General features: G+C 43.6%; 57 protein-coding genes (1 of these 57 running past the window's edge). 50 read left to right on the top strand and 7 right to left on the bottom strand.

Annotation, left to right across the window (positions count from 1 at the left end; translation table 11 throughout):
• Together AC6H04_RS10340 and AC6H04_RS10335 are read left to right on the top strand one after the other, a co-directional pair.
• Positions 1–1,630, top strand: partial view of a CDP-glycerol glycerophosphotransferase family protein gene (locus AC6H04_RS10340; RefSeq protein ID WP_497571591.1) — the 3' portion only. It extends 395 nt beyond the left edge of the window; 1,630 of the gene's 2,025 nt are visible here — the last part of the coding sequence; the start codon falls outside the window, past its left edge; it ends in the stop codon at positions 1,628–1,630.
• 26 nt (positions 1,631–1,656) lie between these two features.
• Positions 1,657–3,225 carry a peptide chain release factor 3 gene (locus AC6H04_RS10335; RefSeq protein ID WP_497571590.1) on the top strand — a complete coding sequence of 523 codons (1,569 nt, stop codon included), beginning with the start codon at positions 1,657–1,659 and terminating at the stop codon, positions 3,223–3,225.
• A gap of 69 nt (positions 3,226–3,294) precedes the next feature.
• On the opposite strand, the gene AC6H04_RS10330 is transcribed toward AC6H04_RS10335, so the two are convergent.
• The gene (locus AC6H04_RS10330; RefSeq protein ID WP_497571589.1) at positions 3,295–4,644 is read right to left on the bottom strand and encodes an FAD-dependent oxidoreductase; all 1,350 of its coding nucleotides are present in this window, start codon (positions 4,642–4,644) and stop codon (positions 3,295–3,297) included.
• A gap of 176 nt (positions 4,645–4,820) precedes the next feature.
• On the opposite strand from AC6H04_RS10330, the gene AC6H04_RS10325 reads away from it, so the two are divergent.
• Together AC6H04_RS10325 and AC6H04_RS10320 are read left to right on the top strand one after the other, a co-directional pair.
• A complete protein-coding gene (locus AC6H04_RS10325; RefSeq protein WP_497571588.1) occupies positions 4,821–6,242 on the top strand; it encodes a C69 family dipeptidase in 1,422 nt (473 codons plus the stop codon).
• Positions 6,243–6,599: 357 nt separating this feature from the next.
• Positions 6,600–9,245 (top strand): cation-translocating P-type ATPase, encoded by a 2,646-nt coding sequence (locus tag AC6H04_RS10320; RefSeq protein ID WP_497571587.1) that lies wholly within the window; start codon positions 6,600–6,602, stop codon positions 9,243–9,245.
• 58 nt (positions 9,246–9,303) lie between these two features.
• Here the strand turns inward: AC6H04_RS10320 and AC6H04_RS10315 are convergent, their stop codons facing one another.
• Both AC6H04_RS10315 and AC6H04_RS10310 read right to left on the bottom strand, forming a co-directional pair.
• Positions 9,304–10,401: a MucBP domain-containing protein gene (locus tag AC6H04_RS10315; RefSeq protein WP_497571586.1), complete on the bottom strand. Its 1,098-nt coding sequence runs from the start codon at positions 10,399–10,401 to the stop codon at positions 9,304–9,306.
• A gap of 142 nt (positions 10,402–10,543) precedes the next feature.
• Positions 10,544–12,796 carry an ATP-dependent Clp protease ATP-binding subunit gene (locus AC6H04_RS10310; protein ID WP_497571585.1) on the bottom strand — a complete coding sequence of 751 codons (2,253 nt, stop codon included), beginning with the start codon at positions 12,794–12,796 and terminating at the stop codon, positions 10,544–10,546.
• A 338-nt stretch (positions 12,797–13,134) separates the two neighbouring features.
• Here AC6H04_RS10310 and ykzS point away from each other — a divergent pair, with 338 nt between their 5' ends.
• The 20 genes from ykzS to trxA all read left to right on the top strand — a co-directional run bounded on the left by ykzS (position 13,135) and on the right by trxA (position 32,918).
• Positions 13,135–13,326, top strand: a complete 192-nt coding sequence (ykzS, locus tag AC6H04_RS10305; RefSeq protein WP_497571584.1) for a protein YkzS — start codon at positions 13,135–13,137, stop codon at positions 13,324–13,326.
• Between the two features lie 170 nt (positions 13,327–13,496).
• Positions 13,497–13,763 (top strand): phosphocarrier protein HPr, encoded by a 267-nt coding sequence (locus AC6H04_RS10300; protein WP_098825719.1) that lies wholly within the window; start codon positions 13,497–13,499, stop codon positions 13,761–13,763.
• A gap of 306 nt (positions 13,764–14,069) precedes the next feature.
• Positions 14,070–15,248, top strand: a complete 1,179-nt coding sequence (locus AC6H04_RS10295) for a glycosyltransferase family 4 protein (protein ID WP_497571583.1) — start codon at positions 14,070–14,072, stop codon at positions 15,246–15,248.
• Positions 15,249–15,270: 22 nt separating this feature from the next.
• Entirely contained in the window at positions 15,271–16,290 is a 1,020-nt protein-coding gene (locus tag AC6H04_RS10290) for a glycosyltransferase family 4 protein (RefSeq protein WP_497571582.1), read from the top strand.
• A gap of 5 nt (positions 16,291–16,295) precedes the next feature.
• Complete coding sequence (locus AC6H04_RS10285) at positions 16,296–17,315, top strand: lysylphosphatidylglycerol synthase transmembrane domain-containing protein (RefSeq protein ID WP_497571581.1); 1,020 nt, start codon at positions 16,296–16,298, stop codon at positions 17,313–17,315.
• Between the two features lie 178 nt (positions 17,316–17,493).
• Entirely contained in the window at positions 17,494–18,093 is a 600-nt protein-coding gene (gene ruvA, locus AC6H04_RS10280) for a Holliday junction branch migration protein RuvA (protein WP_497571580.1), read from the top strand.
• 29 nt (positions 18,094–18,122) lie between these two features.
• Positions 18,123–19,136, top strand: a complete 1,014-nt coding sequence (gene ruvB / locus AC6H04_RS10275; RefSeq protein WP_497571579.1) for a Holliday junction branch migration DNA helicase RuvB — start codon at positions 18,123–18,125, stop codon at positions 19,134–19,136.
• A 13-nt stretch (positions 19,137–19,149) separates the two neighbouring features.
• The gene (queA, locus tag AC6H04_RS10270; RefSeq protein WP_497571578.1) at positions 19,150–20,184 is read left to right on the top strand and encodes a tRNA preQ1(34) S-adenosylmethionine ribosyltransferase-isomerase QueA; all 1,035 of its coding nucleotides are present in this window, start codon (positions 19,150–19,152) and stop codon (positions 20,182–20,184) included.
• A gap of 72 nt (positions 20,185–20,256) precedes the next feature.
• Entirely contained in the window at positions 20,257–21,399 is a 1,143-nt protein-coding gene (gene tgt, locus AC6H04_RS10265; RefSeq protein ID WP_497571577.1) for a tRNA guanosine(34) transglycosylase Tgt, read from the top strand.
• 107 nt (positions 21,400–21,506) lie between these two features.
• Positions 21,507–21,896: a preprotein translocase subunit YajC gene (gene yajC / locus AC6H04_RS10260; protein WP_497571576.1), complete on the top strand. Its 390-nt coding sequence runs from the start codon at positions 21,507–21,509 to the stop codon at positions 21,894–21,896.
• A gap of 56 nt (positions 21,897–21,952) precedes the next feature.
• Entirely contained in the window at positions 21,953–23,086 is a 1,134-nt protein-coding gene (gene dinB / locus AC6H04_RS10255; protein WP_497571575.1) for a DNA polymerase IV, read from the top strand.
• A 132-nt stretch (positions 23,087–23,218) separates the two neighbouring features.
• Positions 23,219–24,178, top strand: a complete 960-nt coding sequence (locus tag AC6H04_RS10250) for a DHH family phosphoesterase (RefSeq protein WP_497571574.1) — start codon at positions 23,219–23,221, stop codon at positions 24,176–24,178.
• 1 nt (position 24,179) lies between these two features.
• Complete coding sequence (locus tag AC6H04_RS10245; RefSeq protein ID WP_497571573.1) at positions 24,180–25,541, top strand: DEAD/DEAH box helicase; 1,362 nt, start codon at positions 24,180–24,182, stop codon at positions 25,539–25,541.
• 301 nt (positions 25,542–25,842) lie between these two features.
• The gene (alaS, locus tag AC6H04_RS10240) at positions 25,843–28,488 is read left to right on the top strand and encodes an alanine--tRNA ligase (protein WP_497571572.1); all 2,646 of its coding nucleotides are present in this window, start codon (positions 25,843–25,845) and stop codon (positions 28,486–28,488) included.
• Between the two features lie 143 nt (positions 28,489–28,631).
• Positions 28,632–28,901 carry an IreB family regulatory phosphoprotein gene (locus AC6H04_RS10235; RefSeq protein ID WP_089088721.1) on the top strand — a complete coding sequence of 90 codons (270 nt, stop codon included), beginning with the start codon at positions 28,632–28,634 and terminating at the stop codon, positions 28,899–28,901.
• Complete coding sequence (ruvX, locus tag AC6H04_RS10230; protein WP_497571611.1) at positions 28,901–29,338, top strand: Holliday junction resolvase RuvX; 438 nt, start codon at positions 28,901–28,903, stop codon at positions 29,336–29,338. The genes AC6H04_RS10235 and ruvX overlap by 1 nt, the downstream gene beginning before the upstream one ends.
• Positions 29,339–29,349: 11 nt before the next feature.
• Complete coding sequence (locus AC6H04_RS10225) at positions 29,350–29,682, top strand: DUF1292 domain-containing protein (RefSeq protein WP_098825697.1); 333 nt, start codon at positions 29,350–29,352, stop codon at positions 29,680–29,682.
• A gap of 121 nt (positions 29,683–29,803) precedes the next feature.
• A complete protein-coding gene (gene zapA, locus AC6H04_RS10220; protein WP_497571571.1) occupies positions 29,804–30,097 on the top strand; it encodes a cell division protein ZapA in 294 nt (97 codons plus the stop codon).
• 71 nt (positions 30,098–30,168) lie between these two features.
• Complete coding sequence (locus AC6H04_RS10215) at positions 30,169–32,526, top strand: endonuclease MutS2 (protein WP_497571570.1); 2,358 nt, start codon at positions 30,169–30,171, stop codon at positions 32,524–32,526.
• A gap of 74 nt (positions 32,527–32,600) precedes the next feature.
• The gene (trxA, locus tag AC6H04_RS10210; protein WP_098825691.1) at positions 32,601–32,918 is read left to right on the top strand and encodes a thioredoxin; all 318 of its coding nucleotides are present in this window, start codon (positions 32,601–32,603) and stop codon (positions 32,916–32,918) included.
• A 270-nt stretch (positions 32,919–33,188) separates the two neighbouring features.
• Here trxA and AC6H04_RS10205 read toward each other — a convergent pair whose 3' ends face one another.
• A complete protein-coding gene (locus AC6H04_RS10205; protein WP_497571569.1) occupies positions 33,189–33,674 on the bottom strand; it encodes a DUF2507 domain-containing protein in 486 nt (161 codons plus the stop codon).
• A 161-nt stretch (positions 33,675–33,835) separates the two neighbouring features.
• On the opposite strand from AC6H04_RS10205, the gene racE reads away from it, so the two are divergent.
• The 4 genes from racE to cbpB are packed head-to-tail and all read left to right on the top strand — an operon-like array spanning position 33,836 to position 36,316.
• Positions 33,836–34,687, top strand: a complete 852-nt coding sequence (racE, locus tag AC6H04_RS10200) for a glutamate racemase (RefSeq protein ID WP_497571568.1) — start codon at positions 33,836–33,838, stop codon at positions 34,685–34,687.
• On the top strand, positions 34,677–35,279 hold the full coding sequence (locus AC6H04_RS10195) for an XTP/dITP diphosphatase (RefSeq protein WP_497571567.1): 603 nt from the start codon (positions 34,677–34,679) through the stop codon (positions 35,277–35,279). Before racE ends, AC6H04_RS10195 begins: the two co-directional genes overlap by 11 nt.
• Before the next feature lies 1 nt (position 35,280).
• Positions 35,281–35,799, top strand: a complete 519-nt coding sequence (locus AC6H04_RS10190; protein ID WP_497571566.1) for a metallophosphoesterase — start codon at positions 35,281–35,283, stop codon at positions 35,797–35,799.
• Positions 35,800–35,821: 22 nt separating this feature from the next.
• Positions 35,822–36,316 (top strand): cyclic-di-AMP-binding protein CbpB, encoded by a 495-nt coding sequence (gene cbpB, locus AC6H04_RS10185; protein WP_497571565.1) that lies wholly within the window; start codon positions 35,822–35,824, stop codon positions 36,314–36,316.
• A 284-nt stretch (positions 36,317–36,600) separates the two neighbouring features.
• Here the strand turns inward: cbpB and AC6H04_RS10180 are convergent, their stop codons facing one another.
• Positions 36,601–37,452, bottom strand: coding sequence for a mechanosensitive ion channel family protein (locus AC6H04_RS10180; protein ID WP_497571564.1), 852 nt, complete (start codon positions 37,450–37,452; stop codon positions 36,601–36,603).
• Between the two features lie 144 nt (positions 37,453–37,596).
• On the opposite strand from AC6H04_RS10180, the gene AC6H04_RS10175 reads away from it, so the two are divergent.
• Together AC6H04_RS10175 and AC6H04_RS10170 are read left to right on the top strand one after the other, a co-directional pair.
• Entirely contained in the window at positions 37,597–38,001 is a 405-nt protein-coding gene (locus AC6H04_RS10175; protein WP_497571563.1) for a DUF948 domain-containing protein, read from the top strand.
• 23 nt (positions 38,002–38,024) lie between these two features.
• Positions 38,025–38,498: a YtxH domain-containing protein gene (locus tag AC6H04_RS10170; protein WP_497571562.1), complete on the top strand. Its 474-nt coding sequence runs from the start codon at positions 38,025–38,027 to the stop codon at positions 38,496–38,498.
• An 88-nt stretch (positions 38,499–38,586) separates the two neighbouring features.
• Here AC6H04_RS10170 and AC6H04_RS10165 read toward each other — a convergent pair whose 3' ends face one another.
• On the bottom strand, positions 38,587–39,687 hold the full coding sequence (locus AC6H04_RS10165; protein ID WP_497571561.1) for a M24 family metallopeptidase: 1,101 nt from the start codon (positions 39,685–39,687) through the stop codon (positions 38,587–38,589).
• Positions 39,688–40,156: 469 nt separating this feature from the next.
• On the opposite strand from AC6H04_RS10165, the gene ccpA reads away from it, so the two are divergent.
• From ccpA to AC6H04_RS10075, 18 genes are all read left to right on the top strand, one after another.
• Positions 40,157–41,158, top strand: a complete 1,002-nt coding sequence (gene ccpA, locus AC6H04_RS10160) for a catabolite control protein A (protein ID WP_497571560.1) — start codon at positions 40,157–40,159, stop codon at positions 41,156–41,158.
• Between the two features lie 95 nt (positions 41,159–41,253).
• Positions 41,254–42,735: a CPBP family intramembrane glutamic endopeptidase gene (locus AC6H04_RS10155; RefSeq protein WP_497571559.1), complete on the top strand. Its 1,482-nt coding sequence runs from the start codon at positions 41,254–41,256 to the stop codon at positions 42,733–42,735.
• A 107-nt stretch (positions 42,736–42,842) separates the two neighbouring features.
• Positions 42,843–43,577: a YebC/PmpR family DNA-binding transcriptional regulator gene (locus AC6H04_RS10150; protein ID WP_497571558.1), complete on the top strand. Its 735-nt coding sequence runs from the start codon at positions 42,843–42,845 to the stop codon at positions 43,575–43,577.
• Positions 43,578–43,682: 105 nt separating this feature from the next.
• Positions 43,683–44,654 (top strand): competence type IV pilus ATPase ComGA, encoded by a 972-nt coding sequence (comGA, locus tag AC6H04_RS10145; RefSeq protein WP_497571557.1) that lies wholly within the window; start codon positions 43,683–43,685, stop codon positions 44,652–44,654.
• Positions 44,596–45,630 (top strand): type II secretion system F family protein, encoded by a 1,035-nt coding sequence (locus AC6H04_RS10140; RefSeq protein WP_497571556.1) that lies wholly within the window; start codon positions 44,596–44,598, stop codon positions 45,628–45,630. Before comGA ends, AC6H04_RS10140 begins: the two co-directional genes overlap by 59 nt.
• A complete protein-coding gene (gene comGC, locus AC6H04_RS10135; RefSeq protein ID WP_497571555.1) occupies positions 45,630–45,935 on the top strand; it encodes a competence type IV pilus major pilin ComGC in 306 nt (101 codons plus the stop codon). Before AC6H04_RS10140 ends, comGC begins: the two co-directional genes overlap by 1 nt.
• On the top strand, positions 45,907–46,353 hold the full coding sequence (locus tag AC6H04_RS10130) for a prepilin-type N-terminal cleavage/methylation domain-containing protein (protein WP_497571554.1): 447 nt from the start codon (positions 45,907–45,909) through the stop codon (positions 46,351–46,353). Before comGC ends, AC6H04_RS10130 begins: the two co-directional genes overlap by 29 nt.
• Positions 46,331–46,534, top strand: a complete 204-nt coding sequence (locus AC6H04_RS10125; protein ID WP_497571553.1) for a hypothetical protein — start codon at positions 46,331–46,333, stop codon at positions 46,532–46,534. Before AC6H04_RS10130 ends, AC6H04_RS10125 begins: the two co-directional genes overlap by 23 nt.
• Positions 46,531–46,953 (top strand): prepilin-type N-terminal cleavage/methylation domain-containing protein, encoded by a 423-nt coding sequence (locus AC6H04_RS10120; RefSeq protein WP_497571552.1) that lies wholly within the window; start codon positions 46,531–46,533, stop codon positions 46,951–46,953. Before AC6H04_RS10125 ends, AC6H04_RS10120 begins: the two co-directional genes overlap by 4 nt.
• Complete coding sequence (locus tag AC6H04_RS10115; RefSeq protein ID WP_497571551.1) at positions 46,946–47,101, top strand: hypothetical protein; 156 nt, start codon at positions 46,946–46,948, stop codon at positions 47,099–47,101. Before AC6H04_RS10120 ends, AC6H04_RS10115 begins: the two co-directional genes overlap by 8 nt.
• A 94-nt stretch (positions 47,102–47,195) precedes the next feature.
• Complete coding sequence (locus AC6H04_RS10110; protein ID WP_497571550.1) at positions 47,196–48,218, top strand: class I SAM-dependent methyltransferase; 1,023 nt, start codon at positions 47,196–47,198, stop codon at positions 48,216–48,218.
• Positions 48,219–48,235: 17 nt separating this feature from the next.
• Complete coding sequence (locus AC6H04_RS10105) at positions 48,236–49,426, top strand: acetate/propionate family kinase (RefSeq protein WP_497571549.1); 1,191 nt, start codon at positions 48,236–48,238, stop codon at positions 49,424–49,426.
• Positions 49,427–49,697: 271 nt separating this feature from the next.
• Positions 49,698–51,086, top strand: a complete 1,389-nt coding sequence (locus AC6H04_RS10100) for an amino acid permease (protein WP_497571548.1) — start codon at positions 49,698–49,700, stop codon at positions 51,084–51,086.
• Between the two features lie 162 nt (positions 51,087–51,248).
• A complete protein-coding gene (locus AC6H04_RS10095; RefSeq protein ID WP_497571547.1) occupies positions 51,249–51,860 on the top strand; it encodes a metallophosphoesterase family protein in 612 nt (203 codons plus the stop codon).
• Between the two features lie 14 nt (positions 51,861–51,874).
• Positions 51,875–53,275, top strand: a complete 1,401-nt coding sequence (locus AC6H04_RS10090; RefSeq protein ID WP_497571546.1) for a bifunctional metallophosphatase/5'-nucleotidase — start codon at positions 51,875–51,877, stop codon at positions 53,273–53,275.
• A complete protein-coding gene (locus AC6H04_RS10085; RefSeq protein ID WP_497571545.1) occupies positions 53,268–53,990 on the top strand; it encodes a YutD family protein in 723 nt (240 codons plus the stop codon). The genes AC6H04_RS10090 and AC6H04_RS10085 overlap by 8 nt, the downstream gene beginning before the upstream one ends.
• Positions 53,991–53,996: 6 nt before the next feature.
• Positions 53,997–54,782: a TIGR01457 family HAD-type hydrolase gene (locus AC6H04_RS10080; protein ID WP_497571544.1), complete on the top strand. Its 786-nt coding sequence runs from the start codon at positions 53,997–53,999 to the stop codon at positions 54,780–54,782.
• Positions 54,775–55,410 (top strand): TIGR01906 family membrane protein, encoded by a 636-nt coding sequence (locus AC6H04_RS10075; RefSeq protein ID WP_497571543.1) that lies wholly within the window; start codon positions 54,775–54,777, stop codon positions 55,408–55,410. Before AC6H04_RS10080 ends, AC6H04_RS10075 begins: the two co-directional genes overlap by 8 nt.
• Before the next feature lie 46 nt (positions 55,411–55,456).
• On the opposite strand, the gene AC6H04_RS10070 is transcribed toward AC6H04_RS10075, so the two are convergent.
• A complete protein-coding gene (locus AC6H04_RS10070) occupies positions 55,457–56,104 on the bottom strand; it encodes a VTT domain-containing protein (protein WP_497571542.1) in 648 nt (215 codons plus the stop codon).
• 287 nt (positions 56,105–56,391) lie between these two features.
• Between AC6H04_RS10070 and AC6H04_RS10065 the strand changes: the two genes are divergently transcribed.
• Positions 56,392–56,976 carry a peptidylprolyl isomerase gene (locus AC6H04_RS10065; RefSeq protein ID WP_497571541.1) on the top strand — a complete coding sequence of 195 codons (585 nt, stop codon included), beginning with the start codon at positions 56,392–56,394 and terminating at the stop codon, positions 56,974–56,976.
• Between the two features lie 76 nt (positions 56,977–57,052).
• On the top strand, positions 57,053–57,436 hold the full coding sequence (locus AC6H04_RS10060; protein ID WP_497571540.1) for a CvfD/Ygs/GSP13 family RNA-binding post-transcriptional regulator: 384 nt from the start codon (positions 57,053–57,055) through the stop codon (positions 57,434–57,436).
• Positions 57,437–57,671: the final 235 nt, after the last annotated feature.

Below are 57,671 nucleotides of genomic sequence, written 5' to 3'. Positions count from 1 at the left end.
GGATGAATTCACGATCAACTCTGTCAACCTCACAGAGGATGCTCTGAATATCACCGGCTATAATCGAATTAATGGGCAGCCAATCAAGGACCAAAAGATTATTTTAAAAACCCGGGAGTCGGGTGCCCGATTGGCTTACCCAACTGTGGCAGGTTCGTTAAAGACCCTGTTTACCGCTAGTGTGCCACTCACGGACTTACCATCTAACTCCATTGAAGATCTTTTCGTTCAATATACCGTTGGAACTCAACAAATTGAACAGCGGGTGATTCTGGCACGTTCACTTGAAGGACAGATGACCCAGTCTGTTTTACCAGGTGGCCGGATGGTTTTAATTGAGAAAAATATCAACAATGGAATTGTCATCAAAGAATTTCCAGCACCAACCTTTGGTGAAAAGGTGGCAGCACTCCCACAAAAATTACAGGGGGTGGCTAATCTTGGGCGAACGATTCAAGATAAGGTCAACCTGCAACGCATGCGTTGGCTATTCAAGTCTGGGCATCGACCTTATGAGCAACCGACCATTATCTTTGAAAGTTTTGGTGGTCGACAAGTCAGTGATAGTCCTTATGCGATTTACCGATTATTTACGGAACTTTATCCTGGCTTTACTTTCGTTTGGTCAATCGACCGTTCGTTGAAGAAGTTCTGTAAGCAAAACCAAATTCCGTACGTGATTCGACGTACTTCTAAATGGGTACGGACGCTGGAAAAGAGTTCCTATTGGATCAGTAACGCACGGTTCCCAGCTTGGGTCAAGAAGCCAGCATATGTGACTTATATCCAGACTTGGCATGGGACGCCGTTAAAGAAGTTGGGCTTGGACATCGAAAATGTCTCCATGCCTGGGACAACGACCAGCAAGTACCATGATAATTTCGTGAAGGAAGCTAATCGCTGGGATGCTTTGGTTTCTCCCAATGATTATTCAACCCAGATTTTCCGTTCAGCGTTCGGCTTCAATAATCAGATTTTAAAGGTTGGGTATCCACGAAATGACGAACTGATCAATACCGAACCAGATGAGATCACGACATTAAAACAACAAATGGGTATCCCCTTAGATAAAAAGGTGGTCTTGTATGCACCGACGTATCGGGATAATCAGTTCGCTGAGAAGGGGAAGTATACCTTTGAGCTGCCATTTAGTTTAGATGATTTCAAGAAGCAGTTCGGTGAAGATACCGTTTTGATTTTACGGATGCATTATCTGATTGCTAACGCCATGGATATTAGCGATTACACGGATTTCGTTTACGATTTCTCGAGCCATCCTAATATTTCTGACTTATACTTAGTGTCAGATATGCTGATCACTGACTACTCATCCGTTTTCTTTGATTATGCTTACTTGAAGCGGCCAATCCTCTTTTATCCGTACGATTACCACTTGTATAAAGATGAATTACGCGGTTTCTACCTGGATTACGAAAAAGACCTGCCAGGACAAATCGCGAATAATGAAAAAGAGTTGCTTTCTGGCATTGCTGATGGCCTCAAGCATCCCGATATGAGTGAAGATCCGAAGTTTATGAAATTCTATAACCGTTTCTGTTCCATTGATGACGGCCTAAGTTCACTGAAAGTGGTTAACTACGTGGTACATCAGATTGAAAAGAACGGTTAATGTCAATTCTGGAAAGGAATAGTGCTATGACATTATCACAAGAAGTGGCAAATAGGCTCACATTTGCCATTATCTCTCACCCTGATGCGGGTAAGACGACCATTACCGAACAACTTTTACTGTTCGGTGGTGTGGTGCGCCAAGCTGGGACGGTTAAGGCCAAAAAGAGTGGTAACTTTGCTAAATCAGACTGGATGGAAATCGAACAAAAACGTGGGATTTCCGTTACCAGTTCAGTGATGCAATTTGACTATCAAGGCAAACGAATCAACATTTTGGACACCCCTGGTCACGAAGATTTTTCTGAAGATACTTACCGGACCTTAATGGCGGTGGACTCTGCCGTGATGGTGATTGACTCGGCCAAAGGGATCGAACCACAAACTAAAAAGCTCTTTAAGATTTGTAAAATGCGTGGCATCCCCATTTTTACGTTCATGAACAAATTGGACCGTGATAGCCGCGACCCAATGGATCTGATTGCCGAACTTGAAGAAGTACTTGGTATTGAAGGTTATCCCATGAACTGGCCAATTGGTATGGGGAAGGAACTGAAGGGACTTTACGACCGTTACCATAACCGGGTCGCCTTATTCCGTCCTGAAAGTGACGGTACGACATATTTACCACTAGATGAAAATGGTGATATTGCCGATTCAGAACCATTAAAGAGTAACTCGTGGTATGAAGATGCCCGCGAAAACATGGAATTAATTGAGGATGCTGGTAATCAGTTTGATGAAGCTAAAATTGCCAGTGGTGATCAAACACCCGTCTTCTTTGGTTCAGCGCTTGCTAATTTCGGGGTAAAAACTTTCTTGGAAACCTACCTGAAGTTTGCGCCTCAACCAGCAGCTCACCGGACTGAAGAGGGCGATGATGTAGAACCAACGGACAAGGAATTCTCTGGCTTTGTCTTCAAAATTCAAGCTAACATGGACCCTAAGCACCGTGACCGAATCGCCTTTGTCCGAATCTGTTCTGGTTTGTTCCAACGTGGGATGGACGTGACGTTAGGACGTACCAGTAAGACCATGCGACTTTCAAACGTAACACAGTTCATGGCGGATACCCGTGAAAACGTGGAAACGGCGGTTGCTGGGGATATTATTGGTCTTTACGATACTGGGAATTATCAAATCGGTGATACCGTTTATACAGGTAAGAAGAAACTGCAGTTCGAGAAGTTACCGCAGTTTACACCCGAATTATTTGTGCGAGTAACGGCTAAAAACGTCATGAAGCAAAAGTCATTTCATAAGGGAATTCAGCAGTTAGTGCAAGAAGGCGCCATTCAGTTATACACTTCTTACACCACTGGCGACTATATTCTTGGTGCGGTTGGTCAACTTCAGTTTGAAGTCTTCCAGTTCCGGATGAAAAACGAATATAATTCCGATGTTGTGATGGAAGCGATGGGTCATAAAATCGCTCGTTGGATCGACCCAGATCAGTTAGATGAACGAATGTCTTCTAGTCGAAATCTGCTGGTGAAAGACTTAGCGGGAGATCCGCTGTTCTTGTTTGAAAACCAATTTGCAGAGCGCTGGTTTACCGATAAGTATCCAGACGTTAAGTTAACATCGAAACTGTAATCAGACATATAAAAATCCTGATGTTCAGCCATTTCGCTGAGTATCAGGATTTTTTGATTCACTCGATGTTTAAGCCTTTACCGTGGTTAATTTTGCTTGAGCAGCTTGACCAAGGATGTTCAAATAATTGAATGGTCGGTCAAAGTTGGGCTGGAAAAGCATATCAACCATTGCCAGATCATCGATGGTGTTATGATTTTGGATGCAAACGGAGAGTAAGTTTGCTGATTGCGAAATATCGTATTTACTCATAAGTGCGCCACCGAGAATTTCACGGGTATCCGGATTAAAGACTAGGGACATGGTAACGGGGAGCGTAGTTGGCATGAATTCTGGCCGGTAGTTATCGGTAATGATGACTTGTTCAGCACTTATTCCCTGTTCTTTGGCAGCCTCGTAGGTCAAACCAGTTGAGCAAAGTGAGATGCCGTAGAGCGCTAAACCAGATGATGATTGAGTGCCCATATACTTCACAGTTGGTTTGGCAATGTTCTTACCAACTAAGATGCCTTGTCGCACAGCGTTGGTTGCCAGTGGAATATAGGCGTTTTTACCCGTTGGATTGTAGTGGACCGCTGCGCTGTCGCCTGCAGCAAAAATATCCGGGTCACTGGTTTGCATGTAGTCGTTAGTAATGATGGCGCCATTCTTAGCCATCTCAACTTTGCCAGCTAATAAATCCGTGTTAGGTCTGAAACCAATGCACAATACTGCTAAATCAACCTCAATGGCTGCTTTATCGGTCGTGATTGTCACACCATCGTCAGTGGTATCGAAGCGTTCAACTTTTTGATTGAGTGCCAGTTGAACGTTGTGTGCACGGTATTCATCTTCGATTTTATCCGTAAATGCGTTGTCAAAATACTTTGGCATTACGCGGTCCTGAGCATCGATCAACGTCACATCATGACCTTTGAGTGAATATGCTTCGGCTAGTTCGGCACCAATGTAGCCAGCGCCAATAACGGCGATCCGTTTAGCATTTTCTGCTCTTTGGAAAAGTGTCTGAGCATGAGCCCAGTTTTTGCACAGCAGTACTTTATCACTATCAATACCAGAAATTGGTGGAATGATAGGCCAAGAACCTGATGTCATCACTAATTTATCATACGAGCTGGTGGTGACTTCGTGGGTTTCCAGATCCTCCACGGTGATGGTATGTGCTTGATTATCAATGGCCGTCACATTGTGTCTCATCAAAACTGTTGCCCCGAGTTTTGATAATTCATCTGGATTTGAATAGAAGAGTCCTTGTGGATCCTTCACTTGTCCGCCTAGGTAAAGCGCAATTCCGCAAGACAGAAACGAAATCACATCGTTTTTTTCGTAGACTGTTACCTCAGCATCAGGATTTTCTGCTAAAATCTGTTTTGTTGCAAAAGTACCTGCGTGGGTACAGCCAATCACTGCAATTTTCATGAAAATGTCCTCCTATGTGAAAAACAGTTAGTTAAGTTTGATTGTTCACAATTGTATTTTACACGATGGAAAATGATTGTCAATGGTTTCACAAGAAAAAAGAAATCGCTTACAATATTTTCGAATGTTAAAATTGCGATATACTAATAACAGACAAAATTTAAAGGGGAAATTCCATGACACATCTTTCAGCTTGTACTTCAGTTTTAGTCGGTAAAAACGCGTCAATTGACGGTTCCGTCATGATTGCGAGAAATGACGATACGTTTTTGCCATTAACACCGCAACGTTTTTACATGCATCAGCCTGCGGAAAATGAAGGCAAGATTTTACAATCTACCCAAAACGGGTTTGAAGCACCACTTCCAAAAAATGCGGTTCGCTATCAAGCAACACCAAACGTAGAGGTCGATAAAGTCGGTCTTTATGAAGAAAGCGGTATTAATGCCCATAACGTTGCCATGAGTGCTACGGAAAGTGTCTACGGTAATCCGAACGCGCTGGCTTTCGATCCCTTAGTTGTTGATGGCATGGCTGAAGATACCATGCAGACGATGGTTCTGCCAGTGATCACTAGCGCCCGCAACGGGGTTAGTGTACTGGGCGATTTAATTAAACAGTACGGTTCGCCAGAAGGTAATGGCGTTTTGTTTGCTGATAAAGATGAAGCTTGGTATATGGAAATCGTAACGGGCCATCACTGGGTTGCACAACGGGTTCCCGATGATGCGTTTGTGATTACTGCTAATCAAGTTGCCATTCAATCAGTTGATTTCGATGATCCCGATAATTTTATGTATTCCGATGGCATCCAAGACTTTGTGGCTGAACATCATTTAAATCCGGACCAATCCGGCTGGAATTTCCGCCATATTTTTGGAACTAGTACGGAAAAGGATCGTCACTACAATACGCCACGAGTTTGGTATGGTCAGCGTTATTTGATGCCAGACGTTGAACAGTCACCAACCTCGTCAGAACTGCCCTTTATTTGTCATGCCAATCGTAAAATTAGCGTGGCGGATATTAGCTTTATTCTGGGTTCTCATTACAACGAAACGGATTATGATCCGTTAGGTAATGGTCCTGAAAAGTTGAAGACTAAGTTTCGGCCAATTGCCATGAACCGAACGCAAAATTCCCACGTATTGCAGTTAAGAAATAACGTACCTGAAGCACAATCAGCAATCATGTGGCTTTGCTTGGGCGTGCCGGCCTTTAGTCCTTACGTGCCGTTCTTTGCCAACGCCAACGATACGGATCCATCTTACGTAAATACACCAGTTCATGCTGATCAAGAGAGTGCCTACTGGATGTACCGTAAATTGTCCGTGTTGGTAGAATCGCGGTACTCAGAGTTTGTCCAAGACGACCGTGACTATCTGACGGCTAGCCAAGAGTTGTTTACACAGCACGTTGGCAAAACTGATGAAGTTGCCAGCAAGCTGTCCGGTGAAGAATTAACCACGTACCTGACTCAGCAGAACTACCTGATCGTATCTGAGATGAAGGCCAGAACGACTAAGTTAATGAACGATTTGTTTGAACATGGCTTGGAACTGTCTAAGTTAACGTTTAACATGGATGTTAATTTGTAGATTTATACTTATCTCAGAGAGTGTGACACAACTCGGTAGATTCCAGAGTTTAACGCAAACGAAGCGTATTTCGGCGAACTATGCCGGAATGCGCTTCGTTTGCGTTAAATGGCCGGAATCTGAGTTGTGGAGCATATTTAGGCTAGATTAAAGTATTGAAAAAAGTAAATTTTAAGTTGTCTTTCAGTCAAGAAACCAACTGAAATTTTTACCAATATATACTTATGGCACAACCTCTTTTAAATTCACGAAGAATTCTAATACTAATCATAATTAATTCATGGTATCTCAACTGTGCATTCTGTACACTAAAAGTAGATATAGACTGGCTAGCGCCCACAGAAAGGACTGCTGACTATGACAATGACGAATGCTGAGAGGAACCGGCAACAACTGGAAACGGTTCTTAAAACTAATTTGACCAGTGGGCTGACTGAAGTCCAGGTGACACAGCGGCAAGATGATGGCCGCAACGTGTTACAGGAAGAAAAGCCGCCAACACTTTTTCAAAAAGTCTGGCGTCATTTGTCTGATGTGGCTTCACTGGTGCTATTATTTGCGGTAGCGTTATCGACGTATCTTGCGATTGCAGCAGACGGTGGCTGGACGAAAACCATTGTAATCGGGAGTATCCTGGTGATCAACGTGTTGATCGGTATGTATCAAGAACATAGTGCCGAAAAATCCTTAGCTGCTTTAAAAAAGATGAACGTCCATGAAGTAACGGTAATGCGTGATGGTCAACAACAAGTTATCGATGCGGCTGACCTAGTGGTTGGTGACGTCGCTTTACTGTCAGGAGGTAATCAGATTCCAGCGGATGGCCGCTTGGTTGAAGCGACCGATCTACGAATCGATGAAGCTGTCTTAACAGGTGAAAGCGAGCCGGTGAAGAAAACGGCTGAGCCAGTGGCAGAAGCAGCTGAAATCGGTGACCGCGTTAACGAAGCTTTTTCTGGAACGGGTGTGACGCAGGGAACCGGAGTGATGGTGGTTACCGCCATTGGAATGGACACGGCAATCGGGAGTATTGCAGGCATGCTGAACCGAACAAAGGCACGCACAACGCCATTGCAAAAACGGCTGAATCAGCTTTCTAGTCGACTGACGGCAGTGGCAGTCGTAGGTGGCATTATTATCACCATTTTAGGGCTCTTTTTCCAGGGAGATACACTAACGGATGCCTTAATGATCGGGGTCTCTTTGGCTGTGGCAGCGGTGCCTGAAACCTTGCCGATTATCGTGACTATCAGTTTATCTCACGGAGTTGGAGCGATGGCTAAGCAGCACGCCATCATGCGTCGGGTAGATGCAGTTGAAACGATTGGTGGCGTGAACGTGATTGCCTCCGATAAGACGGGGACGCTGACGCAAAATCAGATGACCGTTACACAGGCATGGTCGGTATTTGATTCAGAGCCCACAGCGGTGGGGAGTGGGCCGCTTCAGGAGCAAACCAAAACTCTGATGCAATTAATGGGGTTAGCAACCAATGCTACCCGCGAAAAGGTGAATGACGAATGGGTAGAAATTGGCGATTCCACTGAACTCGCCATCGTTCGTTGGTTGGCCTCTGAGGGGCTCACGCGAGCCAACTTTGAGCGTGATGCGCTCCGAGTGGCTGAAGACCCCTTTAATTCGACGAAGAAAACCATGGCTACACTTCATCAGTTGCCAGATGGTAGGGGATTACTCATCGTGAAGGGAGCAATCGACCGTTTGCCCCTTAAACAAACGGCTAGTGAGCAAGCCAAAATGAATCAGATACATGATCGCTTTGCTCACAATGCGTTGCGGGTACTGGCAGTGGGTTATAAATACTTCGACACGATGCCGGATACACCAATCGAAGACTTGCAGCAAGATTTAATTTTCGCTGGGCTGATTGGCATGATCGATCCGCCAAGGGAAACGGCTATTGCGGCAGTTGCACAGGCTGCTGAGGCGGGAATCCGGACGGTCATGATTACTGGTGATCACCTTGAAACTGCGAAGGCCATTGCCAAGCAAATTGGTATTTTACGTGCTGGTGACCAGGTGATAACGGGGGCGGCATTACGACAACTGACAGATCAGCAACTCACTGATCAGATTGATGCCATCAGTGTCTATGCGCGGGTCTCCCCTGAAGATAAGATTCGAATCGTTAAGGCGTGGCAGCAACAGGGTGCAACAGTAGCCATGACGGGTGATGGCGTCAATGATGCACCTGCATTGAAGGCTGCAGATGTGGGGGTTGCCATGGGCATTACCGGGACAGAAGTTTCCAAAAATGCCAGTGATATGATTCTGACGGATGATAACTTTGAAACGATCGTTGCCGCGGTTTCCACGGGTCGAGCCGTTTATCAAAATATCCTAAAAGCAGTGGAATTCTTGATTGGTGTTAACTTCGCTCAAATTTTCCTCATGATTTTTGCGGTTGGGATTGGCTGGGGTGCACCGTTGATTGCAGAACAGTTATTGCTGATCAACGTGTTGGCGGATGGCATTCCAGGATTCTACCTCAGCCGTGAACCAGCCGAAGCACGGAACATGAAACGGCCGCCAATCAGCCGAAAAACCAGTATTTTTGCGGATGGTTTAGGTCAACGAGTAGCGGTTCGGACGGCAACGTTTATTGTTTTGACTCTGGGTGTCTATAGCCTTGGTCGTTTCGGACTTGCTAATAATGACCCGGCAGTTGGGATGACCATGCTGTTCTTCACTCTAGCATTGGGATCCATGATTGATATTTATCCGATCAAGCAACGTTCATTCTTGTCATGGCAAGGGGTTCGCCGTAATCCAGCGTTGAACGTCGGCGTGTTGCTGGCAGCCAGCTTTGTTGTGAGTACAGCGGTCTTTCCGTGGTTACGAGACGCGTTCCAGTTAACCACATTGCCAGCAATCAACTGGTTAGTGATTCTCATCGCCATCTTTATCCCGAGCTGTGTGCTTGAGATCAATAAACGGCTGCAACTGTTAAAATTCAAATCACCGATGGTCTTAGATGAAGAGTAATTAAATACACCACGGTGTCAGTGAAGCGTTGGCTGGCATCGTGGTGTATTTTATATCATTATAATAATTTAACGTACTGAGCCCGAATGACCGTAGCATCGGCCATCTGGTACCATTTAAGCTGATAAGTATCAGTGTATTCACCAGTAATTTGAACTTTTGTACCATCCGCAATTAGCTTCACTGCCTGACCATTTGGCCGGTCGTAAGTGTGCAGCGAATGACCGGCAACAAAATCGATGACAGCAGCTTGTTTAATCGGTGTAAAGTTTATGGGGGTACGTTGGACAATTTGTTGATTTTCTGGCCGTTCAGTCTGGGTGACGTTTTTTCCATTGATCCATTGCGGACCACCCAAATTGAACCAGGTTTCACCGTTTTGAGTGTTGATCCGAATAAACGCGCGCCAAACTGAATTCTTCGGGAATTCGTAGCCATACATGTCGCCATCTGGCTGATTTAAGATTCGAGTATCAGCTAGTAATTTAACGAAAATACTGATTCGTTGAACAGCTGTCCAAGTGTTACGGCGTAGCATGACGATGATGGTCTGTGCTTGTTCAGTAAAATGTCCCGTGAGCGAGCGACTGGCCTTGATCAAGTGAAAGCCTTCAACGACTGCTGTACTAAAGGCGAAAGGTTGATTAACAGCACCAGTTTGGATAACCGGTGGCGCAATCATTTCTCGGGTATCGTAGTCAACGGAATACATGATCACCGGGTGACCCAGTTTTTTAGTGTACTGCAGTGTCATGATGCGATATGGGCTGTTAAATACAGTGGTAAAGCCGATGATATGAAATAGCAGATAATTTTCGATATGACGAGGGCTAAAGTGGATTTTTTCACCCAATTGGCCATTGAGCCACTGGGGTTTTGCTAGTGATTGATTTTGATCATCCAGATACAAAATTAGCATTACTGCGGATGCTGGTTGGAATTTAACCGTTTTTTCGGAAGTTACCTCTGCAGCGGAATCTAATTCAGAAGTGCTCGTCTCAGGGCTGGCTTGAATAGTTAGCTGATGAGCTGACTTAACACCAATACGTCTGTTTCTTAGGGCGGGTTTCTCTGGTGAAACTGTTTTTCTCCGGCGAGAGGGGGTTCGTGGTCGATTTTTAGTCATTAATTTTCGTAGTCGATCAAAAAAAGCCATGCAGATCCTCCTCTCAATGTAACGTTACCTCTAGTATACCCCAACTGTTAGGTTGCGGAAACGGTTTCGCGGAGATATTGGTTGTTGAGAATACAAAAAAGCTCGGCTACCAGATAAGTGATAGTCGAGCTCTCATTAGACATTACTTCTTAGTCTTGTTTTCACTAGTTGCAGGTGCAGCTGGTGATTCCTCAGCAAGCGTAATGTCACCATTTTCAATCTTCGCCACTAAATTCTTAACGTCACTGTGTTCCAAGTAGAAGTCGGCAATCCGGTCTTCTATTTGTTCTTGAATCACACGACGCAGTGGTCGAGCACCCATGGCTGGATCATAACCTAATTCCACAAGTTTTGATTCAACGGGTTCAGTCACGTGAACGTGCAGGCCTTGGTTAGCAAGCATACCGTTAACATCAGTAATCATGAGGTCAACGATCTTCATCAAGTTCTCCTTAGTGAGGGAGTTAAATTCAATGATGTCGTCAAACCGGTTCAAGAATTCAGGCTTGAAGTAGTTGGTTAATTGATCAAGAACGGAGTGGGTCTTGCCAGAAACTTCAGCACCAAACCCAACGCTTGCTTCAGCATCGCCAGAACCGGCGTTAGAGGTCATGATGATGATCGTATCCTTGAAGGAAACCGTCCGGCCTTGTGAATCAGTCAAACGGCCATCATCCAAGATCTGCAAGAACATATGCATGACATCTGGGTGGGCTTTTTCAACTTCGTCCAGTAGGATCAAGCTGTAAGGGTGGCGACGAACCTGTTCAGTCAACTGACCAGCTTCTTCGTAACCAACGTAGCCAGGAGGCGAACCAATCAGCTTAGCCACTGAATGCGGCTCCATGTACTCAGACATGTCAAACCGGATCATAGCCTCCGTTGAACCGAAAAGTTCACGGGCTAGTTGCTTAGCCAACTCAGTTTTACCAACACCAGTAGGTCCAACGAATAGGAATGAGCCAATTGGGCGACCAGTTCCATTGAGACCGATTCGGTTACGACGAATGGCTCGGGATACTTTGTCTACGGCATCGTCTTGGCCAATCACGTGGCTCTTTAATGAACTGCCCAAGTCACGTAACTGCTGCTGTTCCTTGTTTTGAAGTTCACCGACTGGAATGCCCGTCTTTTCTTCAACAATTCGCTGCATATCTTCCTCGGTAACTTGTGGTTCGTCATCGGAAGAAGTGGTACCGGTTTGTGATTTTTTAGCTTCTTCAAGTTTGTTAACTTGATCGCGGTAATAAGCGGCTTTTTCGTAGTCTTCCTGTTTTAAAGCGGCCTGTTTTTGATCTTCAGCCGACTTGATTTTATCATCGATGGTCTTTGGATCAACCACGTTAATGGTCAAATTCTTCTTAGAACCTGATTCATCAAGTAAGTCGATGGCCTTGTCAGGTAAGAAACGGTCTTGAATGTAACGATCAGATAATTTAACCGCTGCTTCAAGCGCGCTGTCCGTATAGTGGACGTGGTGATAGTCTTCGTATTTCTTCTGGATACCCTTTAAAATCTTAACGGCTTCTTCAGGAGAAGGTTCGTTTACAGTAACAGGCTGCAAACGACGAGCCAGTGCTTGGTCCTTTTCAATATCACGGTATTCATTTAAAGTTGTCGCACCGACTAACTGGAATTCGCCACGGGCAAGGGCTGGTTTTAAGACGTTACCAGCATCCATACCGCCTTCAGCATTACCAGCACCCACGATTTCGTGGATTTCATCGATAAAGAGGATGACGTTAGGGTTATCGGTAACTTCCTTCATTAACTGCTGCATCCGTTGTTCAAATTGACCACGGATACCAGTTCCTTGAACCAGGGAAACCACGTCAAAACGGATAATCTTCTTATTTTGTAGTTTTTGTGGTACGTCACCGGAGACGATCTTTTGAGCTAAGCCTTCAACCACCGCCGTTTTACCAACACCGGCTTCACCGATTAAAACGGGGTTGTTTTTGGTTCGTCGATTTAAAATTTCGATGACGCGAGAAATTTCACGATCACGGCCAATCACGGGATCAATCTTGCCTTCACTGGCTAATTGGGTGAGGTCTAACCCGTATTGTCCTAGTAGGCCACCGTTGCCATTACCATTTTGGCCACCGCCGTTACGGGGACCGCTTGGTTGTGTAGGTGGTACTTGTTGCTGATAGCCTTGAGGATTGCCATTAGGGTTACCGCCTTGCATGGCGCGGAAAATATCATCTAGGTTACCAAAACCAAATGGATCTTGTGCCATTTGTGCGCCTCCATTTCCAGGATTAGAGTTATTCTGCTGATTTTTTAGAAGTTGATAGCAATTTTGACAAAGATCAACTTGCTGTCGCTGACCATTCACATTCAGGTACAAATGAATCGTCGCTTCACGTTGATGACAATTCTGACACAGCATATCTTGACTCCTCTCTTATTAAAGTAGTCAAATCAGTCACTGATCAAAAGTTTGACCAATCTTGACCTTTAAACATATTATACAATATTCAAGTGTTTTCGCAAGTCATTTGCTCGCACCTCTGAGATAAAATTAGCACCATCACTACTCGAGTGCTAACTCAAGTTATGTTTTACTTCATTTTGGCTGATGTTGCAAGCAGTTTGACTGAATAATCGGCAATTTCGGGTAAATGATTTTTTTCAGCAGCTTACGCCTTCTATTAAGAACTGACTTCAGCCTAGATGTTATGGTACAATATGTTGACTAAATTTTTTCGTGCTGTGGAGGTGACAGCCTTGGCTGAAGACTATGCCAATTTGATGGCGCAGCTAAAATCGGGCGAACTAGATGAATTTACAGTTGAGCCAGCAGAGTTCATGGCGTTCCAAACGGCCTACATGCAATTTGAGTCCCGTAAGCGGATCGTGGGTAACGCTGAGAAAAACGGTAAGATCATTTATCATTATGACCATGACCAAACACAGTAAATAGACAATGTAAGCGGTTGATTATTTTTCTCAACGGCTTGTATTTTCTTGGATAAATTGATACTCTTAGTGTAAAGGTGTTTTTCTATTTATTTCATAAAAGCTGTACCTATGAAACTAATGAAAAGTAGCCCAATTTGTTTTTAGCAGATAAAGGAGATCGATATATTATGGAAAAGCGCAACTTTCGGATTACCGCAGAAGCTGGTATTCATGCCCGTCCTGCAACCCTGTTAGTACAAGCAGCTAGCAAGTTCAATTCAGACATTAACTTAGAGTATGATGGGAAGTCTATCAACTTGAAGTCCATCATGGGTGTCATGTCATTAGGTGTTGGCCAAAACACTGACGTTACTATCTCTGCTGATGGTGACGATGAGACTGAAGCTATGGAAGAAGTCGCTAAGACGATGAAGGCTGAAGGTCTTACTGACTAAAGCTCCTGCAATTATACTTACTGATCAGTAATGGCTTGCCGCAATTTGGTAAGCTAATGACATCAACTACGGTTCACTCAGAATATTTTATTTCTGGTGAACCGTTTTTATGTTTTAAATTAAGAAACGGCAAAGGGGCTTGCACCTCAGTGGGGGATAAGTTATCGTTATTGATTGAAGAAACTCGTTCATTTAAGTCTCACGGCCATTGTCCAGGTGCGGTTTTCTATTCTTGCAATCAACATACCTAACCAATATAATTATCAACAACGAGAAAACGGAATTAATGATAGGGGGGATTTTGTCGTGAACATAGGGTTATTTACTGACACATACTTCCCTCAAGTGAGTGGTGTGGCAACTTCAATCAAAACACTGCGGCATGAGTTGGAAAAACAAGGGCATCAGGTGTACATTTTTACGACAACTGATCCACACGTGGAGAAAGATGTTTATGAACGCAACATCTTTCGTTTTCCCAGTGTGCCATTCGTTTCATTTACCGATCGGCGAATTGCCTTTCGGGGCCTTTTGCATGCCTATCAGCTAGCTAAGGAATTGAATTTGGATATTGTCCACACGCAAACAGAGTTTTCCATGGGGATGATCGGCAAATTTGTCGCTCGAGCTATGAAAATTCCGTGCATTCATACGTACCACACCATGTATGAAGACTATTTGCACTATGTTGCTAATGGTAAAATTTTGAAGCCAGTGCACGTTAAGCAGATGACGTTAGCTTTCTGTAGCCATTTAGATGGGGTTGTTGCCCCAAGTGAACGGGTCATCGATAAACTTAGCGAGTACGGTGTTAAAGCACCGATTCGGGTGATTCCAACTGGGATTGATCTGGAACAGTACGAGCCGGATGAAAACGAACTTGATGTCCGAGAAAAGTACCACGTTCCTGCTGATGCACCAATGATGTTATCGTTGAGCCGAGTGGCTTATGAGAAAAATATTAAAGAGCTCATCGATGGGTTCGCAGCCATTTTAAAAACCATTCCCAACGCCTACTTAATGATTGTTGGTGATGGTCCCGCTAAAGAAGATCTCGAGAAGCAAAGTCATGATCTGGGGTTAGATGATCAGGTGATTTTTACCGGCGAGATTAATAATAATGAAGTTTCGGCCTTTTACCACGCTACTAATTTGTTTGTTTCGGCTTCTGAATCAGAATCTCAAGGGCTGACGTACATTGAAGCTCTAGCCTCAGATAAAAAGATTCTGGTCAAAAGCAGTCCCTATACGGATGACCTGCTAAAGGATCCGGAGTTAGGCGCAACGTTTAAGACACACGATGAAATGATCGAAAAGATGATTGAGTATCTTAAGCATGATAAAATTGCTGATCGTACCGCTTTAAATCAAACTTTAAAGCAGGTCTCAAGTGAAACATTCGGTGAACGAATCGTTGCCTTCTATCGGGATGCGCAACTTAACTATGAAGAAGCCCATGAAAGTTCAGCGGATGTTAGTAATTAAGAATTAAGAAACGGAGCTATGTATGTTAAAAATCACAATGTTTTCGGCGGCAGATTCAGTTAAGGGTCAGGGTGTGGGCAGCGTCTACACGGAGCTGGTTCGCTTGTTAAGAACCCGTGAGTCTGACCAGATTACGCTTAAAATCAATCAATATGGTCGCAGTGACATCAGCCATTATCATACAGTTAACTTTCCGTATTACTTGTCGACTTTTATGCCTGGACGGGGGCGTAAAGTCGGCTTTGTACATTTTCTGCCCGAAACCTTAGAAGGCAGTCTGAAGTTGCCCAAAATTGCAAAGGCTGTTTTCTATCGTTATGTGATTGCGTTTTACAAACGGATGGACCAGTTAGTGGTGGTTAATCCGTCGTTTATTTCTAAGTTAGAAGCTTATGGCATCAGTAAAGATAAGATAACTTACATTCCCAACTTTGTCAGTGCCGAAACGTTTCATCCTGCTGATGACCAACAAAAGCAGTCGTTGCGAAAACAATACGGTTATCCTGACCAATTTACCATTCTGGGTTCTGGTCAGGTTCAGGTCCGCAAAGGGGTCTTCGATTTTATCGAATTAGCAAAACGGCATCCCGAAATCCAGTTTATCTGGACCGGGGGGTTTTCCTTCGGACGCATTACCGATGGCTATGAGGAGTTAAAACAAGTGGTGGATAATCCACCCGAAAATTTGAGCTTCCCGGGCATCATTGACCGCGACCAATTGGTAGATTACTACAACATGGCCGATTTATTTTTACTGCCATCATATAACGAGTTATTTCCAATGTCTGTTTTAGAGGCGTTTAGTACCCACACACCAGTACTACTGCGTGATTTAGACTTATACCACGCTATTATTGAAGGGGACTATGCTGCTGCCCAAGATGTGGAAGAAATGGATCAGATCATCTCTGATTTAAGTTCAAACTCAGAAGCACTGCTGGCGCTTAAAAAGAAAGCCGAACAGGGCGCAGACTATTACTCAGAGGAACGATTAGCCAAGATTTGGCTGCAATTCTATACTGAACAGACCAAAAGAGGTTAAAGACTATGTCGAGACGCAATAAAATTGCATTGTTCCTCATTATATTGCTGGGTGTTTCGATTTTCGGCTATTCATTACGGGACATTAAGCTCAATATATTAATTCGTGATTTTACGACGATTCACCAAGGTTGGCTGTTGGTGGCGGTTGGTTGTATGCTGCTGTACTTTATGCTGGAAGGCTTAGTGGTTAAAGTCTTTGCGGATGAACGGCTGGGACAGTATTCGTTTAAAAGCGCGCTGCGAATTCCGTTGATCGAGCAGTTATTCAATGGCATTACGCCTTTTTCGTCAGGCGGTCAGCCAGCTCAATTAATTGCCATGCTTCAAAGCGGTATTGATGGTGGCAAAGCCAGCTCAATTTTGTTAATGAAGTTCATTGTCTACCAAGCGATGATCGTGATTAACTTCTTGATCGCTCTGATTATTGGCTTTCATTATATGGTCAGTAAGATGAGTTACTTATCGCTGTTTGTGGTGTTTGGTTTTGTCATTCACTTCGCAGTGATCGTCGGTTTATTTTTAGTGATGTTTTGGCCGCAATTTACCAAGAAGGCCATGCGCGTTGTGATGATGCCGGTTCGCTGGTTTACTAGTGCTGAAAGGACGAACGCTTGGATCGTTAAGTTGGATACCAAGATTGATTTATTTTATCAGGAAAGTGTGCAGTTAATCGGCCAGTGGAAGCTGTTGCTGAAAGTGGTGGTGATTACTTTCTTCCAGCTCGTTTTTTACTACCTAGTGCCGTATTTTATTATGCTTTCGCTAGGGTACACTCAGGCCAACATTGTGATGATCACTTCTCTGCACGTTTTAATCGTGATGGTGATTTCAATTTTCCCAATACCTGGTGGGTCAGGCGGAGCTGAATACGCCTTTACGGTACTTTTTGGTTCGTATATCACGAATTCAAGTAAGTTGGTGCTTGCGATGTTACTTTGGCGGTTACTGACGTATTACTTAGGGATTCTTGCTGGTATGATCGCATTGACGGTCAAACCGGATAAAATTAAAGCAAAAGTTTGAGGTGGCGGAATTAAAGGCCACGTTAAACGTTAAAGATAACCTGATTATTGGCTTACAAAGCTGATAAATCGGGTTTTATTAGTTTATGAGACCACCTTGCCTGTCAGCCATTATTCATGTTACAATCTCATAAGCAAACATACGTTTACGTAAATTATAGAACTGGAGCTATCATATAATGTATGAGTATTTAAATGGTAAGGTTGTCGATATTCAACCTGCTTATATCGTGTTGGATGTTAACGGAGTTGGCTATCTGATTCGGGTGGCGAACCCCTTTAGGTTTGAAGTTGGTGACAACTTGACTAAAATTTATATTCATCAAACCATTAGCGATACAGCTCAAACGTTATATGGATTCAGTTCGTTAAAAGAAAAGCAGCTGTTTGAAAAACTGTTAGCCGTATCTGGCATTGGCGCGAAGAGTGCACTGGCTATTTTGGCAAATGGTGATCAACAGGCTATTGTCGAAGCAATCAGTCAAAATAACGTGACTTATCTCACTAAATTCCCTGGTATTGGCAAAAAGACCGCCCAGCAGATTGTTTTGGATTTGAAGGATAAGTTAGAGGACTTTTCAGCTAACAGCTTATTTGACCAACCAAAGACGGTGATTTCAACAACGGATAACGCTGCTTTGGCAGATGCCTTAGAAGCACTAGCGGCGCTGGGCTATAAAGATCGAGATATTAAACGAGTTGAAAAAGGGTTGCAGAACGAGCCTGAACAGACCACGGATGCTTATTTAAGTGCTGCGCTAAAATTATTAACAAAGTAGAAAAATTGGGATAAGAAGGGGGTGAGCAGATGGCTGAAGATGACCGAATAGTTGCGGGCGACAAACAAGATGAGGCTGAAACGTCGATTGAACAGTCGTTGCGGCCAAGCCGTTTGGCGACTTACATTGGACAAACGGCTTTAAAACGAGAACTGAGTGTTTATATTCGTGCCGCTAAAAAGCGTGAAGAGGCATTGGATCACGTGCTGTTGTATGGGCCTCCTGGATTAGGTAAGACTACGTTAGCTATGATCATTGCCAGTGAAATGCAGGTGGGGATTAAGACCACTAGTGGACCAGCAATTGAAAAGACGGGCGATCTGGTGGCACTGCTCAATGAATTGAATCCAGGCGATGTGCTGTTTATTGACGAAATTCATCGTTTGCCAAAAGTGGTGGAAGAAATGTTGTACTCTGCCATGGAAGATTTCTTTATTGATATCGTTGTGGGACAGGGTCCAACAGCTCACCCGATTCATTTTCCGCTGCCACCCTTTACACTGATCGGTGCGACTACCCGGGCTGGCTTACTGTCAGCACCGCTTCGTGATCGGTTTGGCATTGTGGGTCACATGGCGTATTACAACACAGACGAATTGGAGCAGATTGTAAAGCGGTCAGCTAGAATCTTAAATTCGCCCATCCAAGAGGAAGGCGCGCACGAAATTGCACTTCGCTCTCGGGGAACACCACGAATCGCTAATCGCTTACTAAAGCGAATCCGTGACTTTGCTGAAGTTTCGGAACATCACGATTCCATTGATCGGTCCATTGTTCAACAGGCACTGACAATGCTGCAGGTTGATGACGAGGGGCTGGATCAGACGGATATTAAATTATTGGAAACAATGATCCGCTTTTATAACGGTGGACCAGTTGGTTTAAATACGTTGGCTGCAAATATTGGGGAAGAAACCGATACAGTAGCGGAGATGTACGAACCATTTCTCTTACAAAAAGGGTTTATTAAACGAACTGCCCGTGGGCGAATGGTAACACCACTGGCATATGAACACCTTGGGATTACACCAGACAACAAGTGAAAGGACCTTCATAATGACACTAACGACGGAAGATTTTGATTACGATTTACCACACGAACTGATTGCCCAAACACCGATTGAAAAACGGGATGCCTCACGGTTACTTGTTTTAGACCACGAAACCGGGGAGATGACTGACAAGCATTTTTATGACATTCTTGATTATTTGAATCCCGGCGACGCTGTGGTAATGAATAACTCTCGGGTGATGCCTGCGCGAATCTATGGTATTAAGGAAGAGACGGGTGGTCATGCTGAAGTATTGTTACTGCACAACACTAAGGGTGACGAGTGGGAGACACTGATGAAGCCGGCTAAACGGATAAGAGTGGGGTCTGTCATCAGCTTTGGTGACGGGTTGTTAACCGCTACGGTGACCAAGGAACTGGAACATGGTGGTCGGATGATCGAATTTCACTACGATGGCATCTTCATGGAGATCCTTGAAAAACTTGGTGAAACACCATTGCCACCTTATATTAAAGAGAAACTGGATGATCCAGAACGGTATCAAACAGTTTACGCCAAAACACCAGGTTCTGCTGCTGCCCCAACTGCTGGTCTGCATTGGACTAAGGAATTGTTGCAAAAGGTGCAGGATAAGGGTATTAAGCTGGTTTATTTGACGCTTCACGTGGGCTTAGGGACTTTCCGGCCAGTAGACGAAAAGAATATTGAAGATCACAAGATGCATTCGGAATTTTACCAACTGTCGGAAGAGTCAGCCAAAACGTTGAATGAGGTTCGTGAAAACGGCGGGCGCATCGTTGCTACTGGGACGACTTCTATTCGGACGTTAGAGACGATTGGGACAAAGTTTAATGGAGAGATCAAGGCCGATTCTGGTTGGACGGATATCTTCATTAAACCAGGGTACAAGTGGCAAGTCGTTGATGCCTTTATCACTAACTTCCATTTGCCGAAATCGACACTAGTGATGTTAGTGGCCGCCTTTACTGGTCGCGATAACATTTTGAATGCTTATCAGCACGCCATCGAAGAACGTTATCGTTTCTTTAGCTTTGGTGATGCGATGTTCATTAAATAGTACTTGTTCGGCGACCTTTTGCTGTTGATAGATAGCAAGGGGCCGTTGTTAGTTAAATATGGAGGAACAAATATGGAACCAGCGATTAAATATCGCCTTATTAAAACTGAAAAAGACACGGGTGCCCGATTGGGTGAACTAATTACACCCCACGGTACGTTTCCAACGCCGATGTTTATGCCGGTAGGAACGCAAGCAACCGTTAAGTCACTGGCACCTGAAGAACTAGATGAAATGGGTGCGGGTGTGATCTTAGCGAATACCTATCATCTGTGGCTTCAGCCAGGGGAAGACCTGGTTAAAGAAGCTGGCGGTTTGCACAAATTCATGAATTGGCAAAAGCCGATTTTAACTGATTCTGGTGGCTTTCAGGTCTTCTCTTTAGCTGAAAACCGTAACATTACGGAAGAGGGGGTTCACTTCAAGAACCCTGCTAACGGTGACAGAATGTTCTTGTCACCTGAAAAAGCCATGCAGATTGAAAATGACTTAGGGCCTGATATCATGATGAGTCTGGATGAATGCCCACCGTTTTTTGAGAGTTATGACTACATTAAACATTCGGTTGAACGGACATCCCGTTGGGCTGAACGAGGCTTAAAGGCCCACGCCAATCCTGACTGGCAAGGGCTATTCGGTATTGTTCAAGGAGCTGGGTATGAAGATTTGCGTCGTCAGTCCGCTCATGATCTGGTCAGCATGGACTTCCCTGGATATTCAATTGGTGGACTTTCAGTGGGTGAATCCAAGGCTGAAATGAATCGAGTCCTTGATTTTACAGCACCCATGCTACCAACTAACAAGCCGCGTTACTTAATGGGCGTTGGTTCACCAGATTCGCTGATTGATGGTGTGATGCGTGGCATTGATATGTTTGACTGTGTGCTGCCAACACGGATTGCTCGTCGTGGTACTTGCATGACAAGTCATGGTCGTTTAACGGTAAAAAATGCCAAGTACGCTCGCGACTTTTCGCCCATTGATGATCAATGTGACTGTTATACCTGCCGAAACTACACCCGTGCCTACATCCGGCATTTGTTCAAAGCGGATGAGAGTTTTGGTTTACGATTAACCAGTTACCATAATTTATATTTTTTACTGCACCTGATGCAAAAAGTGCGTGAAGCCATCATGGCAGACAATTTACTGGATTTTCGGGCTAATTTCTTCGAAGAATACGGATATAATCAGCCAAATCCTAAAAATTTCTGATATTTGATAGACTGATAGCCGAATTTTTGTTAAATTATAGAGTAGACAAAGGTGGGTGAAAGAATTTGAACGTTTTAGCAAGCTCGAACGCTGGGGGTTACTCCAGCATGTTGTTGATTGTGGTAATGATCGTTGCGATGTATTTCTTGATGATTCGGCCACAACGTAAGCAACAAAAGAAGCATCAAGATACGTTGAACCAACTGAAAAAGGGCGATCACGTTGTTACCATTGGTCGACTTCACGGTGTGATCGATGAGATCAACATGGAAGCTAAGACAGTGACACTTGACTGTGACGGCATTTATTTAGTCTTCGACTTAAATGCCATTGCATCAGTGACCCAACGTTCTGCCGCTAGTGAAGTAACTAGCGTTGCAGCAGCTGAAGAAAAACCAGCTGAACCAACTGAAGAAGATAAGGCTGAAACGCCTGAAGAAACACCTTCAGACGTAACAACTGATGATTCAACAGATGATACCAAAGCTGAAAAGTAGCTTTTATCTCCCTTTTATCAAGGGAGATTTTTTATTTTGTAAAGGGGGGCGTTAGTTTGGATAATCCGGTGCACGTTGATGATAGCCGTCAAATCTTGCATGTTGATATGGATGCCTTTTACGCCTCTATCGAGCAACGCGACACACCCGCCTATAAGAAACAACCATTGGTGATCTCCCGCGATCCACGACAAACGGGTGGACGCGGAGTGGTGACCACGGCTAATTACGTGGCCAGAAAATTTGGTATTCACTCTGCAATGCCGGCTCAGCAGGCGTTAAAGCTTTGTCCGAAAGCGGTATTTGTGACTCCTAATTTTCACCATTATCGGGCCATTTCTGATCAAATTCACCGTATCTTTCATGAATACACCGATATCATTGAAACTGTCGCATTCGATGAAGCGTATCTGGATGTGACTCAAAATAAACTGGCAATGACCGATCCAGTGGAACTAGCTGTTCGCCTGCAAGCCGAAATTTGGGATCAGACCCACTTGACTAGTTCAATCGGCATCTCATACAGTAAATTTTTGGCTAAGGAAGCGTCCGATTACCGCAAACCGGTAGGTATTACCATTATCCACGCTGAAGATGCCCACGATTTTTTAATGCAGCTACCGATTGAACGGTTCCGCGGGGTAGGCAAGAAGACGGTCCCCAAAATGCACGAGTTAAAGATTCTCACGGGCCAGGACCTGTACGCATGGGACGAGCTGGATTTAATTAACAAGTTTGGTCGTTTTGGCGAAATCTTGTATCAGCGTGTTCGTGGTGCGGATGATCGACCTGTGGAATATCAGCGGGAACGCAAGTCGATTGGAAATGAAACCACCTACTGGCCGTTTTTAACCACCCGTAGTGAGGTCGATACTCAGTTGGATAAGCTAGCCTCGATGTTAGCCGAAACGGTAAAGAAACAACAAATGCACGGTCGTACCCTGGTATTAAAAATTCGCTATGGTGATTTTAAAACCAAGACTAAACGGACAACACAGACCGATTTTTTAGATAACGACCCACAACTCTATGCTCAAATGGCTAAGGAAATCATGAACACGTTGCCGGAAAATTCAGAAGGGGTTCGGTTGCTTGGAATTACACTGACTGGATTGGCCCCGATAACGTTTGAAAACATTGCATTAAACCTATTCGAGCATGAACAGCGCCAAAAGTATCGTGATAGTTAACAAAAAAGGCAGATTTGAGTTATGATTTACAGGTAAATAATTTTTAAGTCATTCGTTATGGCTTCTTGCTTTCGGTGACTAGACAACTTATACTGATAAGACGACTAAGCGAGTTGAAAGGTGATACTCAGCATGACATTAAAAGAAACACAGACTGAAATCTTAAAGGCAATCAAACAACATCAAACGATTATTATCCATCGACACCAACGGCCAGATCCAGACGCCATCGGTTCTCAGATGGGGTTAGCAGGGATTTTAAAAGCGAGTTTTCCCGACAAAAAAATCTATGCGGTGGGTAAGCAATATCCTGGTTTCGATTGGCTAGGGAAGACGGACACAATTGAAGATGACGTGTACAAGGATGCGTTAGTATTGGTTTTGGATACTGCTAATCAGCCGCGGGTTGATGATGATCGGTACAGCAAGGGTGACCAGCTGATTAAGATTGATCATCATCCTAACGACGATCAGTTTGGCAATCCAATGTGGGTATCACCAGAGGCTTCCAGTACGTCAGAGTTAGTCTTCGATTTTTATACTGCGATGCAGCCTGAGTTAACGTGTACCGCTGAAGCTGCCAGAGTGTTATATGCTGGGATCGTTGGAGATACGGGCCGATTTATGTACCCGTCGACTTCGACGCATACCATGAAAGTAGCCGGCGAGTTGATGCAATTTGATTTTTCAGCCAGTGATGTTAACCAAAAAGAAGACGAAATTTCAATTCCGCTGGCGCGATTATCAGCTTACGTCTACGAAAACCTCACCATTTTACCTAGTGGTGCAGCCTACATTAAACTGAGTGATGAAGTATTGGAACCTTTCGAATTAGGTGATGAATCCACTAGTTCAGTCGTGCCGTTACCTGGCCGACTGAAGGAAGTTGCCGCTTGGGCAATTTTTGTGGAATCAAAAGACCATACTTACCGGATTCGGTTACGGTCGAAAGGTCCAGCCATTAATGAATTAGCTAAGCGACACGGTGGCGGCGGACACGCCTTAGCCAGCGGTGCTGTGGCTCACGACGATGATGAAATCAAGCAAGTCGTTAAAGAACTAGATGCCCTATTGTCAAAACAAGGAGAATAACATGAGTCAAACCTTTGAAGAGTTCGGTTTAAAGCCCTTTTTAAATGAGGCAGTGGCAGAACTCGGTTTTAAAGAACCAACGGGGATTCAAGAAAAATTGATTCCCGTAATTCGTGCTGGAAAAAGTGTCATTGGTCAGTCAGAAACAGGGAGTGGGAAGACCCACGCTTTCCTGCTACCTATTTTTAATGCATTAGATCCAGAAACACACGAAGTTCAAGCAGTGATCACAACACCTAGCCGTGAATTGGCTTATCAAATTTATGGGGATGCGAAGCAATTGGCTAAGCATAGTCCTCAGCCCATTCGTATTGGTAACTATGTCGGTGGTACAGATAAGAAACGTCAAATTGAAAAGCTGGAACGCGAACAGCCCGAATTAGTCATTGGAACACCGGGACGAATTCGTGATTTAATTAAAAACGGGGCGCTGGATGTTCATACGGCTACTCAATTTGTTGTGGATGAAGCGGATATGACCCTTGATTTAGGGTTCCTAGCTGATGTTGACCAAATTGCGGCAAGAATGCCTGAACACTTGCAAATGATGGTCTTTTCAGCAACGATTCCTGCTAAATTACGCCCATTCTTGAGGAAGTACATGGAAAATCCAGTGGTAGAAGAAATCCCCGTTAAGTCGGTGATTAGTCCAACCATTGATAACTGGTTGCTGCCAACAAAGGGGCATTCAAAGAACGAGTTGATCTATCAACTGTTGACCATGGGTGAACCTTATTTGGCGTTAGTTTTTGCTAACACCAAACAGCGGGTAGTTGAAATTGCGGATTACCTTAAAGCACAAGACTTGAAGGTTGCCGTCATTCACGGTGACGTGCCTGCCCGACAGCGTAAACGTGTGATGCGTGAAATTCAAAACCTCGACTTCCAATTTGTGGTTGCTACCGATTTAGCCGCCCGAGGGATTGATATTGATGGTGTTTCTCACGTGATCAATGACGGTATTCCTGATGATCTAGATTATTTCATTCACCGGGTCGGCCGAACGGGTCGGAAAGGCATGTCTGGAACGGCAATCACCTTTTACACGCCAGAAGAAGAAGAACAGATTCAGGAACTCGAAGACATGGGAATCGTATTTAAGCCTAAACAAATTAAGAATGGTGAGATCGTTGATTCCTTTGACCGCAACCGACGTAAGAAGCGCGGTCCTCGAGCAAAGAAGATTTCTGGCTCATTAGCGGGTAAGATTCAGAAGAAAAAGAGAACCGTTAAGCCTGGTTACAAGAAGAGCATCAAGAAGGCGATTTCTAAGGAACAATGGTTTGAACACCGGGTGGAAATGCGTCAAAAGAACCGCACCAATCGAAAGAACAAAAAAGCATCATCACAGCGTTACAAATAAGCTGCAAACTTGTTTTAGCGATAGAACAAAGCAGGTTGCATGAATTTTGTAAAAAATGTATACTAATATGCGTATTAATTGCGAGGATATGCTTGGCGGATGGATTTTTAAGAAACGTTTTGGGTGATGCGAAAAACGATTCCCATGCTAAGTGCTCCCCCGTAAAGAATTGAATAACCGTTGCTCAGCGCATTGAGCCTTAAGAGGTAAACGATCAAACATCGTTGCAAGTAAAGTGGTACCGCGTCTATGGCGTCTTTACTAGCAGCGGTGTTTTATTATTTTAAAAAGGAGAAAGACATTGAAAAAATTAAGCAGTAGTGAAATTCGTCAGATGTATCTGGATTTCTTCAAATCCAAAGGTCATACAATCATGCCTAGTGCCTCACTAGTACCCGTTGATGATCCAACTTTACTTTGGATCAACTCAGGTGTTGCCACCATGAAGAACTATTTTAACGGGTCAGTTGTACCAAAGAACCCGCGGATGACCAGTTCTCAAAAGTCTATTCGGACGAACGATATTGAAAATGTTGGCCGGACTGCGCGACACCATACCTTGTTTGAAATGCTCGGTAATTTTTCAGTTGGTGATTATTTTAAGACCGATGCCATTGCTTGGGCTTGGGAATTATTGACGTCTGATGAATGGTTCGGCTGGGATCCAGAAAAGTTGTATATCACTGTTTATCCAGAAGATGATGCCACTAAGAAGCGCTGGGAAGAAGTCGGTGTTGCACCAGACCACATCGTGGAACAAGAAGATAACTTCTGGGATATCGGTGAGGGTCCTTCAGGTCCAGATAGTGAAATTTTCTATGATCGTGGCCAATCTTTCAATAACTTGGCTGAGGATGACCCTGAAAACTATCCTGGCGGCGAAAACGAACGTTATTTGGAAGTCTGGAACATCGTGTTCTCACAGTTCAACCACGAACCAGATGGCTCATACAAGCCATTGCCACGAAAGAACATTGATACTGGGATGGGCTTGGAACGAGTAGTTTCCATTTTCCAAAACGCTAAAACCAACTTTGAAACTGACCTCTTCTTACCAATGATTCACGCTACTGAATCCTACAGTGAGGGTAAAAAGTACGGCCAGGATGACAAGTTGGATGTTTCCTTCAAGGTGATCGCTGATCATGCACGGGCAATCACGTTTGCAATCGGTGACGGTGCCTTACCTTCAAACGAAGGTCGTGGCTACGTTATCCGTCGTTTGATCCGTCGAGCAGTTGTTAACGGTCAGAAGTTAGGCATCAATGGTGCCTTTCTTTACAAACTGGTACCGGTCGTTGGCGAAGCAATGGAAGCTTACTATCCAGAAGTACTGCAAAACAGTGATTACATTGCCCAAGTGGTGAAGTCCGAAGAAGATCGCTTCAACGAAACGTTGGCTGACGGCTTAAACCTACTGAATTCGTTAATTGCTGAAACCAAGAAGAATGGCAAGTCCGAAATTGATGGTGCCGAGGCCTTCAAACTGTACGATACTTACGGTTTCCCAGTTGAACTGACTCGTGAATACGCCTTCGATGAAAATATCAAGGTGGATGAAGAGGGCTTTAAAGCCGAAATGAAGAAACAACGGGACCGTGCCCGTAAAGCTCGTAACACTGATAACTCAATGGGTGTCCAATCTGATGTTTTGGTTGGTGTTAAGTCACCAAGTGAATACGTCGGTTACACACAGTTAGAAGTTGAGAACGCTAAGATTACGGACATCGTAGCTGATGGCGAATTAACTGATGCCACTGAAGGCGAAATTGCGCAGGTTATTTTTGATAAGACACCGTTCTACGCTGAAATGGGTGGCCAAGTGGCTGATAAGGGTGACGTTTTAGATGAAAACGGCAATTTAATTGCCACCGTTGAAGACGTGCAGCATGCTCCTAATGGCCAAAACCTGCACACTTTGAAGCTGCACCGCGGTATTAAAGTTGGCGATCAGATGACCCTTAAAGTTGACGCTCATTTCCACAGTAAGGTCGAGAAAAACCATACGGCAACTCACTTGTTGGATCAAGCACTGAGAAACGTATTTGGTGGTCATACGCAACAAGCCGGTTCACTGGTTGAACCGAACTATTTGCGGTTTGATTTTACCCACTTTGGTCAAGTTACTGAAGAAGATCTTGCCAAGGTAGAAGCCATCGTTAATGAGAAAATTTTTGAGGAGATTCCCGTAACCACTACGGTGACCGATCAAGAAACTGGTAAGAAGATGGGCGCCATTGCACTGTTTAGTGATAAGTACGGCGATAAAGTGCGAGTGGTTTCAGTGGGTGACTTCTCCATCGAATTTTGTGGTGGAACTCACGTGAAGAACACAAACGAACTCGGTCTGTTCAAGATCACTTCGGAAACCGGTATCGGTGCGGGTACTCGACGAATCGAAGCAGTCACTGCTGGCGACGCTTACGAATACCTTGAAAAGCACGACCAAATTTTAACCAATGCGGCTGCAACGTTGAAGTCACAAAAAGTTGAAGATGTCCCTACAAAGATTCAGCAGCTCCAAGAACAAATTAAAACGTTGTCGAATAAAGCGGACAGTTTGGAAGCTAAACTTGCCAGTCAACAGGCTGGTGCCATCTTTGATAACGTTCAAGATATTAATGATAAAAAGCTGATCACCGGGGTAGTTCAAGTGTCATCCATGGATCAGTTGCGTCAGCTAGCCGATACTTGGCGTCAAAAGGCATTGTCAGACGTCTTGGTTTTAGGCGCTGAAGTTGGCGAAAAGGCTAACTTGATCGTGGCGGTCAGTGACGATACCATTAAGGCCGGCGTTAAAGCGGGTGACCTAATTAAAGCAATTTCACCAAAAATTAATGGTGGTGGCGGTGGTCGGCCAAACCTCGCACAGGCTGGCGGCAAGAACCCTGCAGGTTTGCAGGATGCCATGACTGAAGCTGCAAAATGGCTGTCAAATTTAGGCTAACGTGTTAGACTTTACTTACTAGGTTGAAAAGCGTTCAATTGCTGCTCAATATATTTCATTCCAATTACAACGCTCCACAACCATTGTCGTTCTTGGCCATATTAGGTAAAATAAGAACAAATAGCATTGGTGGAGGTGTGATCATGAGTACGTTAGATAAAACCATGTATTTTGATTTCGGTGATAAGAAGCCGAAAGATGTTCATGAGACATTGGTGACAGTGTACCAAGCGTTGGAAGAAAAGGGGTATAATCCAATTAATCAGATCGTCGGGTACCTGTTATCCGGAGATCCGGCTTATATTCCCCGTATCAACGACGCCCGGAATTTGATTCGTAAGCATGAGCGCGATGAAATCATTGAAGAATTGGTTCGCTTCTACCTAAATGAGAATGGGACGGCTACTAAGTGATAAGATTAATGGGATTAGATGTAGGTTCAAGAACTGTCGGAGTTGCGGTGAGTGATATGCTCGGGTGGACTGCGCAGGGTATTGAGATCATTCGGATCAATGAAGATGAAAAACAGTTTGGCATTGACCGAGTGAAGGAACTGGTTAAGCATTATGAAGTGACCGGCTTCGTCTTAGGATTGCCGAAGAATATGAACAACACGCTGGGACCCAGAGCTCAGGCTTCTCAAGATTATGGAGAATTACTGAAACAAACATTTGATTTACCAGTTGATTTTGAGGATGAACGGTTAACGACCGTTGAGGCTGAACGAATGTTAGTGGAAGAAGCAGATACTTCGCGTAAAAAACGTAAGCAAGTCATCGATAAACTAGCAGCCAGCTTGATTCTTCAGAACTACTTGGATCGCAAAGGCCCTTTAACAAAAGAAAAGTGAGGCAGACTAACATGAGTGAAAACAACGACGAACAACAAATTACAATGGTGGACGAAAACGGCAACGAAGAATTATACAACGTTCTGTTTACGTTTAAGTCACCTGACTACAACAAATCTTACATTTTACTTTATCCGGCTGGTAAAGCAGACGACGAAGAAGTGGATATTCAAGCTTACCAGCTTGCTGATGGAGATGATCCTGCTGATCCACAAGGCGGCGATTTGATTCCAATCGAAAACGATGATGAATGGGATATGGTTGAGTCAATGCTGAACACCTTCTTGAATGGTGGCGGTACTGATGCTTCTGATCAAGACTGGGGAGTACCAGATCCTAAGTAGATGAGTATTAGTGAGGTGGTATGACAGGTTAAAGTCTGATATCATCCTCGTTCATTTAGCCGCTGGTCCGTTCGGGTCAGCGGCTAAATGAGTTTAATCGCCATTATGGAGGTGAACTTTTTTGGACAATGCTAAAAAAACACAACCGGCCCGCAGACGCTTCAAAGCGGTCATTGATGGTCAAAGTTACACGATTGTTGGTAATCGAACGGAAGCTCATATGCAAGCTGTTACTGATTTAATGAATAAGCAGCTTGCTCAGTTAAAAAAATTGGCGCCTGATATGAGTAAAGAGGAGGCTTCGATTTTGTTAGCTTTCAACGCGATATCCGATCAATTAGAGAAAACCGAAGCTTATGATCGCTTAAAAAAGCAGGATCAGGATGATGATCGAACAAGTTCTTCTGAGTCCTAGCTTTAAAACTGTTTAACGGATTTCAGTAAGCATCATGAGTTACAACAGCATTTGAGTTATGGGAGTTAACGATGAATAACAAAATTTATAAAACAATGGCCTATGACCAAATCAAGCAGCAGTTAAGGCAGTATCTGGTTTCTGCTGCGGGTGATGCCGAGTTAAAAAAATTAGAACCTAGCAGTGATATTGACTGGGTTCAAGAACAGATTGATGAAACCAAAGATGGAGCGGATATTTACCGACTGGAAAGCGGCATCCCGATTCCTAAGCTAGCCGATGTCAGTCCGCACTTAAAACGACTGGCGATTGAAGGTACACTGAGCGGAACCGAACTGGCTCAAATCAGTCAAGTTCTAAAAACAGTTCAATCAGTGATTCGTTTCTTTGATGATTTAAACCAGCGTCCCGTTGAACTGCGACGCTTGTACGATGTGGTCGGACGGTTGGTTCATTTACCCGATGTCAGTCGTCGTTTAAGCGTCTCCTTGGAAGATAACGGGCGCTTGACTGATGAAGCGTCACCAGAATTACGCCGGATTAGGCGGCAAATCAATAATTTTGAAGGCACGATCCGTGATCAGATGGCAGGATATACTCGGGGTAAAAACGCCAAGTATTTGAGTGATACATTGGTGACGATTCGTGATGACCGGTACGTGTTGCCCGTAAAAGCGGAGTATAAGCAACACTTCGGTGGTATCGTTCACGATCAAAGTGCCAGTGGGCAAACGCTGTATATTGAGCCCGAATCGGTGGTTAGTAAAAACAACCAGTTGCGCGAATCGCAAATCGCTGAGCGGCAAGAAGAGCGTCGCATCTTATTGGAATTATCCAATTTACTTCGGCCCTATCAGGAAGATATTCAAAATAACGCAACGGTTTTGGGACACTTGGACTTTGTTAACGCAAAGGCGCGTTATGCGCACGATTTAAAGGCGACAGAGCCTATTTTGTCACCAGACAACCAAATTGCACTGCGTCAGGCACGACACCCCTTGATTGATCCTAAAAAAGTGGTTGCTAACGATATTGTCTTAGGTAAGGAGTATAAGGCAATCATTGTTACTGGGCCTAACACCGGTGGGAAAACCATCACGCTTAAAACGGTTGGTCTGACCCAACTGATGGCGCAGTCTGGCTTGTTTATTTCCGCGGATGAGCACTCACAGGTTGGTTTATTTGACGAAGTGTTTGCTGATATCGGTGATGAGCAATCGATCGAGCAGAATTTAAGTACCTTTTCATCTCACATTGAAAATATCGTGTCGATATTGGGTGCTGCCAGTGAACACAGTTTAATTCTGGTGGATGAACTGGGTGCCGGGACTGATCCGCAAGAAGGGGCAGCGCTGGCCATGGCCATTTTGGATAAAATTGGTGCCATGGGCAGTGAAGTTATCGCGACGACCCACTATCCTGAATTAAAGGCTTACGGTTATAATCGACCAGAAACGATCAATGCCAGCATGGAGTTCGATAACGAAACTTTGAAACCAACGTATCGCTTGCTGATTGGGATTCCGGGACGTAGTAATGCACTGGAAATTGCCACTCGTTTGGGACTTGAAGCTACCATTATCGATGAGGCTCGAAGCCTGACCGACGATGATAGCCAAGATCTGAATAATATGATTGCCGATTTAACGGCTCAAAAACGTCAGGCTGATTTAGATGCCGAGGCTGCTGCTAAAAACTTGGCGGAAGCTGAACAGCTGGAAAAAGATCTGAAAGCCAAGTTCGATGGTTATCTTAAGCAAAAAGATCAACTGATGGAATCGGCTAAGGATGATGCAAATAAACTGGTAGAAAAGACGCGGTTACGTGCGGATGAGATCATCAAAGATATCCGTAAAAAACAGCTTAAAGCTGGTAAGACGGTGATCAAGGAAGATCAGTTGATCGATGCTAAAGGTCAAATTAACGCCCTACAGCAGGATCAACGCCTGAAAAAGAACCGGATCTTAAACCGCGAAAAGAAGCGCCACAACTTTAAAATCGGTGATGAAGTCGTGGTACGTTCCTATGGTCAACGCGGTGTGATTATGGATAAAATTGATGATCATCATTTTGAAGTCCAAATGGGCATTTTAAAGATGAAAATTGAGGATACTGATCTGGAACGCGCTGCACCAGAAAAACAAGCGTCCAAGCCACGGGCTACGGTTACCCGAACCCGTTCCAATGGCGTATCACCGACCTTGGACTTACGGGGACACCGGTACGAAGAAGCCATGGCGGAAGTCGATCGTTTTATTGATTCAGCGCTCTTAGCCGGCTATCCGTCAGTCACTATCATTCACGGGAAAGGGACCGGTGCACTGCGAAAAGGAGTCACAGAATACCTGCAGTCCAATTCAAGGGTCAAGTCCTTTGGGTTTTCACCGGCCAATGCTGGTGGTGATGGGTCAACCATCGTTAAGCTTTAAACGCTAAATACTTGTTCTTTTGAGAAAATCTGATACACTTACTAAAGGTAAACAAATAAAGGAGGGATTGTTTTATGGCTGTTGCAGAAACGACAGATAAAACTTTTGAAGACGATACATCGAAGGGTGTTACACTAACTGATTTTTGGGCAACTTGGTGCGGCCCTTGCCGTATGCAATCACCAGTAGTTGAACAACTATCTAGTGAAATGGATGACGTGACATTTAATAAAATGGATGTTGATGCCAATCCAGATACACCACAAAAATTCGGTATTATGAGTATCCCAACCCTTCTTGTAAAAAAAGATGGTCAGGTAGTGGATACGATCGTTGGCTACCACAGTAAGGATCAACTGAAGCAATTACTGTCACAATACGTTGAAGCTTAGTTAAAAGCTCAGCTTGCGGTACATGAAAAAAGAGAGTGTGACACAACTCGATAGATTCCAGAATTTAACGCAAAAAACCTTATTCCGTCGAACTTTGTCGGAATAAGGTTTTTTGCGTTAAATGGCCGGAATCTGAGTTGTGGCGCAGTTTTAGACTAGATTAAAGTATTGAACAAAAGCAAACTTTAAATTGTCTTTAAGTCAAGAAACCAAATGAAATTTTTACCAATATAGACTTATGGCACAACCTCTTTTTTATATTACCAGTCGTTAGTCGATGATGTCCATCGCGTTCAGTTCTTGCGGATCTGAAATAGCATCTTTAGGGTCCAGATGCACAATCAAGCTGATGCCTTCTGCCCGCTTGGGTTTTTCACCCATTTCGGTTTCGGCAACGACGCCAACCATTTGTTGTGCAGTCTGTGCCAAGAAACCAGCCTCCAGTGAAAAAGTGGCGTCTGGCTGTAAAGCAAGCCGGCTGATGACCGGTTTGCCACTAAGTGTAAATTGCCATTCTTTAGCGGATTGCTTTTGTAGCATCAAATCGCCAAGTTCAGCTTGCTGAAAAAAACGAACGAGGTCTTGAATACTACCTAAGGTGAACCGCCTTGCAAGCTGTTTACCTTCCCAGTATGCAATACTGCCCGCATCGGCACCCAATAGATCGGTTAAAACAACGTCTCGAAAGAGGGCTTTACCAAATAGTGGGGCACTTTCGGGGTCTGAAAGATAATGCGCGTAAATCTGATTATTCATGAGGTGTTCTCCATTCACTTTTCTATTACGTTAAGATTACAATGGAATGTGCTAAAATTGCAAGATAATTAACGGAACTTAAAAAAAACTGAGATTTCTTGCTTCCGGTGTTAAAAAGGATAATAATATAGTTTCAAGAACTATTTGAAAGGGAGATTTTGATGACATCTCAACCGATTGGTTTTTTAGATTCCGGTGTTGGCGGTCTAACCGTTATTAAAGAAGCTCTCAAACAACTTCCAAACGAATCAATTGTTTTCTTAGGCGATCAGGCACGTTTACCTTATGGCCCTCGCCCAACTGAAGAGGTTGCCCACTTTGTTCAGCAAATTGCGGGCTTCTTGTTAGACCAGCATATTAAGGCACTGGTACTTGCTTGTAACACTGCGACCGCGGCAGCGTTACCGATTTTACAGGCTAAGTTATCGATTCCCGTAGTTGGCGTCATCGATTCTGGCAGTCAGACCGCAGTTAAGGTCTCAACTGGACAGCATATCGGTGTGATTGCTACTGAAGGAACGATCAAGAGCCACGCTTATCAGCGCGCCATTAGTCACTTAGCCCCAAATGCTTCGATTGAGGGTCTAGCTTGCCCCGACTTTGTAACGGTGGTGGAAGCAGATAAGTATCATGATCCACAAACAACGCAGCTTGTTGCTGACCAATTACAGTATTTTAAAGCGCATCCAGTAGATACTTTGATTTTGGGATGCACACATTTTCCGTTGCTCAGTGATTCGATTCGTTCGGTCATGGGACCAGAGGTGACGTTAGTTGATTCTGGGTTGGAAACGGTAAGGGTCGTCAAGCAGGTATTAACGGATCAAAACCTGCTAAATACTAGCGGTCAAGCCGAACATCCTCAGTTTTATACCACAGGTGACGTTAACAGTTTTACCGCCATTGCTAAAGACTGGCTACAACTACCACAGTTGAACGTGAGTCATGTCCCAGTTGAACGGTTAGAAATGTACGGTGATTTGAAGCTAAAGGAGTCCAGTCATGAAGCCTAATACATTAGTGATTGCTACACGTAATCAGGGTAAAGCACGGGAATTTGCGGAAATGCTTGCGCCAAAGGGAATTACGATTAAAACTTTAGCAGACTATCCCAATGTTGGTGAGATTGCTGAAACAGGGACCACTTTTGAGGAAAACGCCACTATTAAAGCTAAAGCCATTGCTGATCACACGCAGCTACCGGTTTTAGCTGACGATTCAGGACTAGAAGTGGCTGCCTTAAATGGCGAGCCTGGTATTTACTCGGCACGTTATGCCAGTGATCATGATGATGCTGCTAACAATGCCAAATTATTGAATAATCTGAAGAACGTCCCCGCCGATAAACGACAGGCGACTTTCCATACCACTTTAGTTTTGCTTAAGCCCAATGGGTTAAAATTAGTGGTAGATGGCGAGGTTCACGGTGAAATTTTAACTGTTCCTCGCGGTGAGAATGGTTTTGGTTATGATCCACTGTTTTTTATTCCGTCAAAGGGAAAAACCATGGCAGAAATGAGCGATGGCGAAAAGAATGCTATCAGTCACCGAGGCCGTGCTACTGAAAAGATGATGACCCAGTTCGACCATTGGTGGGAGGCGTAGTATGAAACTGTTAGCAGTTAGCGATAATCATGGGGACCGGCAGATCCTGGAAACTATTTTTGAAGCCTATGGTCATCAAGTGGATGCTGTATTTCATTGTGGCGATTCGGAAATGACTAAGGATGACCCATTGTTTAAGAATGTTCAGGTCGTTAAAGGCAACAACGATTTTGGTACTGATTTTCCCAATGAAGTTCAGCAGATGGTTGACGGAACCAAAGTCTTTATGACGCATGGACATTTATACGACGTTGGAATGAGTTTAACCAGACTAGACCTTAAAGCCCGCGAAATCGATGCATCGGTAGTACTGTTCGGACACACTCACCGGTTAGCTGCTGAAATGTCGCAGGGGCGTCTTTACGTTAACCCTGGCAGTATTTCATTGCCACGAGGTGAATACGCTTCGATTGGCGGTACTTTTGCCATTATTGAAGTGTTGTCTAATCAAATACACGTTGATTTTTATAATCGTGATTTGAAGCAAGTGACTCAGCTTCATCAGCAATTCCAACGCTAGAAAGGTAAAGTGAATTTCAAGAATGATTGACGAGCCAATTAAAAAAATGATTATGGCGGACCATGATCATTTAATTATTCCAGCCAATTTGGTTGCCAACGTTATGGTGAAAAATGATTGTTATCACGCCTTTTTGGTACTGACCAAGGTAGGCTACTCTAAGGTGCCAGTGCTAGACAATGATCAACACCTTTGCGGATTAGTTTCGTTGTCGATGATTACGGAACATATGCTGGACACGGATCATGTAGCATCGGAAAACTTGCGTCGCTTGACGGTGGCCGATGTGATGCAAACGGATTTTCGTTCGATTGAAGACCCAACTGATTTGGAAGAGATTATGCACCTACTGATCGACGATAATTTTGTACCAGTTGTTTCAGATGAGAGAACCTTTACTGGGATTATTACGCGTCGTGAACTATTAAAACGGGTGAATTATTTAGCCCATAATTTTTCCGAACAATACGATGTTCAGCCACTGCTGAAGTCGTTGGAGAATAATAGCGGTCGCTAAGGTTCGTACACAAATTTAAGCTGAGAATGATGGTTTAAACGCTACAATTAGGCTGTACCATAAGTCTATATTGGTAAGTATTTCAATTAATTTTTAATCTAAATTAGTATTTACTGTACTTTGGCGCTATACGTCAATACAGCCTAATTACGCGACAAAACCCAGATTCCGGCCATTTGACCCAAATAATGCCTATTCCGCAAAAACGCAGAATAGGCATTATTTACGTTAAATTCTGGAATCTACCGAGTTTTGTCGCAGTTTCGTTGTAGCGTTGATTAAGTTTACTTGGAATCGTTATGGTAAATGGTTGGTAATTCAATGTTAGCGTCGTTAATGGCCTTCAAATATGCGGACAGCAATTTATGCTGAACGTCAAATTGTTCGCCTGGTTGCGTAAACGTGACAACTTGAATCACTACTTGGCCATTCGCTAAGGGAACGGTTCCCAGATTAGTAGGTGCTTGAGTGATCGTTGGAAATTGAGCCGGCACGGTTTGATTCACTGTTTCGATGATGCTGTTGATCTGATCAATGGGTGAGTCTGGGAAAATTGGAATCTGCACCATGGCCCGCATCTCGTTACGGGATTTGTTGCTCACGATGGTGATGTTACGATTGGGAATGAAGTTTAGGGTACCATCCGCACTAATGACTTGGGTAGTGCGAATACCCACGGCGGAAACGGTGCCTTCTACCGTACCAATTTTCACCGAGTCCCCAACGTTGATTTGGTCTTCCATCAAAATAAACGCACCGGTGACAATATCCGAAACAAAGCCCTGCGCACCAAGGCCTAAAGCTAGACTAAAGATACCGGCACCAGCAATCAGCGTGCCAACGGGGACACCCATAAATGACAGCAACGCATAAATCCAGAAGAAAATAATCGTATACTGGAAAATATTCATCACTAAGGTAAACATGGTATCCACACGATTGGAGGATCCTTCAACAAACTTATTTTTTCGATAGCGTTTGAATAAGTGCCGGATAATTTTTTTACCAATCCAGTCAACTAACAGCAGCCCAACGGTGACGAGTAAAAGCTGAAAGACAGTTGTTGCAATCTGTTCGCCAATACGTTGCCAGTTGAAGTGCTGGATGAACCGGGTGAGATTACTGGTCAATATCATTACGATCGCTCCTTGAAATAGTTTCATCAATTAGTGTAACAGATTCAGGTTAAAAAAAGCAGTTGTTCCGGTGGGTTTATATTGCGTCAGCGTATTGGCAATGCTATTCTTAACCTAACAGTAAAAGTAAGGAGGGGTACAGTAGTGACAGCAGGACAAGTGGCAGGTTTGATTGCCGCCATCGCATTTTTGATTTTGGTATTATTTATCGGTGCCTTCTTGATGAAGATGGTGCGAACCCTCAGTGAGGTCAATAAAAGTGTGAAAACAATGACTGAAGATCTGGACGTGATCAGTAAGCACGCCGAAGATATTTTGGCTAATGCCAACAGCTTATTGGATGATGTGAACCATAAAGTAGCAACAATCGATCCCGTTTTCAAAGCAGCCGCTGATTTGGGTACGAGTGTTTCGGAGTTAAATTCAGCTACCCATGATTTAACGGGTAAGGTCAAATCAACAGCTAAAAAGACGGCAACCACCAGTTTATTTGCTAAACTTGGTGAGTCGGTTTTTAACGCTTATCGTAGTCGGAAAAATAAGGATTGATGATTGAAAGGAGTTTTTGACTTATGGGAAAGAAGTTTGGCTTTTTAGTTGGTTTAGCTGCTGGGGCAGCTGCAGCACACGTTGCCTATCGTCATTTAAGTGACGAGGATAAGGCGGAACTAAAAGCGGATCTGCAAGAAAAGGTGGATATTGCTAAGGATCGAGCTGTAGACTATGCTTTTTATGCCAGTGATGCTTGGGATGACTTTAAGGAAACTTTCTCTGATCAAACACAAACCGTCAGTGATCGGGTAAAAGATGCGGCTAGCAAGTTTGCCACCGATCCACAGCTAAAGCCTAAGACTGATGACGATTCATTACGTGATGAATTAGCTGATGTTTCCACTTCTGCTGATGATGATTCGGATGACATTGTCTTAAACAGTGAAGATACTTTTGGCGGTGCTGATGTCGCTGATGAGCCAACCACACCAACGGATGATCAGCAGACTGACGATGATTTCAAAGATAGTACTGATGAGCCTAACCAAGAGTAATTTACCGAATATGAATAATCAAAAAAGACAGCGCAACCATTGAGTAATGGTAGGCTGTCTTTTTGTTAGTCATTCAGTAAAGTTTTTGTCATTCACCAACGTAAGTGAGTTCTTTTGAAGTGTGGGTAAATGGTTCACAACCATCTTCAGTAATGTGAACGCAATCCTCAATTCGAACGCCGGCTACACCAGGAATATAAATGCCGGGTTCAATCGAGAAGCACATACCTGGCTGAAGGACCATGTCGTTGCCTTCCATAATAGATGGGAATTCATGTTCGCTCATCCCCATACCGTGACCAAGGCGGTGAATGAAGTACTCACCATAGCCGGCTTTCGTAATAATATCTCGAGCGACCTGATCCAGTTCAGCGGCAGTAATGCCTGGTTTTGCAGCCGCTTGTGCAGTTAATTGTGCCTCTAGACAAACTTGGTAAATATCAAGTTGTTTGGCAGTTGGCTTTCCCAGTGCAACAGTTCTGGAGGCATCCGAAATGTAACCTTGCCAAACTGTACCGAGGTCAAACAGAATCAATTCATTATTTTCAAACTTAGTAGCGTTAGTAGCCCCATGTGGTTCGGCTGCATGTGCGCCAGCTTGAACCAGGGTATCAAAGCTCATTTGCATGATACCCTCATTCATTAAGGCATACTGTAATTCAGCTACGACTTGCTGTTCGGTACGACCGGCCTTAACAGCGGCAAAGCCTTTCTCAAAAGCAAAGTCAGCCCATTTACCGGCAATCTTTAATTTTTCGATTTCATCAGGCGTTTTAATGACACGCAGTTGGTTGATGAAAGGCGTCATGTCTTGATCAAAACGGGCATCAGGAAAGACTTGCTTCAGATGCTCAAGCCGGTCTACTGAAAGCTGCGTTTTTTCTAAAGCAATTTCAGTTGGTCGACTAACACGTTTTTTCACGTTATCTGCAATCATTTGCCAGGGATTTTCATGGTCTAAGTAACCGTATACAGGAAATGAAAAGCCAGTATCTTTGATGGCTTCAACCTCGAGGGCAGGAGCAAACATAAAGGGATCCTGATTAGGGAACACGATCAGTGCTAACACCCGTTCGATAGGGTCACTGTAGAAGCCAGTCAGATACTGAATGGTCATTGGATCACTGATATAGGTAAAATCAGCGTGATGCTGTTCAGTCCATTGCTGGACCTGTTGTAATTTTGACAAAGTACTCACCTCGCATTAGGATGCAATTATTATAGCATGTTTAGGAAGTCATTCGTTTAAATCATAAAGGGGTTCAGTCTCCTATCTGCCAGTATGTTGGCCAATGTTTTCCCGTTATATAGGTCAAAAAAGAAGAATGGTCTAGGTGGATAAATATTTTGTAAATTGACATTATTCTATTCTGAGTTACGAAAATGAGTCATTCTTATTAATACATAAAGGTTTATGAAACCAGTTATAACAGGCGTTTTCAGAAACTAGTTGAATAGTCAAAAAATTATCGTCCTGATTTTTGGCTGTTGCTGGTGGGGTTGGAACTCGTATTGTGGTCTTGAAAAGTCATTTAGAAGAGTGTATTATCAAGTTGAAAACGTTTTCAATTTGATTTCTGAAAATATATCTGATATATTTAACGAGTTACTGAAAATCAATGAAAACAAATTAAATCAATAAAGAAAGGGCTATCGCAATGGATAAACAGACCGTAACAATTTATGACGTCGCCCGTGAAGCCGATGTGTCGATGGCCACTGTATCAAGAGTGGTTAACGGGAATCCCAACGTCAAACCGGCGACTCGGAAAAAAGTCTTAGATGTGATTGAACGCTTGGATTACCGTCCGAACGCTGTAGCACGTGGATTGGCTAGTAAGAAGACCACGACTGTCGGTGTTATCATCCCAGACGTGACCAACATCTACTTTTCAGCTCTGGCACGTGGAATTGATGATATTGCCATGATGTATAAATACAATATTATTTTAACCAACTCTGATGAAAATGGCCGCAAAGAAGTGCAGGTACTTAACACTTTAATGGCAAAACAAGTTGATGGCATTGTCTTTATGGGCAACGACATCAGTGACGAGGTTCGTAAAGAATTCGAACGTTCTAAAACGCCAATCGTTCTTGCAGGGTGTGTCGATGATCAGGATAAAATGCCAAGCGTGAACATTGACTATACTGCTGCCGTGGAAGAAGCCACTAAGAATTTGATTGATCATGGTAATGAACGGGTTGCTTTTGTTTCTGGCAGCTTAGATTATCCAATCAACCGGGACTATCGTCTGAAAGGTTACAAACAAGCGTTGAAAAAAGCGGGCTTACGCTATGATGAAAAATTGGTTTTTGAAACCGATTATTCTTATAAAGCCGGCCAACTTTTGCAGCCAGCTTTGCAATCCGTTAATGCGACTGCAGCTGTTATCGGTGACGATGAATTAGCTGCTGGTGTGATGAACGGTGTGACGGATGCAGGCTTAAAGGTGCCCGAAGACTTTGAAATTATCACGAGTAATGATACCAAGCTGACCGAAATGGTTCGGCCAAAGATGTCGTCAATTACTCAACCACTGTATGATATTGGTGCTGTGGCTATGCGGCTACTGACTAAATTGATGAATAATGAACCAGTGGAAAATAAGACTGTCTTATTACCATATGGCTTAATGAAACGTGCATCAACTCACTAGTCATGGGTGTTGAATGGGCAGGCTTAACACGATCTTCTGATTGAAGGTAGCGTAGGCCTGCTTATTTTTGTAAAAATTTGTTGGAGGGGTGACTTATGAAGCGAGGAGCAATACTATTATCAGCCGAATCAGTTCTGGCGACTATCGTCATCTTAACGCTAACCTCAATCGTTGGACGCCTAGTATCAGCGGGGGTACCGGCAGTTTCTCAAATGGGGGCGCAGGTCATCACCGAGTTATTGGCTGTAGGTTGCTGGTGGGGACTCAATCGTGGGTACCCTAAGGCCAAGGTTAGCTGGTGGCGTAGTAGTGAACGTCATCAGTGGCTATTGATTTTACCCGTAATCGTTGTCTTACTGGGGGATTCAACGTTGAACCCACAGTTTCATGTCACACTTGGCCGCGTCATGATGGCTGTTCTTTTGGGCTTTTCGGTTGGTCTGTTTGAGGAGTACGTTTTTCGAGGGATATTAGTCAGTGCACTCCGCCAGCGCTACCACGTGGGACCATTATGGACCGTTTTTTTAAGTGGCTTGATGTTTAGTTTGGTTCACTTGGTGAACGCCACCGGTGGCAGTTTGACCATGACGCTGGTTCAAATGCTTGAAGCCATTGGCCTAGGATCGTTTTTCGCAGCGATTTACTTAGTAACGGGTAGTCTTTGGTTACCGATTATTGCACACGGTCTGATTGATGGGTTTGATGCATTGGCTTTTGGAACGTTAAGTAACACTGCTGGGATGAGTATCTGGACCAGCCTGGTATACACGATTGTTTTCGGTGTGGCGGCGTATTGGCTGCTCAAAACAAAGCATTTCAATGTCGTGATTACAACGGGCGGACACTCAGATTTGAACTTTAAACATCGGTCAGTTGAAGCACGGCCTGCTATCGTACAGCAACCTATTTCACGTGTTAAAACGCTGATTGCGATTGCTATCCCCCTAGTAGAACTTGGGTTAGGCGCGGTTGTTGCGGATATTACTACTAATAAATGGCTTCGCGTTATTTTAGTCGATTTGATTTTCTTTGCGGGCTTGTGTCTTGCTGTTTATTTATATCGTGACGTGCTAGTCAGCCACTGGCAGCGGTTCAGGTCGCACATAGGGATGGGACTACTTGTGGCAATCGGTGGTGTTTTGCTTGCCTACTTTGTTTTGACGGTGGTGCGGCAGGCGTTGCAAGCCATCGGCGTCGCTAGTTCTGAGGCACTGAATGTTTTGAGCATTCAATCGGCTGGCATGGCATTAGTGGCTAGTTTAACTACTTTAATGGCACCGTTTGCTGAAGAAATTGTTTTTCGACACGCGTTGTTTTATCAGTGGCGTGGGCGCGGTGTACTGACTTGGGTGATGCTGGTGATTTCTTCCATTGCGTTTGGTTTGGTACACTGGAATAATTTTCATGGTCAGCTGGTTCAGATGATTCCATACATGTGCGTAGGTGCGTTGTTTGGTTTGATTTACTATTTTTCAAGAAATATTTGGCAAGTCATTTTGACGCATTTTTTATTTGATATCATTCAAGTAATTGCCGTTATTGCAATGTTTATCTTAGCAATCGTTCAGCGGGGATAGAAAACTTTACCGGTTTCATTGCTGACAGGTTGTATTGAAATTCACCGCGTGATATTATAATAAGGTCTGTGTAAACGAATATATTATATGAAAAGAGGAGTCGTGAAATGTCAGGACATTCAAAATGGCATAACATCCAAGGACGTAAAAACGCCCAAGATGCTAAGCGTGGAAAAATTTTCCAAAAAATCTCACGTGACTTATATCAAGCCGCTAAAGCAGGTGATCCTGATCCAGCAAACAACCCTCAACTTCGTTTGGTGATGGATAAGGCTCGTGCTGCTAACATGCCTAAGGATAACGTTCAACGCGCTATCGATAAGGCTTCTGGTGTTGGCGGTGCCAAGTTCGAAGAAATCACTTATGAAGGCTACGGTCCTGGTGGGACTGCTATCATGGTGGCCGCTTTGACCGATAACAAGAACCGGACTGCCGCTGCTGTTCGTTCCGCCTTTACACACCATGGTGGAGCTTTAGGTGCTGCTGGTTCAGTTTCTTATATGTTTGATCGTAAGGGCTACATCGTTATCTTACGTGATGGCCTAGATGCCGATGAAGATACGGTTTTGATGGATGCACTTGACGCTGGTGCCGATGACATGAAGACCAGCGATGATCAATTCGAAATCTTCTCAGATCCATCGAGCTTAACTGCAGTCCGTGATGCACTGCAAGAAAAGTATAACTTGGATACTGCTGAAGTTCGGATGTTCCCAGAGAACACTACCGAAGTTCCAGAAGACAAAGTTTCTCAATACCAAGGTTTGATTGATGAACTTGAGTCAAACGATGATGTTTCTGATGTTTACGAAGCAGCTACGTTGCCTGAAGGCGTCGAATAATTGAACTGATTAAAAAGTCGTTCCCATAAAAGGGACGGCTTTTTTTGTTCTCTCTCAAACTACCGTTGTGTTATCAGCGTAGTTAGGCACAGGAGGATAAAAGTAATGATAGAAGAATTAGGCCAAATGCTTTTGAGCGCCGCAGTTGCATCCGGCAGTTCAGACCTCTACATTCAACCCGTTCATGATACTTATAAGGTGTTTGAACATCATGGTAATGGGTTATCATTGGTCAGAGAATTAACAATTAATGAGGGCCAGCAGTTGATTGCTCATTTTAAGTACCGAGCAAACATGGCAATTACTGAAACGAGGCGACCACAATTAGGAGCATTAACCTTGATGGTAGCCGGTCAAACGGTTCATTTAAGATTATCCAGTGTCGGTAATTTTATCAATCAAGAGTCGCTTGTGATTCGGCTGTTACTGCCCCTGGAAGAGCAACACTTAGCTTACTTAATGCCAGAACAGTTGGCAACCTTACACGAGTGGAGTTTGCTGCGAGGGTTGCTACTATTTGCCGGCCCCACAGGTTCAGGGAAAACCAGTACGATTTATCATTTAGCCAAAAAGTTGAGTGAATCGCTGTCTGTACTTTCAGTTGAAGATCCCACTGAAATCGTCGCACCGGATTTTTTGCAGTTACAGGTAAATCCAGCAGCTGATATGAGTTATCAGGCCTTGATCAAAGTGGCGTTGAGACATCGACCCGAGGTATTGATCATCGGCGAGATTCGGGATCATGAAACGGCTCAAGCTGCAATTGACGCCGCATTAAGCGGTCACCTAGTATTAAGCAGTGTCCATGCTCAGACAGCCAAGGGTATCGTTACTCGCTTAAGCCAGTTAGGAATTGATTCAGCGGCCATTAACCAGGCAGTGGTGGGTGTGGCTTATCAACGGCTATTACCAACTAACGCAGGCGAAATGAGCGCGTTGCTGGATCTTGCTAGTGGCCCAGTAGATAAATGGGGACAAACCACCGCAATGACACCTCAGTGGGAGGAGAATCTAAGACATGCAAGAGATAACGACCAAATTTCCACAGCAGTCTATCGACGATTTAAAGCAGGTTAAACCTTGGTCAATCAGTACTCAGGCCAAAATTTTCCAAACGATCAGTGACCTATTGCTGGTGGGCTTTTCTGTGCGACACGCAATTCGGTTTTGCGAAGTCTTGTATAAACCGCAAATGGCCGATTTACGTTGGATCAACGAACACCTCCATGCCGGTTATACCGTGAGTCAAACCTTTGAACCCTTTGTGGATGATCAAATCGGGTTACAGTTGCGGCTGGCAGAAGAACATGGTCAGCTAATACGGAGTTTGGGGCAGGTGAGTCGTTTGCTACAGACGGCGCATCAACGCCATCAAAAAATTAAACGTCTGCTGCAGTACCCACTAATCTTAGCAGTCATATTAGTGATCATCATTACCGGGATGAAATTAGTTATTTTACCTCAAATTGAGGCGCTTGCGGCTTCTAATCAGACACATTCGACAAATTGGTGGTGGGGTATTGTGATCTTGCCATTAATACTGTTGCTTTTTTGCGCGTATCAGGCGATTAAACAGCAGCCAATCTTAAAACGGGTGGAGCAAACCGCTCGACTACCAATCCTTGGGCCAATTATCAAAGGCTACTATGGCTATTATTTTCTAGCAACGCTTACGATAATGTTTCAAGGCGGGCTGGGTTTTCAAGAGATTTTGCTGACACTTCGTAAAGCTAAAACGACGACGCTTTTATATCAGCTAGGCGGTAAATTAGAAACCGCGCTAGCTGCTGGTTTACCACTTTCTGAAGTCTTAATGCAATTTCATTTTTTACCAAACGAACTGCAATTACTGTTTCAAAGCGGTAAACCACAGGCAGAGTTAGTTAAAGAACTCACTGCTCTGACTGAACTTTATTATCAGCGGCTTACTAATCGTTTAGAAGTCATGATGACCTGGATTCAACCGTTATCATTTATTTTGATTGGCGGAGTTATCATTGGGGCTTATGCCAGCTTATTCTTGCCCATGTACCATACGATTGGAGGACTATAATGCAGCGAAAAAAGAATGGCTTTACTTTAATAGAAATGACAATTGTTCTCTTTATTATTGGCCTACTTATCTTAATAATCGTTCCTAATATTAGCCACCAAAAGAACCGAGCGAATACGGTTCACACCGGTGCAATGACCACTGTGGTTCAGACGCAATTGGACACCTACCTGGATACAGCAGAGAAGAAAACGGCGAGCTTAGAGGAACTGCAAAAAGCCGGCTATCTCACTGATAAACAAGTTAAGATTGCTGTCAAAGAAGGGATCAAAATTAATGGTGACGAAGTTAAAGTCGGTTCGTGAAGGATTTACGATGATTGAGATGCTGGTGACGTTAGTGATTGTAAGCAGTATTTTGGTTCTCGTTATGGTTGGTAGCCAGCGATTTTCCCGCTCATCATTGCAAACCGAGCGGGCGTTTTGGGAAAGTTTTGATGGTTATTGGAAACAAGCCCTTTATGAGGCTCAATACCATGGTCGTAGCACCGATATTAGTTTGGAAGATGGCTCACCAGTTATTTTTCGAACAGCCCAGAAAGAGAAAACACTGAGGATGCCACGAAGCCTTCATCCAGAACGATTTGAGAAAATCGCGATTCGTTCCGATGGTACCACTTCACCGCGGACGGTGACGGTTAAATCAGATATTGATCAGTGTACTTATCGATTGGTCATTCAAATGGGTTGGGGGGTCTATCATGTTGATCGTGAAGCAGCGTAAGCGGGCATTCGTCTTGAGTGATGCCTTAATGGGATTAGTCTTGATTAGTGCCGGATTGATTTTCTATGTTCAGGTGCAAACAACCATGGAAAACCAATTGGAGCAACGACAGGAGCATGTTCAACAGTTACGACATCAATATGAAGCTCAGTTAAAGCAAGAAAAACGGGTGATGAAATGAAAGCTGGCTTTACATTGATTGAAACGCTAATCGCATTGGTAGTAACCGCATTAGCCCTATTAAGCTTGCAATTCGGCTTTCAAATGTTAGCAGTGCGTCCTCAGCAAAAACATGATGAGCAATTGGCTTGGTACCATATGCTGGGAGAGTTGGAAGGCAATCAGTACCGGTTTACTTTAGACAAGGTTAATTCGTATGAAGCACAGCTTGAACCTCATACGGATAAGAAACGCACTTATTTGTTGAGGGGGCATGATGACAATCTTATCTTGACGACGGATAAGGGGGGATATATGCCACTTTTTACAGGAATGACTGATTATCAGCTCGGGGTCGACCATCGTCACTTAAAAATCGAGGTCAATACCAAACTGCAACATTTTTCGGCCACCACTGCCATTGGAGAACATGATGAATAATCGCCAGGGATTCGTGACCATTCTTGCCCTGCTTTTTTTGATTTTATTAAGCGGTATCTTACTTTTTCAGTTACAGGGTTATCAACATCAAGTACAGGCCTATCATATTTTGATTCAACACTATGAACAACAATTAAGAGCTAAATAAGCAAAGACGTCGTTAAATTTCACCTGTTCGCTTGAATTAACGGACGAATATTTGTAAACTTATATTTGTGCGGAAAAACCAATAGGACAGGAGGTTGACAATTCTGGCTATTAAAGAAACAGAGGCGTTTTTTAAAGTGCTCGATGAATCAAGTGAGTTACTTAAAGAAGCGCTCTCGACGTCTTATCTAGACGCCTTTATTGAATCTGGTGATAATCTGATTGACGGACACGTTCAGGTAGAAGACGGTCGACCGGATGATAAGGTTGTGCAGCAACTTCAGGGCCTTTACGACTCTGTTGATCGCACTCAGCTGAATCCAGAAACCGTGCGCCAAGGTATTCAGCTATCAATGTTGAAGGCTATGCGTGAGGATGACATTCAGGGTAATCATCAAATGACTCCTGATAGTATCGGGATGGTCATGGGGTATTTAGTCATTCGGCTGGTTGAAAAGCAAAACCGATTGACGATTCTTGATCCAGCTGTTGGGACCGCCAATTTATTGACGACGATTATCAACCAGTTGAAGGATGCGACCCATGAACATGTCGCTGCTATTGGGATTGATAACGACGAGTCACTGTTGTCAGTGGCCGACATTAGTACGACTCTGCAAGATGCTTCAGTGACGCTAATGCACCAAGACGCACTGGGAGAATTACAGATTCCAGAGGCTGATCTAGTGGTGTCTGATCTGCCGATTGGTTATTATCCACTTGATGAAAAGGTGACAAATTTTAAGACACACGCGCAATCAGGCCATTCCTATGTCCATCATTTATTGCTGGAACAAGCAATGCGCTACGTGAAGCCTGGTGGTTATGGTGTCTTTTTGGTTCCAAGTCAGTTGTTTTCAACCACGGAATCCAAGGGGCTTTTGTCTTGGCTTCAAGATGAGGCTTATTTGCAAGGGTTGTTGGCACTGCCAAAGGATCTCTTTACTGCTCAGCAATCAGCAAAATCAATTATGCTGTTGCAGCGGCATGGTAAAGATGTGAAGCAGGCTGATAAGGTCATGATTGGCGAATTTCCGTCATTTAAAGATCAAACCGCATTTTCAAAGTTCATAGCAGAAATGGTTGACTGGGAACTAAATGATTTACTAAAGCGTTAACATAAGGAGATTATCGTATGGGAAAAACACTTGCCGTCAATGCAGGAAGTTCAACATTAAAGTTTAAGTTATTTGAAGTACCATCAGAAAAAGTGATTACCAGTGGTGTAATCGAACGAATTGGTTTGAAAGACTCAATCGTTACCATCAAGTATGGTGATGGTCAGAAGTTTGAGAACGTCCAAGACGTTGATGACCACGAACAAGCCATCAATTTGATGCTTGATAAATTGATTGAATTAAAGATTATTGCTAACTACAACGAAATTACTGGTGTAGGTCACCGGGTCGTTGCCGGTGGTGAATTCTTCACGGATTCAGTCTTAGTAGACGATGACGTTTTGAAGAAGATCGAAGATTTAGCTGAATATGCGCCACTGCACAACCCATCCGAAGCTATGGGTATTCGGGCATTCAGAAAGATTTTGCCAGATGTTCCTAACGTGGCAGTATTTGATACGTCATTCCATACCACGATGCCAAAGACGAACTACATGTATGCTATTCCTTACGAATACTACGAAAAGTATGGCGCTCGTAAGTACGGTGCGCATGGGACTAGTCACCGTTACGTTGCCAGCCGTGCTGCTGAGATGTTGGGTAAGCCTTTAAAGGATTTGAAGTTGATTACCTTGCATATTGGTGCTGGTGCTTCAATTACTGCGGTTAAGAACGGCAAGTCTTTTGATACTTCCATGGGCTTCACGCCGTTAGCTGGTATCATGATGGCCACCCGTTCAGGAGATATCGACGTTTCGTTGGTCACTTTCTTAATGGAAAAATTAAACATTAAGGATCCTAACGACATGATCAACATTTTGAACAAAAAATCAGGTTTACTGGGTGTATCAGAATATTCAGCTGATATGCGTGACCTTGAAAAGGTTCAAGATGACAACGAGAAAGCACACCTTGCTCGTGATATGTACATCAACCGAATCGTTCGTTACATTGGCCAATACATCGCTGAGATGAACGGTGTTGATGCCATTGTCTTTACGGCCGGTGTTGGTGAAAACGATATTCCTATTCGTCAAGAAGTTGCCGATAAATTAAGTTACTTTGGGATTGCAGTTGATCCTGAAAAGAACCATATTCGCGGCGTTGAACGTGATTTATCAACGGCGGATGCAACGGTTAAAACGTTGTTAATTCCTACTGACGAGGAATTAATGATCGTTCGTGACGTTGAACGGTTAACTAAATAAGCATCATTGATCCGGATAAAAGGACTTGATTCGTTGAATCGAGTCCTTTTTTACGTTGGAAAGGCATATACTTCACTTTCTTTCAACCATAAATCATAAGCGTGCATTCTCTTCACCCATAAGTGAAGAAACATCATCAAAGCGATAATGGTGATAATAACGCGAATATGTGAGGTCATCATCGTCATAATTCTGGCTTTTGAGTTGATTCGTCAACAAACCGCTACTTTTCACGTGTATAATGGACTTCCATGAAGGAGTGATGAGTAATATGGTAAAAACACAACCTGTCAAACAGCAATCAAGAGGGTTAAAGAACCGTCATGTTCAAATGATTGCTTTAGGCGGTACGATTGGTACGGGACTTTTCTTAGGCGCCGGACAATCAATTCATTTAACAGGACCTTCAATTTTATTGGCGTATTTAATTGCCGGTATCGCGTGCTTTTTACTCATGCGAGCACTTGGTGAGCTGTTATTAACTGATTTAAGTGCCCATTCTTTCATTGATTTTATTCGAAAATATCTGGGTGAACGCTGGAGTTTTATTGCTGGGTGGACCTATTGGGTCTGTTGGCTAAGTATCGCCATGGCTGACTTGACAGCGTCAGGCCTCTACATGAAATTCTGGTTTCCAAACTTACCACAATGGGTGACGGGTTTAATGTTCTTGCTGATTCTAGTATTGATCAATGCCATCACGGTGGAAGCTTTCGGAGAAACTGAATTTTGGTTTGCAATCGTTAAAGTAGCCGCCATTATTGCGTTGATTGCGGTTGGGGTTGTTCTCGTAGTGATTCAATTTAAAACGCCGGTAGGCCATGCTTCAGTGATGAATTTAGCGCATGGTAGCTTTTTTGCCCACGGTGCAAAAGGGTTCTTCCTGTCGTTTCAGATGGTTTTGTTTGGTTTTATTGGTATTGAAATGGTGGGGATGACCGCCTCTGAAACTAATGATCCGAAAATCATCATTCCTAAGGCCATTAACGAAATCCCTATGCGGGTAATTTTGTTTTATTTAGGCTCATTGATGGCTTTGATGTGCATTTATCCATGGCACTATATTTCACCGAACCAGAGTCCCTTTGTAGAAGTCTTTGCTGCAATCGGGATCAAATCAGCGGCTGCTATCATTAACTTTGTGGTACTAACAGCTGCGGCGTCAGCATGTAACAGTGCTTTGTTTACGACTGGACGGATGCTCTTTTCACTGTCTTATGGTGGCAAGACAAAACTGTCAAAACGCTTAACTAAAATGTCGAAAGCGCAAGTACCCGTCAATGCGATGCTCTTTTCGGCAGTAATCATTGCCGTGGTGGTATTGCTGAACTTCTTTATACCTGGTAAAGTGTTTACCTTGATTTCCAGTATTGCGACCACTTGTTTCCTGTTCATTTGGGGCTCGATTATTTTGGCTCACATTAAGTACAAACGGGAAGCTAAAGCTGGAAAGCAAAAACAAGTGAACTTTAAAATGCCGTTTGCCCCATATTCCGACTACTTCGTATTGTTGTTTTTGATCATGGTGGCAGTTATTTTACTATTTAGATTTGAAACGTTGGTTGCTCTGATTGGTTCCGTAATTTGGCTCTTTGCCCTTTGGTTGTTTAAGAGTGGTATTGATCGGGCGGAAGCAGATAAGCCACACCGTTTGAAATAAGATTAAAACCGGGACTTGGAGTTCCGGTTTTTTTGTGCAGTGCCTTCTATTTCGACCAGTAGATTCAACTTAGTTACTTTCCTATCTGAGGGGTAACATGGTAGACTTAAAGCATGGTGTTTTTTTAAAATTAAAATCATTTTGAACAAAGAAGGGGTCAGCGTGCAACTGTATTTCACCGCAGATACGCATTTTTTTCATAAGGACTTACTCGGTAATTCAGATTTTGCGCCAAGACCATTTAATTCGGTAGCAGAAATGAATCAGACGATTATTGATCATTGGAATGCTCGGGTAACGCCAGAAGATACAGTTTATCACCTAGGCGATATTGCACTGTACTTCATTCGGCCAGAGCGGGCAGCTGAGGCCGCCATTTTAGATGTATTGAATCAGTTAAATGGTCATTTGGTGCTCATTAAAGGTAACCATGATAATCGTGCGCTGTTTAAGTATCTAGCTCAGCATAATTATACTTATGGTGGCAAACCCAAATTCGAATTTCACGATGTTGGTGCCATTATCAAGGTTAACCATCGGCAGTACTATATGACGCATTATCCGATGATGATGGGTATTGTTAAGCAGATTATTAATTTGCACGGCCATATTCACCATTATTCGGTTAACGTGAAAGAAGACATCAACGTTGGTGTTGATACGCCTGAAACAGATTATTTAAAAGAAAAGCCACCGTTTGGGACACCCTTTTCAATGGCTGAAATCGAAGAAATGGTTGCAGGTAAATATAACGATTTTCAGAAGAGAAGATAGCAGAGGAGTGGGGTATGACTGAGAAGATTACAATTTTACACACTAATGACCTGCATTCGCACTTCGAAAATTGGCCTAAGATCCGCCGCTATTTGCTTGAAGAACGGCAGCGGTACGAAGCAGCTGGCAACCAAGTACTGACCTTTGACATTGGTGATGCAATGGATCGTGCGCACCCGTTAACGGAAGCAACTGACGGTCAGTTTAACGTAACGCTAATGAATCAGATTCATTATGATGGCGTGACGATCGGCAATAACGAAGGTTTGGGCAACTCTAAAGACCAATTAGTGCACATGTATGACCATGCCAATTTTGACGTTATTTTGGGCAATTTACTGAATGCACCGAAGATTATGCAACCTAAATGGGCACTTCCTGGAAAGGTGATCAAGACGAAAGCCGGTACTCGAGTATTGGTATTAGGTTTAACCGCACCTTATACGTTGACTTACCCATTGCTCGGCTGGGAACCCATTTCGGTGGAGCGGATGCTGCCATATTTGCTAGAGCGGTTTAAAGGTCAGTATGACTGTACAATTTTACTGTCGCACCTTGGACTGGATGTGGATCGCGCTATCGCCAAACGGTTTCCTGATATTGATGTGATTTTAGGCGCACACACCCACCATTTATTACCACATGGTGAGCATGATCAATCGGCGCTACTGGGAGCGGCTGGAAAATACGGCGAGTATGTTGGCACGATTCAGTTGGAGTTGTCTGATCATTATATTGTAAAGTCATCAGCTTCAGTTGTTCAAACGGCTAATCTTCAGGCAGCTACTGGTGATCGACAGGAAATCGAAGGCTATGAAGACCAGGGTGAGCAGCTACTAGACGCGCAAAAAGTGGCTGATCTACCGGTAAAGATGGAAAAGAATTGGCAGGGACATTCACGGTTGATCAGTGAAGGGTTAGCTGCTCTGGAAGATTACGCGGGTACGGATGCGGCTATTTTAAATGGCGGTTTGTTCTTGCAAGACTTGCCTGCAGGGATTATTTCGCGAAATCATCTGCATCAGATGTTGCCGCACGCCATGCATGTAATGAAAGTTACCTTAAGCGGAGATAATCTGTGGCGGTTGATTCAGGAAATGGAAAAGAACCGACGCTTTTTGGTACGGTTTCCAATTAAGGGAATGGGTTTTCGTGGTAAGGTGTTTGGTGCGCTGAATTATTCGGGGATTACCTACAATGACCATGATGGCTCTGTTCTTTTTCGTGGCGAACCATTGTCGCCATTACGCACTTATACGGTGGCCATGCCAGACCACTACCTCTTTATTCCGTTCTTTCCCACGATTTCAATTGTTGGGCAAAATGAAATTTTATATGGTAAGCTTTTAAGAACAGTTTATGGTGACTATCTCGCCAAACAATATCCGATTAGAAAGGAGGATGATCATGGATAAGAAATCAATGCAAACCTTAATTGATGATGCACGTGCCAGCAGAGAACCTGGTGGCGTTATCGTTGCCGTTGATGAAACGCATTACCAGATCAACGAACATCCCTATGAATTGGTAGTAAATTACCGCGATGCCTTTGATCGAGTAGAATTGAGTGACCGGTTTAACACGTATTTTTCCCGATACGATTATTTAGTTGGGGACTGGGGCTTTGGTCAGTTACGCTTACGTGGTTTTTATGATGATAAGCGCAACGTGGCTGGTGAATTGAAGATTGGTGTCCTGCAAGATTATCTGGACGAAGCCTGCAATACGGGCTGTCCTTATTTTGTCATGCATAATGCGGATGCTAAGGTGGTGATGCCTAAGCGCAGTTCTAAACCCCGTGAAGGCAGTCACCGTCCCAATCGAAATCAAGCTAATAAGAACCAAACGAGTAAAAATCAAAGCAATAATGGTCGACAGCAAAATCGTAATCGTTCTGCGAACCGGACAAAGAACGTACAGCAGAGCGAGAATAAGACTGAACGGCCAAATTCGACCCGTCAACAGCATACAAAACGAACAAGTCGGCCAAATAACGGTCAGCAAAAGGCCTATACTGTGGAAAAGGTTAAACCTATTAAGAAGACACCGGTCAGCCAACGACATGGCGCTATTAAAACGGTTGGGCACAGTCAGCACCGCAAATTTACTATTCGAGAAAAAGAGGACTAGGGTTTCATGCAAAAACATTATGATGGTTACTTTATCGATCTCGACGGGACAGTTTACGCTGGTAAGCGTCGAATTCCTGCTGCAAAACGGTTTGTTGAACGTTTACAGGCAGCGGATAAGGATTTTCTGTTTGTGACCAATAACACCACCAAATTACCCGTTGATGTCGTCGACAATTTGGCAACTAATCACGATATTCATGTTAGACCGGAGAACGTGTATACGGCCGGCTTAGCAACGGCAGACTACGTAGCGGGAATTGCTGAAGCAGGACAGAACAAAGTTTATATTATTGGTGAAATCGGATTGATTCAGGCGTTCTTGGATAAGGGATTTGAATTGAGCGAACACCACCCAGATTTTGTGGTGGTGGGTCTGGATTCAGATGTGACCTACCATAAATTCGAGATTGCGACGTTGGCTATCCGTGCTGGTGCGAAGTTTATTGGGACCAATCCGGATTCCAATATTCCAAACGAAAGAGGGATGCTGCCCGGTGCGGGATCCTTAGTCGAGATGGTGGCCTACACCACTCAGCAACGGCCAATTTACATTGGTAAACCTGAGACTATTATCATGGCCAATGCGTTGAAGAAGATTGGATTAGAAAAATCCCAGGTCATCATGGTTGGCGATAATTACAAGACTGATATCACAGCTGGTATTCGTTTTGGTATGGATACGCTGTTAGTGTATACGGGCTTGTCTACGCGTGAACAGGTATCACAACAAGAAGTGGCGCCTACGTATGAAATTAATAATTTAGATGAATGGTCGGTTGAGGATGATTAAGGTGAGATTAAAAGTGACATTTCAATGGATCGCACTTTTTTTAGCGATCATTTCGCTGGTCATATTTTTAACGATCAACAGTGTATGGCTTTATTGGCTAAACGTTAAATTAGGGCATTTATCCAAAGTTGTTCAAGTATCTACTGGTCGAATCATCCAAAATTATTTACAGCTACTGGGATATTTGCAATTACCGTGGATCACCAGACTGGACATGATGGACTTTCCAACTTCTCCTAGTGGCCTACAGCACTTCATCGATGTTAAACACTTATTTTTATTAAATAACGGTGTCTTGATTGTGACGATTTGGCCAGCAATTCATTTCTTGCGGTCATTGTCCGTTAAGAAAATGCTCTGGAAGCTCATTCGACCTTTTCAGACAGCTGCTGTTGTGCCGGTTTTGGCGGCGTTACTAATGCTGATTAATTTTAACCAGTTCTTCATTGAGTTTCATAAGCTTTTATTTCGTAATTCAGATTGGCTATTTGATCCCCGATTTGATCCAGTCATCCTTGTTTTACCAGAAAGTTTTTTCTCACAGTGTTTCTTACTGGCATTTGGCTTGTTTGAGTTAACGATGGTGTGGGGAATCTGGCAAGGGAGACGCGACTTTTTAGACAAATAAAAAAACTCTAGTGTGGTCTTAATAGACCGGCTAGAGTTTTTTGAGATTAATCTTTGCTGACTTGGGTACGACTTTTAAGCAAACCCACAAACGCTGGAATCATTGAAACAACGATGATTCCAAGGACAACCAGTGAGAAATGGGCTTTAACGAAGTCGATGTTACCGAAGAAATAGCCGCCACCGCAACACAATAGTACCCAACAGATACAAGCGGGGATGTTATAGCGTAAGAAGGAACGGTATTTGTAATTTGATGTTGCTGCCACAAACGGGACAAAAGTTCGAATGATTGGCATGAAGCGAGCCAAGAAAATAGCGATTTTACCGTGTTTTTCAAAGAACTTTCTGGCTGAAGCTAAGTTTTCTTCCTTTATGAAACGACTAAAGAATGGGTGGTGTGTAATTGCGATACCGGCCCGACGCCCAATAAAAAAGTTTGATGAATCACCACCGATGGAAGCCACTAAGAAAATGGCTGCAAACGCGAGAATGCTGAGGTGGTAATCAGGGTTAGCTGCTAAAGCTGCAGCTGCGAAGAGTAGCGAATCGCCAGGTAAGAATGGCAGTATGACTGCACCAGTTTCAACGAAAATAATCAGAAAAAGTATGCCGTATGACCAGCCACCAAACGTGTTTACGATAGTAATCATGTGACTGTCAATGTGGAGCACGAAATCAATCAATTGACCCATAATTTAGAATGTTTCCTTTCACATGTAAGTTGCTGATATTGTATCAGAGAATCTGGGCTGGTAAAAGCACTTCTGATGGATTTAAGCGAATCGTAACTTTAGGAGTGATTGATGGTGGATAATTTGTTAAGGTAGTTATCTGTAATAGTACAGGGATTGTGGTACAATTCCATATGACCCATTAACTAGTTTAGACGGTAGCAAGACCGCGTTATCCGGTGTCTGAGACTTGCTTTTCGTCTTATTTCATGGATAATAGATATGAAAGAAAACTTGGAGGTATAAATGTGAACTATCCACAGTTACAACCCGATAAGGCTGAAGGCCCCCGGGCAACCATCCATTCGTCAATGGGTGACGTTGTGATTCAGTTATTTCCAGAACAAGCACCTAAGGCAGTAGAAAACTTTGTGACACTCGCCAAGAAAAACTACTATGATGAAGTTATTTTCCATCGCGTAATCAACGACTTTATGGTTCAAGGCGGTGACCCAACAGGCACAGGAATGGGTGGTTCCAGTATTTGGGATGAACCCTTTGAAGATGAGTTTTCCAAGGAACTTTACAATCTTCGCGGCGCAGTTTCAATGGCTAACAGTGGTCCTAATACCAATGGCAGTCAGTTCTTTATTGTTCAGAATCAGCATATGTCTCAACAGTTGACGCAACAGATGAAGGATGCACACTTTCCCGAAGAAATCGTGACGGCTTACCAGAGTGGTGGTACACCATGGCTTGATTTTAGGCATACGGTTTTTGGCCAAGTGGTCGAGGGTATGGATGTTGTCGATCAGATGGCTACGGTGAAAACGGATGAGTCCGATAAACCACTAGAAGACATCGTGATTGAATCCGTCTCTATTGAAGATTAGATTGAACTGACGAAAGGCTTGGGGCACGTTGGCCTCAAGCCTTTTGTCTATTATATGTAGAAAAGAGGTTTTAGTCATGCGAATAGGTGATCACGTACACGGAACGATTACAGGTATTCAGCCGTATGGTGCGTTTGTTAATCTTGGCAATGATGTTCAGGGACTGATTCACATTTCTGAGTGTCATTATGGGTTTGTTAAAGATATCCACGATTACTTATCGGTAGGCGATGAGATCGATGTTGTCGTTTTAGATATTGACGAGTTTACTGGAAAGATTTCTTTATCGTTGAGATGCTTGGAAGAAACGCAAGCGCCCTTAGCACCGGTTGCCCCTCAGAACGAAAATCGGCATCGTCACTATTGGACCAGTCGTAACGTTCATGAAGGGTTTAAGCCGATCCAAAAACGCAGACAGGCATGGGCTCAGGAAGCTCTTAAAGAGTTTGTTGCAAAATAATTTGGTTATTTTATTATTTGTGCTTGACCCTGCCGCTAATAGCTGGTATTATTTTACCTGTTGTTAAAGAACGCATTATTAATTATTTGAATTTATATTCAGGCATTTAATATTCAAACGTTCTTACATTCGGCAATTAGTATCATAATTGAGCAGCTGATGTGAATGAATAAAGATTCAAAAAGTTGTTGACATCGAATTACATCTTGGTTATACTAATTAAGTCGAGTAAAGA

Source organism: Secundilactobacillus sp. MJ173 (genome assembly GCF_059704265.1).
This window is presented reverse-complemented; position numbering and strand designations above follow the sequence as displayed.

Excerpts from the sequence above, each read along its gene's own strand:
- AC6H04_RS10070 (WP_497571542.1), bottom strand. The coding sequence starts at position 56,104 with ATGGGTCAATTGATTGATTTCGTGCTCCACATTGACAGTCACATGATT.
- AC6H04_RS10300 (WP_098825719.1), top strand. The coding sequence starts at position 13,497 with ATGGAAAAGCGCAACTTTCGGATTACCGCAGAAGCTGGTATTCATGCC.
- comGC (WP_497571555.1), top strand. The coding sequence starts at position 45,630 with ATGCAGCGAAAAAAGAATGGCTTTACTTTAATAGAAATGACAATTGTT.
- AC6H04_RS10105 (WP_497571549.1), top strand. The coding sequence starts at position 48,236 with ATGGGAAAAACACTTGCCGTCAATGCAGGAAGTTCAACATTAAAGTTT.
- AC6H04_RS10225 (WP_098825697.1), top strand. The coding sequence starts at position 29,350 with ATGAGTGAAAACAACGACGAACAACAAATTACAATGGTGGACGAAAAC.
- yajC (WP_497571576.1), top strand. The coding sequence starts at position 21,507 with ATGTTGTTGATTGTGGTAATGATCGTTGCGATGTATTTCTTGATGATT.
- AC6H04_RS10150 (WP_497571558.1), top strand. The coding sequence starts at position 42,843 with ATGTCAGGACATTCAAAATGGCATAACATCCAAGGACGTAAAAACGCC.
- AC6H04_RS10125 (WP_497571553.1), top strand. The coding sequence starts at position 46,331 with ATGTTGATCGTGAAGCAGCGTAAGCGGGCATTCGTCTTGAGTGATGCC.
- tgt (WP_497571577.1), top strand. The coding sequence starts at position 20,257 with ATGGAACCAGCGATTAAATATCGCCTTATTAAAACTGAAAAAGACACG.
- AC6H04_RS10180 (WP_497571564.1), bottom strand. The coding sequence starts at position 37,452 with ATGATATTGACCAGTAATCTCACCCGGTTCATCCAGCACTTCAACTGG.
- AC6H04_RS10330 (WP_497571589.1), bottom strand. The coding sequence starts at position 4,644 with ATGAAAATTGCAGTGATTGGCTGTACCCACGCAGGTACTTTTGCAACA.
- cbpB (WP_497571565.1), top strand. The coding sequence starts at position 35,822 with ATGATTGACGAGCCAATTAAAAAAATGATTATGGCGGACCATGATCAT.
- AC6H04_RS10130 (WP_497571554.1), top strand. The coding sequence starts at position 45,907 with ATGGTGACGAAGTTAAAGTCGGTTCGTGAAGGATTTACGATGATTGAG.
- AC6H04_RS10155 (WP_497571559.1), top strand. The coding sequence starts at position 41,254 with ATGAAGCGAGGAGCAATACTATTATCAGCCGAATCAGTTCTGGCGACT.
- AC6H04_RS10085 (WP_497571545.1), top strand. The coding sequence starts at position 53,268 with ATGGATAAGAAATCAATGCAAACCTTAATTGATGATGCACGTGCCAGC.
- AC6H04_RS10215 (WP_497571570.1), top strand. The coding sequence starts at position 30,169 with ATGAATAACAAAATTTATAAAACAATGGCCTATGACCAAATCAAGCAG.
- ruvA (WP_497571580.1), top strand. The coding sequence starts at position 17,494 with ATGTATGAGTATTTAAATGGTAAGGTTGTCGATATTCAACCTGCTTAT.
- AC6H04_RS10090 (WP_497571546.1), top strand. The coding sequence starts at position 51,875 with ATGACTGAGAAGATTACAATTTTACACACTAATGACCTGCATTCGCAC.
- queA (WP_497571578.1), top strand. The coding sequence starts at position 19,150 with ATGACACTAACGACGGAAGATTTTGATTACGATTTACCACACGAACTG.
- AC6H04_RS10120 (WP_497571552.1), top strand. The coding sequence starts at position 46,531 with ATGAAAGCTGGCTTTACATTGATTGAAACGCTAATCGCATTGGTAGTA.
- AC6H04_RS10320 (WP_497571587.1), top strand. The coding sequence starts at position 6,600 with ATGACAATGACGAATGCTGAGAGGAACCGGCAACAACTGGAAACGGTT.
- trxA (WP_098825691.1), top strand. The coding sequence starts at position 32,601 with ATGGCTGTTGCAGAAACGACAGATAAAACTTTTGAAGACGATACATCG.
- AC6H04_RS10170 (WP_497571562.1), top strand. The coding sequence starts at position 38,025 with ATGGGAAAGAAGTTTGGCTTTTTAGTTGGTTTAGCTGCTGGGGCAGCT.
- ccpA (WP_497571560.1), top strand. The coding sequence starts at position 40,157 with ATGGATAAACAGACCGTAACAATTTATGACGTCGCCCGTGAAGCCGAT.
- comGA (WP_497571557.1), top strand. The coding sequence starts at position 43,683 with ATGATAGAAGAATTAGGCCAAATGCTTTTGAGCGCCGCAGTTGCATCC.
- AC6H04_RS10115 (WP_497571551.1), top strand. The coding sequence starts at position 46,946 with ATGAATAATCGCCAGGGATTCGTGACCATTCTTGCCCTGCTTTTTTTG.
- AC6H04_RS10195 (WP_497571567.1), top strand. The coding sequence starts at position 34,677 with ATGAAGCCTAATACATTAGTGATTGCTACACGTAATCAGGGTAAAGCA.
- AC6H04_RS10060 (WP_497571540.1), top strand. The coding sequence starts at position 57,053 with ATGCGAATAGGTGATCACGTACACGGAACGATTACAGGTATTCAGCCG.
- AC6H04_RS10245 (WP_497571573.1), top strand. The coding sequence starts at position 24,180 with ATGAGTCAAACCTTTGAAGAGTTCGGTTTAAAGCCCTTTTTAAATGAG.
- AC6H04_RS10325 (WP_497571588.1), top strand. The coding sequence starts at position 4,821 with ATGACACATCTTTCAGCTTGTACTTCAGTTTTAGTCGGTAAAAACGCG.
- AC6H04_RS10285 (WP_497571581.1), top strand. The coding sequence starts at position 16,296 with ATGTCGAGACGCAATAAAATTGCATTGTTCCTCATTATATTGCTGGGT.
- AC6H04_RS10315 (WP_497571586.1), bottom strand. The coding sequence starts at position 10,401 with ATGGCTTTTTTTGATCGACTACGAAAATTAATGACTAAAAATCGACCA.
- ruvB (WP_497571579.1), top strand. The coding sequence starts at position 18,123 with ATGGCTGAAGATGACCGAATAGTTGCGGGCGACAAACAAGATGAGGCT.
- AC6H04_RS10190 (WP_497571566.1), top strand. The coding sequence starts at position 35,281 with ATGAAACTGTTAGCAGTTAGCGATAATCATGGGGACCGGCAGATCCTG.
- racE (WP_497571568.1), top strand. The coding sequence starts at position 33,836 with ATGACATCTCAACCGATTGGTTTTTTAGATTCCGGTGTTGGCGGTCTA.
- AC6H04_RS10250 (WP_497571574.1), top strand. The coding sequence starts at position 23,219 with ATGACATTAAAAGAAACACAGACTGAAATCTTAAAGGCAATCAAACAA.
- AC6H04_RS10080 (WP_497571544.1), top strand. The coding sequence starts at position 53,997 with ATGCAAAAACATTATGATGGTTACTTTATCGATCTCGACGGGACAGTT.
- AC6H04_RS10235 (WP_089088721.1), top strand. The coding sequence starts at position 28,632 with ATGAGTACGTTAGATAAAACCATGTATTTTGATTTCGGTGATAAGAAG.
- AC6H04_RS10335 (WP_497571590.1), top strand. The coding sequence starts at position 1,657 with ATGACATTATCACAAGAAGTGGCAAATAGGCTCACATTTGCCATTATC.
- AC6H04_RS10075 (WP_497571543.1), top strand. The coding sequence starts at position 54,775 with ATGATTAAGGTGAGATTAAAAGTGACATTTCAATGGATCGCACTTTTT.
- AC6H04_RS10310 (WP_497571585.1), bottom strand. The coding sequence starts at position 12,796 with ATGCTGTGTCAGAATTGTCATCAACGTGAAGCGACGATTCATTTGTAC.
- AC6H04_RS10290 (WP_497571582.1), top strand. The coding sequence starts at position 15,271 with ATGTTAAAAATCACAATGTTTTCGGCGGCAGATTCAGTTAAGGGTCAG.
- AC6H04_RS10100 (WP_497571548.1), top strand. The coding sequence starts at position 49,698 with ATGGTAAAAACACAACCTGTCAAACAGCAATCAAGAGGGTTAAAGAAC.
- AC6H04_RS10205 (WP_497571569.1), bottom strand. The coding sequence starts at position 33,674 with ATGAATAATCAGATTTACGCGCATTATCTTTCAGACCCCGAAAGTGCC.
- AC6H04_RS10140 (WP_497571556.1), top strand. The coding sequence starts at position 44,596 with ATGCAAGAGATAACGACCAAATTTCCACAGCAGTCTATCGACGATTTA.